Origin of the sequence: Micromonospora sp. NPDC049645, from assembly GCF_040675155.1 — a bacterium.
In the GTDB taxonomy this organism is placed as follows: domain Bacteria; phylum Actinomycetota; class Actinomycetes; order Mycobacteriales; family Micromonosporaceae; genus Micromonospora.
On the sequence record NZ_JBFAOI010000006.1, the window covers coordinates 291,083 to 346,885 of the forward strand.

55 protein-coding genes are annotated in these 55,803 nt (G+C 72.2%); 26 read left to right on the forward strand and 29 right to left on the reverse strand.

Going from position 1 to position 55,803, the window contains the following annotated elements; genetic code table 11:
* Positions 1–522: 522 nt before the first annotated feature.
* Positions 523–2,280, reverse strand: a complete 1,758-nt coding sequence (ctaD, locus tag AB0J33_RS16855; RefSeq protein ID WP_363614408.1) for a cytochrome c oxidase subunit I — start codon at positions 2,278–2,280, stop codon at positions 523–525.
* 130 nt (positions 2,281–2,410) lie between these two features.
* The gene (locus AB0J33_RS16860) at positions 2,411–3,517 is read right to left on the reverse strand and encodes an FAD-dependent monooxygenase (protein WP_363614410.1); all 1,107 of its coding nucleotides are present in this window, start codon (positions 3,515–3,517) and stop codon (positions 2,411–2,413) included.
* A 300-nt stretch (positions 3,518–3,817) separates the two neighbouring features.
* Here AB0J33_RS16860 and AB0J33_RS16865 point away from each other — a divergent pair, with 300 nt between their 5' ends.
* Positions 3,818–4,942 carry a cellulose binding domain-containing protein gene (locus tag AB0J33_RS16865; protein WP_363614412.1) on the forward strand — a complete coding sequence of 375 codons (1,125 nt, stop codon included), beginning with the start codon at positions 3,818–3,820 and terminating at the stop codon, positions 4,940–4,942.
* 175 nt (positions 4,943–5,117) lie between these two features.
* Complete coding sequence (locus AB0J33_RS16870) at positions 5,118–6,659, forward strand: SulP family inorganic anion transporter (protein WP_363614414.1); 1,542 nt, start codon at positions 5,118–5,120, stop codon at positions 6,657–6,659.
* A gap of 96 nt (positions 6,660–6,755) precedes the next feature.
* Here the strand turns inward: AB0J33_RS16870 and AB0J33_RS16875 are convergent, their stop codons facing one another.
* The 3 genes from AB0J33_RS16875 to AB0J33_RS16885 form a co-directional block, all read right to left on the reverse strand.
* On the reverse strand, positions 6,756–7,721 hold the full coding sequence (locus AB0J33_RS16875) for an N-acetylmuramoyl-L-alanine amidase (RefSeq protein ID WP_363614416.1): 966 nt from the start codon (positions 7,719–7,721) through the stop codon (positions 6,756–6,758).
* A complete protein-coding gene (locus AB0J33_RS16880) occupies positions 7,721–7,873 on the reverse strand; it encodes a hypothetical protein (RefSeq protein WP_363614418.1) in 153 nt (50 codons plus the stop codon). Before AB0J33_RS16880 ends, AB0J33_RS16875 begins: the two co-directional genes overlap by 1 nt.
* 126 nt (positions 7,874–7,999) lie before the next feature.
* Positions 8,000–8,788, reverse strand: a complete 789-nt coding sequence (locus AB0J33_RS16885; protein ID WP_363614420.1) for an aldo/keto reductase — start codon at positions 8,786–8,788, stop codon at positions 8,000–8,002.
* 94 nt (positions 8,789–8,882) lie between these two features.
* Here AB0J33_RS16885 and AB0J33_RS16890 point away from each other — a divergent pair, with 94 nt between their 5' ends.
* Positions 8,883–9,932 carry a DNA polymerase ligase N-terminal domain-containing protein gene (locus AB0J33_RS16890; RefSeq protein ID WP_363614422.1) on the forward strand — a complete coding sequence of 350 codons (1,050 nt, stop codon included), beginning with the start codon at positions 8,883–8,885 and terminating at the stop codon, positions 9,930–9,932.
* Positions 9,933–9,946: 14 nt separating this feature from the next.
* Complete coding sequence (locus tag AB0J33_RS16895; RefSeq protein WP_363614424.1) at positions 9,947–11,137, forward strand: threonine synthase; 1,191 nt, start codon at positions 9,947–9,949, stop codon at positions 11,135–11,137.
* A gap of 51 nt (positions 11,138–11,188) precedes the next feature.
* Here the strand turns inward: AB0J33_RS16895 and AB0J33_RS16900 are convergent, their stop codons facing one another.
* The 4 genes from AB0J33_RS16900 to AB0J33_RS16915 form a co-directional block, all read right to left on the reverse strand.
* Complete coding sequence (locus AB0J33_RS16900) at positions 11,189–12,541, reverse strand: pectate lyase (protein ID WP_363614426.1); 1,353 nt, start codon at positions 12,539–12,541, stop codon at positions 11,189–11,191.
* A 260-nt stretch (positions 12,542–12,801) separates the two neighbouring features.
* Positions 12,802–14,601, reverse strand: a complete 1,800-nt coding sequence (locus tag AB0J33_RS16905; protein WP_363614428.1) for a glycoside hydrolase family 15 protein — start codon at positions 14,599–14,601, stop codon at positions 12,802–12,804.
* Between the two features lie 45 nt (positions 14,602–14,646).
* Positions 14,647–15,039, reverse strand: a complete 393-nt coding sequence (locus AB0J33_RS16910) for a cupin domain-containing protein (protein WP_363614430.1) — start codon at positions 15,037–15,039, stop codon at positions 14,647–14,649.
* Between the two features lie 325 nt (positions 15,040–15,364).
* Positions 15,365–16,237 (reverse strand): sulfotransferase domain-containing protein, encoded by an 873-nt coding sequence (locus AB0J33_RS16915; RefSeq protein WP_363614633.1) that lies wholly within the window; start codon positions 16,235–16,237, stop codon positions 15,365–15,367.
* Between the two features lie 97 nt (positions 16,238–16,334).
* Between AB0J33_RS16915 and AB0J33_RS16920 the strand changes: the two genes are divergently transcribed.
* Positions 16,335–17,399 (forward strand): hypothetical protein, encoded by a 1,065-nt coding sequence (locus tag AB0J33_RS16920; RefSeq protein ID WP_363614432.1) that lies wholly within the window; start codon positions 16,335–16,337, stop codon positions 17,397–17,399.
* Between the two features lie 4 nt (positions 17,400–17,403).
* On the opposite strand, the gene AB0J33_RS16925 is transcribed toward AB0J33_RS16920, so the two are convergent.
* A complete protein-coding gene (locus AB0J33_RS16925) occupies positions 17,404–17,685 on the reverse strand; it encodes an adhesin (protein ID WP_091393621.1) in 282 nt (93 codons plus the stop codon).
* A gap of 192 nt (positions 17,686–17,877) precedes the next feature.
* A complete protein-coding gene (locus tag AB0J33_RS16930; protein WP_363614434.1) occupies positions 17,878–19,011 on the reverse strand; it encodes an NAD(P)-binding domain-containing protein in 1,134 nt (377 codons plus the stop codon).
* Positions 19,012–19,060: 49 nt separating this feature from the next.
* Here AB0J33_RS16930 and AB0J33_RS16935 point away from each other — a divergent pair, with 49 nt between their 5' ends.
* Together AB0J33_RS16935 and dacB are read left to right on the forward strand one after the other, a co-directional pair.
* The gene (locus AB0J33_RS16935) at positions 19,061–19,777 is read left to right on the forward strand and encodes an aquaporin (protein ID WP_363614436.1); all 717 of its coding nucleotides are present in this window, start codon (positions 19,061–19,063) and stop codon (positions 19,775–19,777) included.
* A gap of 66 nt (positions 19,778–19,843) precedes the next feature.
* Positions 19,844–21,427 (forward strand): D-alanyl-D-alanine carboxypeptidase/D-alanyl-D-alanine-endopeptidase, encoded by a 1,584-nt coding sequence (gene dacB, locus AB0J33_RS16940; protein ID WP_363614438.1) that lies wholly within the window; start codon positions 19,844–19,846, stop codon positions 21,425–21,427.
* A 45-nt stretch (positions 21,428–21,472) separates the two neighbouring features.
* On the opposite strand, the gene AB0J33_RS16945 is transcribed toward dacB, so the two are convergent.
* The 3 genes from AB0J33_RS16945 to AB0J33_RS16955 form a co-directional block, all read right to left on the reverse strand.
* Positions 21,473–21,799, reverse strand: a complete 327-nt coding sequence (locus tag AB0J33_RS16945; RefSeq protein WP_363614440.1) for a hypothetical protein — start codon at positions 21,797–21,799, stop codon at positions 21,473–21,475.
* Between the two features lie 117 nt (positions 21,800–21,916).
* Positions 21,917–22,771, reverse strand: a complete 855-nt coding sequence (locus AB0J33_RS16950; RefSeq protein WP_363614442.1) for a hypothetical protein — start codon at positions 22,769–22,771, stop codon at positions 21,917–21,919.
* A gap of 305 nt (positions 22,772–23,076) precedes the next feature.
* Complete coding sequence (locus AB0J33_RS16955) at positions 23,077–23,670, reverse strand: pentapeptide repeat-containing protein (RefSeq protein WP_363614444.1); 594 nt, start codon at positions 23,668–23,670, stop codon at positions 23,077–23,079.
* 98 nt (positions 23,671–23,768) lie between these two features.
* Here AB0J33_RS16955 and AB0J33_RS16960 point away from each other — a divergent pair, with 98 nt between their 5' ends.
* Entirely contained in the window at positions 23,769–25,001 is a 1,233-nt protein-coding gene (locus AB0J33_RS16960; RefSeq protein ID WP_363614446.1) for a serine hydrolase domain-containing protein, read from the forward strand.
* A 25-nt stretch (positions 25,002–25,026) separates the two neighbouring features.
* Here the strand turns inward: AB0J33_RS16960 and AB0J33_RS16965 are convergent, their stop codons facing one another.
* On the reverse strand, positions 25,027–25,491 hold the full coding sequence (locus AB0J33_RS16965; RefSeq protein ID WP_363614448.1) for a PPOX class F420-dependent oxidoreductase: 465 nt from the start codon (positions 25,489–25,491) through the stop codon (positions 25,027–25,029).
* A 42-nt stretch (positions 25,492–25,533) separates the two neighbouring features.
* Complete coding sequence (locus tag AB0J33_RS16970; RefSeq protein WP_363614450.1) at positions 25,534–26,172, reverse strand: hypothetical protein; 639 nt, start codon at positions 26,170–26,172, stop codon at positions 25,534–25,536.
* Positions 26,173–26,476: 304 nt separating this feature from the next.
* Between AB0J33_RS16970 and AB0J33_RS16975 the strand changes: the two genes are divergently transcribed.
* Entirely contained in the window at positions 26,477–27,265 is a 789-nt protein-coding gene (locus tag AB0J33_RS16975; protein WP_363614452.1) for a M15 family metallopeptidase, read from the forward strand.
* Positions 27,266–27,366: 101 nt separating this feature from the next.
* On the opposite strand, the gene AB0J33_RS16980 is transcribed toward AB0J33_RS16975, so the two are convergent.
* The 3 genes from AB0J33_RS16980 to AB0J33_RS16990 form a co-directional block, all read right to left on the reverse strand.
* Entirely contained in the window at positions 27,367–27,777 is a 411-nt protein-coding gene (locus tag AB0J33_RS16980; protein ID WP_363614454.1) for a hypothetical protein, read from the reverse strand.
* Positions 27,778–27,910: 133 nt separating this feature from the next.
* Positions 27,911–28,651 carry a response regulator transcription factor gene (locus AB0J33_RS16985; protein WP_363614635.1) on the reverse strand — a complete coding sequence of 247 codons (741 nt, stop codon included), beginning with the start codon at positions 28,649–28,651 and terminating at the stop codon, positions 27,911–27,913.
* Positions 28,630–29,883, reverse strand: coding sequence for a histidine kinase (locus tag AB0J33_RS16990; RefSeq protein ID WP_363614456.1), 1,254 nt, complete (start codon positions 29,881–29,883; stop codon positions 28,630–28,632). The genes AB0J33_RS16985 and AB0J33_RS16990 overlap by 22 nt, the downstream gene beginning before the upstream one ends.
* Positions 29,884–30,015: 132 nt before the next feature.
* Here AB0J33_RS16990 and AB0J33_RS16995 point away from each other — a divergent pair, with 132 nt between their 5' ends.
* From AB0J33_RS16995 to AB0J33_RS17010, 4 genes are read left to right on the forward strand one after another with little or no spacing between them, the layout of a single operon-like run.
* Complete coding sequence (locus tag AB0J33_RS16995; RefSeq protein WP_363614458.1) at positions 30,016–30,912, forward strand: ATP-binding cassette domain-containing protein; 897 nt, start codon at positions 30,016–30,018, stop codon at positions 30,910–30,912.
* A complete protein-coding gene (locus AB0J33_RS17000) occupies positions 30,909–31,706 on the forward strand; it encodes an ABC transporter permease (protein ID WP_363614460.1) in 798 nt (265 codons plus the stop codon). Before AB0J33_RS16995 ends, AB0J33_RS17000 begins: the two co-directional genes overlap by 4 nt.
* Positions 31,707–31,708: 2 nt before the next feature.
* Positions 31,709–32,458, forward strand: a complete 750-nt coding sequence (locus tag AB0J33_RS17005) for a hypothetical protein (RefSeq protein WP_363614462.1) — start codon at positions 31,709–31,711, stop codon at positions 32,456–32,458.
* A 32-nt stretch (positions 32,459–32,490) separates the two neighbouring features.
* Positions 32,491–33,054 (forward strand): heme-binding protein, encoded by a 564-nt coding sequence (locus AB0J33_RS17010; RefSeq protein ID WP_363614465.1) that lies wholly within the window; start codon positions 32,491–32,493, stop codon positions 33,052–33,054.
* 1 nt (position 33,055) lies between these two features.
* Here the strand turns inward: AB0J33_RS17010 and AB0J33_RS17015 are convergent, their stop codons facing one another.
* From AB0J33_RS17015 to AB0J33_RS17025, 3 genes are read right to left on the reverse strand one after another with little or no spacing between them, the layout of a single operon-like run.
* Positions 33,056–34,066 (reverse strand): hypothetical protein, encoded by a 1,011-nt coding sequence (locus AB0J33_RS17015; protein WP_363614467.1) that lies wholly within the window; start codon positions 34,064–34,066, stop codon positions 33,056–33,058.
* Positions 34,067–34,107: 41 nt separating this feature from the next.
* The gene (locus tag AB0J33_RS17020; RefSeq protein WP_363614469.1) at positions 34,108–36,537 is read right to left on the reverse strand and encodes an FtsX-like permease family protein; all 2,430 of its coding nucleotides are present in this window, start codon (positions 36,535–36,537) and stop codon (positions 34,108–34,110) included.
* A complete protein-coding gene (locus tag AB0J33_RS17025) occupies positions 36,531–37,295 on the reverse strand; it encodes an ABC transporter ATP-binding protein (protein WP_363614471.1) in 765 nt (254 codons plus the stop codon). Before AB0J33_RS17025 ends, AB0J33_RS17020 begins: the two co-directional genes overlap by 7 nt.
* Before the next feature lie 168 nt (positions 37,296–37,463).
* On the opposite strand from AB0J33_RS17025, the gene AB0J33_RS17030 reads away from it, so the two are divergent.
* Genes AB0J33_RS17030 through AB0J33_RS17040 form a run of 3 tightly spaced genes read left to right on the forward strand, consistent with a single transcriptional unit; the run spans position 37,464 to position 39,856 of the window.
* Positions 37,464–38,621: a sensor histidine kinase gene (locus AB0J33_RS17030; protein WP_363614474.1), complete on the forward strand. Its 1,158-nt coding sequence runs from the start codon at positions 37,464–37,466 to the stop codon at positions 38,619–38,621.
* Positions 38,618–39,286 carry a response regulator transcription factor gene (locus AB0J33_RS17035; protein WP_363614476.1) on the forward strand — a complete coding sequence of 223 codons (669 nt, stop codon included), beginning with the start codon at positions 38,618–38,620 and terminating at the stop codon, positions 39,284–39,286. Before AB0J33_RS17030 ends, AB0J33_RS17035 begins: the two co-directional genes overlap by 4 nt.
* Positions 39,287–39,316: 30 nt before the next feature.
* Entirely contained in the window at positions 39,317–39,856 is a 540-nt protein-coding gene (locus AB0J33_RS17040) for a DUF1697 domain-containing protein (protein ID WP_363614479.1), read from the forward strand.
* 43 nt (positions 39,857–39,899) lie between these two features.
* Here AB0J33_RS17040 and AB0J33_RS17045 read toward each other — a convergent pair whose 3' ends face one another.
* Together AB0J33_RS17045 and AB0J33_RS17050 are read right to left on the reverse strand one after the other, a co-directional pair.
* Positions 39,900–40,877, reverse strand: a complete 978-nt coding sequence (locus AB0J33_RS17045; RefSeq protein WP_363614481.1) for an MBL fold metallo-hydrolase — start codon at positions 40,875–40,877, stop codon at positions 39,900–39,902.
* A gap of 153 nt (positions 40,878–41,030) precedes the next feature.
* Positions 41,031–41,939, reverse strand: coding sequence for a serine hydrolase (locus tag AB0J33_RS17050; protein WP_363614483.1), 909 nt, complete (start codon positions 41,937–41,939; stop codon positions 41,031–41,033).
* A gap of 52 nt (positions 41,940–41,991) precedes the next feature.
* On the opposite strand from AB0J33_RS17050, the gene AB0J33_RS17055 reads away from it, so the two are divergent.
* Positions 41,992–42,957, forward strand: coding sequence for a LysR family transcriptional regulator (locus AB0J33_RS17055; RefSeq protein ID WP_363614485.1), 966 nt, complete (start codon positions 41,992–41,994; stop codon positions 42,955–42,957).
* A 100-nt stretch (positions 42,958–43,057) separates the two neighbouring features.
* Positions 43,058–43,909, forward strand: a complete 852-nt coding sequence (locus AB0J33_RS17060; protein WP_363614487.1) for an aldo/keto reductase — start codon at positions 43,058–43,060, stop codon at positions 43,907–43,909.
* 95 nt (positions 43,910–44,004) lie between these two features.
* Here AB0J33_RS17060 and AB0J33_RS17065 read toward each other — a convergent pair whose 3' ends face one another.
* The gene (locus tag AB0J33_RS17065) at positions 44,005–44,847 is read right to left on the reverse strand and encodes a helix-turn-helix transcriptional regulator (protein WP_363614489.1); all 843 of its coding nucleotides are present in this window, start codon (positions 44,845–44,847) and stop codon (positions 44,005–44,007) included.
* Positions 44,848–44,949: 102 nt separating this feature from the next.
* Here AB0J33_RS17065 and AB0J33_RS17070 point away from each other — a divergent pair, with 102 nt between their 5' ends.
* A complete protein-coding gene (locus tag AB0J33_RS17070) occupies positions 44,950–45,702 on the forward strand; it encodes an SDR family oxidoreductase (protein WP_363614491.1) in 753 nt (250 codons plus the stop codon).
* Positions 45,703–45,771: 69 nt separating this feature from the next.
* Here the strand turns inward: AB0J33_RS17070 and AB0J33_RS17075 are convergent, their stop codons facing one another.
* Entirely contained in the window at positions 45,772–46,287 is a 516-nt protein-coding gene (locus tag AB0J33_RS17075) for a GNAT family N-acetyltransferase (RefSeq protein ID WP_363614493.1), read from the reverse strand.
* A gap of 134 nt (positions 46,288–46,421) precedes the next feature.
* Here AB0J33_RS17075 and AB0J33_RS17080 point away from each other — a divergent pair, with 134 nt between their 5' ends.
* From AB0J33_RS17080 to AB0J33_RS17090, 3 genes are read left to right on the forward strand one after another with little or no spacing between them, the layout of a single operon-like run.
* On the forward strand, positions 46,422–46,976 hold the full coding sequence (locus AB0J33_RS17080; protein WP_363614495.1) for an NAD(P)H-dependent oxidoreductase: 555 nt from the start codon (positions 46,422–46,424) through the stop codon (positions 46,974–46,976).
* Positions 46,977–47,022: 46 nt separating this feature from the next.
* Positions 47,023–48,036: an ATP-binding cassette domain-containing protein gene (locus tag AB0J33_RS17085; RefSeq protein WP_363614497.1), complete on the forward strand. Its 1,014-nt coding sequence runs from the start codon at positions 47,023–47,025 to the stop codon at positions 48,034–48,036.
* Entirely contained in the window at positions 48,033–48,887 is an 855-nt protein-coding gene (locus AB0J33_RS17090; RefSeq protein ID WP_363614499.1) for an ABC transporter permease, read from the forward strand. Before AB0J33_RS17085 ends, AB0J33_RS17090 begins: the two co-directional genes overlap by 4 nt.
* A 130-nt stretch (positions 48,888–49,017) precedes the next feature.
* Here AB0J33_RS17090 and AB0J33_RS17095 read toward each other — a convergent pair whose 3' ends face one another.
* Positions 49,018–52,365, reverse strand: coding sequence for an AAA family ATPase (locus AB0J33_RS17095; protein WP_363614501.1), 3,348 nt, complete (start codon positions 52,363–52,365; stop codon positions 49,018–49,020).
* Positions 52,366–52,520: 155 nt separating this feature from the next.
* Between AB0J33_RS17095 and AB0J33_RS17100 the strand changes: the two genes are divergently transcribed.
* Both AB0J33_RS17100 and AB0J33_RS17105 read left to right on the forward strand, forming a co-directional pair.
* The gene (locus AB0J33_RS17100; RefSeq protein WP_363614503.1) at positions 52,521–52,973 is read left to right on the forward strand and encodes a helix-turn-helix domain-containing protein; all 453 of its coding nucleotides are present in this window, start codon (positions 52,521–52,523) and stop codon (positions 52,971–52,973) included.
* On the forward strand, positions 52,966–53,334 hold the full coding sequence (locus AB0J33_RS17105) for a DUF4180 domain-containing protein (protein WP_363614505.1): 369 nt from the start codon (positions 52,966–52,968) through the stop codon (positions 53,332–53,334). The genes AB0J33_RS17100 and AB0J33_RS17105 overlap by 8 nt, the downstream gene beginning before the upstream one ends.
* Here AB0J33_RS17105 and AB0J33_RS17110 read toward each other — a convergent pair.
* Entirely contained in the window at positions 53,331–53,975 is a 645-nt protein-coding gene (locus AB0J33_RS17110) for a hypothetical protein (RefSeq protein WP_363614507.1), read from the reverse strand. The two genes, AB0J33_RS17105 and AB0J33_RS17110, sit on opposite strands and share 4 nt — an antisense overlap.
* A 222-nt stretch (positions 53,976–54,197) precedes the next feature.
* Between AB0J33_RS17110 and AB0J33_RS17115 the strand changes: the two genes are divergently transcribed.
* Positions 54,198–54,719 (forward strand): hypothetical protein, encoded by a 522-nt coding sequence (locus AB0J33_RS17115; RefSeq protein ID WP_363614509.1) that lies wholly within the window; start codon positions 54,198–54,200, stop codon positions 54,717–54,719.
* Positions 54,703–54,846 (forward strand): hypothetical protein, encoded by a 144-nt coding sequence (locus tag AB0J33_RS17120; RefSeq protein WP_363614511.1) that lies wholly within the window; start codon positions 54,703–54,705, stop codon positions 54,844–54,846. Before AB0J33_RS17115 ends, AB0J33_RS17120 begins: the two co-directional genes overlap by 17 nt.
* Here the strand turns inward: AB0J33_RS17120 and AB0J33_RS17125 are convergent.
* Positions 54,834–55,757, reverse strand: a complete 924-nt coding sequence (locus tag AB0J33_RS17125) for an S-4TM family putative pore-forming effector (protein ID WP_363614513.1) — start codon at positions 55,755–55,757, stop codon at positions 54,834–54,836. The two genes, AB0J33_RS17120 and AB0J33_RS17125, sit on opposite strands and share 13 nt — an antisense overlap.
* Between the last annotated feature and the right edge of the window lie 46 nt (positions 55,758–55,803).

Genomic DNA, 55,803 nt, shown 5'->3' on the forward strand with positions numbered 1-55,803 from the left:
CGGGCAGGCATCTGCTCGGTTATCCCCGAGGGCACCGCCCAGAGCCGTCGGCACACATGCTCACAGCGGTTATACCTGTGAGGCATATTTATGACCCACAGGTATAACGCTCTTCAGAGTGCCAGTCTCCCGGAAATCCCCTCACGCCGCCCAGGCGGGCCAAGCGAGCCGGCCCGGCCGGCCCGGCGGGCAGGCGGCCGGGCAGACAAACGGGCCGGGCAGACGGGCCGGGCAGCCGAGCCGGGCAGGCGGGCAGCCGGGCCGGGCAGGCGGGCAGCCGGGCCGGGCAGGCGGGCAGCCGGGCAGCCGGGCCAGGCAGGCAGGCAGCCGGGCAGGCGGGCAGGCGGCCGGGCAGGCGGGCCGGGCGAGGCAGACCTGGCGGGGCCGGATGCGGGGCGAGGCAGACCCGGGGCTGGGCAAGACTAGCCAAGGCAGCTGGACATGGCGACGGGCGCCGCTCCCGGTGGTACCGGGGGGCGGCGCCCGTCGTACTGCTGAGCTTTCGTCAGTGCCGAGCTTGCGTCAGTGCCGGTCGACGTCGCTGGCGGTGTCCTCGCGGTAGCTGGCACCGCCGTCCGACTCGCTGGTGAGCGGCTTGGCGCCACCCTCTGGCGGGCCGGCCACGCTCTGGCCTGCGGCCAGCTCGGGGAACTTCGCGTCGAACGCCGGCCGCTCCGAGCGGATCCGGGGCATCTTGTCGAAGTTGCGCAGCGGGGGCGGGCTGCTGGTCGCCCACTCCAGCGAGTTGCCGTGACCCCAGGGGTCGTTAACCTCGACCACCGGGCCGGTCTTGTACGACTTCCAGCAGTTGTAGATGAACGGCAGCGTCGAGATACCGGTGATGAACGCGCCGATCGTGGAGATCGTGTTCAGCGTGGTGAAGCCGTCGCTGGGCAGGTAGTCGGCGTAGCGACGGGGCATGCCCTCGTTGCCGAGCCAGTGCTGCACCAGGAACGTGGTGTGGAAGCCGATCATGGTGAGCCAGAAGTGCACCTTGCCGAGGCGCTCGTCGAGCATCCGGCCGAACATCTTCGGGAACCAGAAGTAGATGCCCGCGAACACCGCGAACACGATGGTGCCGAAGAGCACGTAGTGGAAGTGGGCCACCACGAAGTACGAGTCCGACACGTGGAAGTCGATCGGCGGGCTGGCCAGCAGCACACCGGTGAGACCACCGAAGAGGAAGGTGACCAGGAAGCCGACCGCCCAGAGCATCGGCGTCTCGAAGCTGATCTGGCCCCGCCACATGGTGCCGATCCAGTTGAAGAACTTCATACCGGTCGGCACGGCGATCAGGTAGCTCAGGAAGCTGAAGAACGGCAGCAGCACCTGGCCGGTGGCGAACATGTGGTGCGCCCAGACGCTCATGGAGAGCGCGGCGATCGCGACGGTCGCGGCGACCAGACCCTTGTAGCCGAAAATCGGCTTGCGGGAGAAGACCGGGATGACCTCGCTGATGATGCCGAAGAACGGCAACGCCACGATGTAGACCTCGGGGTGCCCGAAGAACCAGAACAGATGCTGCCAGAGCATCGGCCCACCGGTTGCCGGGTCGTACACGTGCGCGCCGAGGATGCGGTCCGCGGCGAGCGCGAACAGCGCGGCGGCCAGCAGCGGGAAGACCAGGATCACCAGGAGGCTGGTGACCAGGATGTTCCACGTGAAGATCGGCATCCGGAACATGGTCATGCCGGGCGCACGCAGGGTCAGCACGGTGGTGATCATGTTCACCGCACCGAGGATGGTGCCCAGACCGGAGATGGCCAGACCCATGATCCACATGTTGGCGCCGACGCCGGGCGAGTGCTCGACGCTGCTCAGCGGCGCGTACGCGAACCAGCCGAAGTCGGCGGCGCCGCCCGGGGTGATGAACCCGGCGGTCGCCATCGTCCCGCCGAACAGGTACAGCCAGTAGGCGAAGCTGTTCAGCCGGGGGAAGGAGACGTCGGGCGCGCCGATCTGGATCGGCACGATGTAGTTCGCGAAGGCGAAGACGATCGGCGTCGCGAAGAACAGCAACATGATCGTGCCGTGCATCGTGAAGAGCTGGTTGTACTGCTCCGGCGACAGGAACTGCAGCCCGGGTCGGGCCAGCTCAGCCCGCATGACCAGGGCCATCAGGCCACCGATCATGAAGAACACGAACGCGGTGATCATGTACATGATCCCGATCTGCTTCGCGTCCGTGGTTCGCAGCAGCCGCGCGATGGCCGACCCCTTGACCGGCTCCCGGACCGGCCAGGGCCGGGTCACGACCGGCTTGGGTGCGACGGTGGTCACGAGTGGCCTCCGGTTCTCGGTTGTCCCGCTCGGCACACGCTGGTTATCGGCGGGCCGTCATCCGCAAGGAGGATAGTCCCCGGCAGGTCGCAGCGCCGCGTGGGGTGGCGTGACACGATCTACAACGGGGCTACAGCGGGCCGAGCAGGAGCCGGTAGTGCTCCCCGAAGATCCGGTCGCCGCGTCCGCGCAGCAGCGGGTCGCGCAGCGCCGGCGGGACGTCCCTGGTCCGGTTGCGGTCCCGGGTCCGGTCCCGCACCCATCGGGTACGCGGACGGCGACGACTCTCGTACGCCACGAGCGCCGCCTCCACGCTGTTCGCGGCGCGCAGCGACTCGGCCAGCACCACGGCGTCCTCCAGTGCCATGGCCGCGCCCTGGGACAGCGTCGGCGCGGTGGCGTGCGCGGCGTCGCCGACCAGCAGGACACGTCCCCGGTACCAGCGGCCCAACTCCACCTCGTCGGTGATCCCGACGTGCACCTCGTCGAGGGCCGCCAACACCTCGGGCACCGGGCCTCGGTAGTCGGCGAAGAGCTCCCGCAGCCGGGCCAGCGGATCGGCGGGTTCCTCGGTGCCGGCCTCGTCGGCGTAGAGATGCAGCCGCCCGGCACCGATCGGCACCATCAGGAAGCCGGAGCGCTGGCCGAGCAGGGCGGTCCACTCGGTGACCGGCGGACCGTCGCGCAGGACGGCCCGGTAGACCACCTGCCCGACCGGGCGCGGCGGCCCACCGAGCGCGGCCAGCGCACGGACCGAGGAGCGTGGCCCGTCGGCGCCGATGACCAGGTCGTACTCGGTGGTGGTGCCGTCGGTGAAGGTGACGCCGACCGCGCCCGGGAGCAGGTCGAGGGTGCGGACCTCGGCGCCGTGCCGGACGGCACCGCCTGCGCCGCTGAGCAGCACCCGGTGCAGGTCGGCCCGGGGCAGCGCCCGGCACTCGCCGACGCCGGCCCAGAGGGCGTCCAGGTCGACCTCGCAGAGTTGCGCGCCCGCGGCGTCGAAGAACCGCTGCCGGTGGATGACCTGCCCGGTCGGCCGGACCGGGTCGTGCAGGTCGAGCCGGTGGAGTGCGCGGGCGGCATTGCCGGGCAGGTAGAGGCCGGTCTCGGTGGACTCCCCCGGTGGCAACTTGTCGGTGACGTCGGGCCGGAAGCCCGCCAGGCGCAGCGCCCGGGCCACGGCCAGGCCGGCGATGCCCGCGCCGACGACGAGGATGCGCAGGGGGGAGCCACCCATGGTGGTGTACGCCTCCGGAGGGGGAGCGGCACGCGTTGGAGGCAACACGCTACTCGGAGCGATCGGCGCACACCAGGCCCAATCGGTCTGCCCACCACCGCTCGTCGGCGTGGCGCGCCGCTCAGCTGGCCGTCCGACGCCAGCCGTCCGTCGGGGGCATGGCAATCCTCACAATTCACCAGTTTGACGCGTACGGTTGCGCAGCAATTACATACATGTAAATGTGTCGTTGAGCGTGGGAGCGCTCCCGCACCACCCCACCACATCCGGCGCCCGGCACGCGCCGAGTCAAGGAGCGTCATGAAACGTCAACTTCGGGCCCTGGCCGCCGCCGGGCTGCTGGTCGCCAGCTCACTGGTGGCCGTGGCCCTCGGCGGCAACGCCTCCGCCGACACCCTGATCTGCGAACAGTACGGCTCGACCACCATCCAGGGCCGGTACGTGGTGCAGAACAACCGCTGGGGCACCACCGCCCAGCAGTGCATCAACGTCACCAGCAGTGGCTTCGAGATCACCACCCTGAATGGCAGCAGCCCCACCAACGGCGCGCCCACCGCGTACCCCTCGGTGTTCTTCGGTTGTCACTACACCAACTGCTCCCCCGGCACGAACCTGCCGATCCAGGTGAGCCAGATCAGCAGCGCCACCAGCAGCATCTCCTACCGTTACGTCAGCGGCGCCACCTACAACGCGTCGTACGACATCTGGCTGGACCCGTCGCCGAAGAAGGACGGGGTGAACCAGATGGAAATCATGATCTGGCTCAACCGGCAGGGCCCGATCCAGCCCATCGGCTCGGTCGTCGGCACGACGAACCTGGCCGGCCGCACCTGGGAGGTCTGGCGGGGCAGCAACGGCTCCAACAACGTCATCTCCTACGTCGCGCCGTCGGCGATCTCCAGCCTGAACTTCAGCGTGCTGGACTTCATCAACGACACCCGCAACCGGGGCGCGATCACCAACTCCTGGTACCTGACCAGCATCCAGGCCGGTTTCGAGCCCTGGCAGGGCGGCGTCGGCCTCGCGGTGACGTCGTTCTCGGCGAACGTCAACGGCGGTGGCAACCCCACCACCCCGCCGCCGACCACCCCGCCGCCGAGCGGTGGCGCCAGTTGCGCGGTGAAGTACACGGCGAACTCGTGGAACAACGGTTTCACCGCCGACGTGCAGATCACCAACACCGGGTCCAGCGCGATCAACGGCTGGACGCTCAACTACAGCCTGCCCAGCGGGCAGACGGTCACCAACGCGTGGAACGCCACGGTGAGCCAGAGCGGGTCTACGGTGACCGCCCGCAACACCGGCCACAACGGATCCCTCGCGCCCGGCGGTACGGCGAGCTTCGGCTACCAGGGCACCCTGAGCGGGTCGTACTCGTCCCCGACCAGCTTCTCGCTCAACGGGGCGACCTGCTCCCGTAACTGATCCGACACCACGAACGTGCGGGGGCGTGACCTGGACGGTCACGCCCCCGCACGTCGCTGGTCGCGGGCTGGCCCAGACCGTCGGCGTGACATTTCATGCGGCCACGACGGCGATATCGAGGGTGAAAGAATCACGCTTAACTATGCATTAATATTATGTAAGTACCTTCCGGGGCATGTCGGCTTTTGCGTCTTTTCGGCACGATGTCCCCTCGTCGATCGTTGTCTTCCTGATCGCCATCCCGTTGTCCCTGGGCATCGCCGCCGCCTCCGGAGCACCCCTGCTGGCCGGGCTGGTCGCCGCCGTCGTGGGCGGGATCGTCGCCGGCGCCCTCAGCGGGGCACCGCTCCAGGTCAGCGGACCAGCAGCTGGCCTCACCGTGATCGTCGCGGGCACCATCGCCGAGTTCGGCTTCGCCGGCACCGCCGCGATCGTGACCGTCGCCGGGCTGCTGCAGATCCTGCTGGGCGTCACCCGCCTCGGGCGGGCCGCGCTCGCTCTGTCGCCAACGGTCGTACACGGGATGCTGGCCGGCATCGGCCTGGTCATCGCGCTGAGCCAGGTCCACGTCGCGCTCGGCGGTGCGCCCCAGAGCTCCGCGTGGGCGAATCTCCGTGACCTACCCGGCCAGGTCGCCGACTACCACAGCGTGTCCGTGCTGCTCGGCGCGCTGACCATGACGCTGCTGCTGGTCTGGTCACGGCTGGTCAAGACCACCATGCTGCCGGCGACCCTGGTGGCGGTGGTGGTCGCCACCGTGGTCGCGGCGGCCGTCGGCGCCGACGTGGAGCGGGTGGATCTGCCCGCCAACCCCCTGGACGCGCTCACCTTCGCCCGCTGGCCCGACTCGCCGCTGTGGGAGGTCATCCCGGCAGTCCTCACCATCGCCCTGGTAGCGAGCGTGGAATCTCTTCTCTCCGCGGTGGCCGTCGACCGGATGCACCACGGCGCACGGGCGAACCTCGATCGTGAACTCATCGCTCAGGGCGCCGCGAACGCCGTGTCCGGAACGCTCGGCGGTCTCCCGGTCACCGGCGTCATCGTGCGCAGCTCGGCCAACGTGGCGGCCGCGGCACGAACCCGCGCGTCGACCATCCTGCACGGGGTCTGGATCGCCGGGTTCGTGATGGCCGGCGCCGTACTGCTGGAAATGATCCCGATGGCGGCGCTCGCCGCCGTCCTCGTGGTGGTCGGCCTGCGGCTGGTGAGCCTCGCCCAGATCCGCACGTACGCCCGGCACCGGGAGCTGCCCATCTATGTGGTCACCGCGGTCGGCGTGGCAGCGACGGATCTGCTCATCGGGGTCGGACTGGGCATGGCGACGGCAGCGCTCTTCATGTTGTGGCGGTTGGCCCGCTGCGAGATCCACGTCACCGAGCCGAACTCCGGCGCCTGGCTCGTGTCGATCACCGGAACCCTCGCCTTCGTCGCCTCCGGACGACTCACCCGCCGACTCGCCGCCCTGCCCCCGGGGCAGCACGTCGAACTCGAACTACACCTGGACTATCTCGACCACGGCGCCTACGAGACCATCCGCGACTGGCAGGCGTCCTACACGCGCTCCGGTGGCGACGTCCACGTGAGTGAGGTGCACGGTTCGTGGCTTCATCGTGCGGGCACCGACGGGCTCGGCACCGGCAAACGGCCCGTCCAGTGCCCGCGCCAGGGGTCGGTCCGTTACGAGTTGCCGCCGCCACGATCCAAGCCGATCTCGTGAAGTCGGGGCATCCTCGCGCCTGGGACACCCCGACTTCCCGGAAGCCGAGTGGATCAGCACGGCCGGCACCCGCCGCCCGTACCGAAGTGGGGATCGTCAGACCCGGGTGAGGCGTACGGCGTCGGCGATGACCAGGCCGGTGGTGTTGCTCCACCGGCTCACCGCTACCCGGTTGGCGTCGCCCGCGGGCAGGGCGAACGTGCCGAGGATCCGCCACTGCCCGCCGGTCACCCGCTGGTCCACGTACACCGTCCGGTTACCGCTGCTGGTCGCGATGATGTACGGGGTGGCGCTGTTGTAGCCGCTGTTCGTCGGCCACCAGGCCTCGACCCGGTAGTTGCCGGCCGCCGGGACGTTGAAGCGGTACCAGGCGGGGTCGCTGGCGGCGACCGGGTCCGCGTACCGGTAGTCGGCGCCGTAGCGCTGGCTGGAGAACGATGACACCCCCCAGTTGGCGCTGGCGGTGAACCGGCCGCTGGTCGTGTTGTCCACGGTGGACGACCAGGCCGTGCCACCGCCGGCCATTCTCGCCGCCACGTCGGCCCGCATCACGTTCAGGTCGATGAAGGACGGGTCGATCTTCCCGGTGGTGCTGGTTTCCCGGTGGCCCCGGGCGTAGCTGCTGTCCCGGCCGAGGCGGGTGAGCACGGCGGCGGTGGCGGCCAGCGACGCGTCGTACTGCGCGGCGGTCATCTCCTGGTTGACGCCGTTGTAGTCGATCTCCCACCCGATCATGAGGGTGTTGCCGTCACCGGCCGGGATGGGCCCGCTGCCGCCGCTGACCCCCGCGTGGTTGCACCGGCCGGCGGAGATGACGTGGAAGACGCCGTGGTAGTCGACGAGCGCCTGACACAGCGGCCCCGGCAGGTCGGACCGGCCGTTGATGCAGATGCCGAGCGCCGGGTGCGGGTTGCTGGCGCTGGACGTCGAGGCGGTGTGGTGCCAGAGCACCCCGATCGGGTCGAAGGAGCCGGGTCGCATCCGGTTGAGCCAGTCCCCCTCGACCACGACCTGGACCCCGGCACCCCGCAGCACGTCCACCAGCCAGGGGATCGTCGCCATCAGGCGTCCTGGATCAGGTCGGCGAGGCACTCGGCCTTCGGAGCGGCGCCGGCCGGGGTGGGGCGGGCGACGACGGTCAGCGCGGCTGCCACCAGGGCGGGGATGCCGAGCACGCCGCGGCGGCGCAGACGGATGGATGGTGATCGGGTCATGGCGATCCTCCAGCGACGGCGGGCACGAACGGATCGACGAACGTGATGACGGGCACGCTATACCGTCACGTACGTCGATGTCGATACCCTTCAATGGCGTGTGTCGCGCTGAAGGAAATCGCCGGTTCAGACCTCGCCGAGCGCGTCGATGTCGCGCATCTCCTCCGCCGTCAGCGAGAAGTGGAAGACGTCGAAGTTGGCGGTGATCCGCTCCGGCGTCACCGACTTCGGAATCGCCACGATCTCGTGGTCGATGTGCCAGCGCAGCACCACCTGCGCCGGGGAGACGCCGTGCGCGGCGGCGATCCTGACCAGCACCGGGTCACTGAGGTCGCTGGTCTTGAACGGGCTGTACCCCTCCAGCACCACCCCCCGGTCCCGGTGCTCGGCGTGCCGCTGCCGGTCGTACAGCGCCGGGCTCCACTCGATCTGGTTGACCGCCGGGTTCTCCTCGGTGGACTGGATCAGCTCGTCGATCTGTGCGGTGCTGTAGTTGCTGACACCGATCGCCCGGGTGAGGTTCTCGTCCCGGGCGGCGATCAACTCCCGCCAGAGCGGGATGCTGTCCGCCGGCGACCTCGGCGGCCAGTGGATCAGCCAGAGGTCCAGGTGGTCGACGCCGAGCGCCTCCAGGCTGGCCTCCAGCGTCTGCCGCTCCCGGCCCACCTGGCTGGGCGGCAGCTTGGTGGTGATGAAGACGTCCTCCCGGCGTAGCCCGCTCTCCCGCACCGCCCGACCGACCTCCCGCTCGTTGCCGTACATGGTCGCGGTGTCGAGGTGCCGGTACCCGGTGTCGAGCGCGGCCAGCACGGCGTCGTAGCCGGCCTGGCCGGTGGCCTGCCAGGTGCCGAAGCCGAGCAGAGGCATCCGCACGTCACCGGGGAGCAGGGCGGTGGGCTGGTCGGTGAGGTCCATGAGGTCCGTTCTACCCCGCCGCACCCCCGGCCGCCGAGCGAACCGGACACTCCGGCGTCCAGCGCACCGGTCCGGTTTGCCGGAGAATGCGGGTGTGACCGACCGGCTGGAGGAGTACCGGCGACGGCGGGACGCGGCCCGGACACCGGAGCCCGTGCCGCCGGGGAGCCCTTCGCCGGCCGGTCCGGGCGCCGACGCCGCGCGTTTCGTCATCCAGCAGCACCACGCCCGCAGCCTGCACTGGGATCTCCGCCTTGAGCACGAGGGGGTGCTCGCCTCCTGGGCGGTGCCGCGCGGGCTGCCCCGCGATCCGGGTCGCAAGCACCTCGCCGTGCACACCGAGGACCACCCGATGGAATACCTCGACTTCGCCGGCGAGATCCCCGCCGGCGAGTACGGCGGCGGCCGGATGCTGATCCACGACCGGGGCACCTACGAGTGTGAGAAGTGGCGCGACGACGAGGTGATCGTGACGCTCTACGGTGAGCGCACCGCCGGCCGCTACGTCCTGTTCTCCACCGGCGGGCGGGACTGGATGGTCCGGCGGACCGACCCCGCGCCGCCGGGCTGGACGCCGATGCCCGACCTGGTCCGACCGATGCACGCCACGCCCGCCGCCGGGCTCCCCCGCGACCGCGCGGCCTGGGGGTACGAGCTGCGCTGGGACGGGGTCAGGGCGATGGCGTACGTCTCCGGTGGGCGGCTGCGGCTGCTCTCCGAGACCGACGAGGAGATCACCGGCGGGTACCCGTGGCTGCGCGCGATGGCCGAGGCGCTCGCGCCCACCGAGGCGGTGCTCGACGGCGTGCTGGTCCGCATCGACGCCGCCGGGCGGGTCCGCCCGGTCCGGCCGACCAGCGGCAGCCGGGTTCCCGCGGGTGCCCAGTACCTGGTCGTCGACCTGCTCTGGCTGGAGGGCGTGAGCAGCGTCGACGTGCCGTACGCGCAACGCCGGGAGCTGCTGGATGGGCTGGCCTTGGCCGGTGGGCACTGGCAGACTCCGCCGTGGTTCCCGGGCGCGGGCGACGAGGCCCTGCGCGCCGGTCGGGAACAGGGCCTGCCGGGCGTGGTCGCCAAGCGACTGGACTCGGCCTACGAGTCGGGGCGGCGCAGCCGGCACTGGCTGAGCATCGACGCGGTCTGACGGCGAGGAGTGACGTGTACCTGACCCATCTGGACTGCCCACGCTGCGGCAAGGAGTACGCCGCCGACCGGGTACAGAACCTCTGCGAGTGCGGGTCACCGCTGCTGGCCCGCTACGACCTGCCGGCCGTGGCGAAGGCGGTCACCCCGGAACGCTTCCCGCTGCGCCCGGCGGACCTGTGGCGCTACCGGGAACTGCTGCCGGTGGCGGATCCTCGGCACGTCACCACGCTGGGCGAGGGCTGGACGCCGCTGTTGCGCGCACCTGCGTACGGCGCCGAGATCGGCGTCGCGGACCTGATGGTCAAGGACGAGGGGCTGATCCCGACCGGTTCGTTCAAGGCCCGGGGCGCGGCGGTCGGTGTGAGCCGGGCCCGTGAGCTGGGCGTCGAGCGGATCGCGATGCCCACCAACGGCAACGCGGGGTCGGCCTGGGCCACCTACGCCGCGCGGGCCGGGATGGGCGCCACCATTGTCATGCCGCTGGAGGCGCCGAGCATCTGCCGGCGCGAGTGCGTCGCCGCGGGGGCCGACCTGCGCCTGATCGACGGACTGATCGGCGACGCCGGGCGGCGGGTCGCCGAGCTGATCGCGGAGTCGAACGGGGCGATCTTCGACGCCGGCACGCTGCGCGAGCCCTACCGGCTGGAGGGCAAGAAGACGATGGGGTACGAGATCGTCGAGCAGCTCGGCTGGCAGGCGCCCGACGTGATCATCTACCCGACCGGCGGCGGTGTCGGCCTGATCGGCATCCACAAGGCGCTGCACGAGCTGCGTGAGCTGGGCTGGATCGGCGACAAGCTGCCCCGGCTGGTGGCGGTGCAGTCCACCGGCTGCGCGCCGATCGTGCGGGCGTTCGCCGCCGGTGAGGACCGGGCGCAGCCGTGGGCGGACGCGCACACGGTGGCGTTCGGCATCACCGTGCCGGCGCCGTTGGGCGACGAGCTGATCCTGGCGGCACTGCGGGAGTCCTCCGGCACGGCCGTCGCCGTCGACGACGCGGACATCCTGGCCGACCTGCGGGACTTCGCCGCCCGCGAGGGGCTGCTGCTCTGCCCGGAGGGGGCGGCCTGCCTCACGGCGGCGCGGCAACTGCGCGCCGGCGGCTGGATCCGGGCCGGTGAGCGGGTGGTGGTGCTCAACACCGGCGCCGGGCTGAAGTATCCGGACACCGTCGACGTGTCCGGCGTACCCCTGATGGAGTGACCTGGCGGCACCCCGCGGACCGGGCGGTGCGCGGGGTGCCTTCGTGCCGGTCTACTGGTAGGTGATGTCCGAGGGTGAGTAGAGGCAGTTGACGCCGTCGGCGCCCTCGCCGATCTCGGTCGGCTCGCTGCCCTTCGGTACGCCCTTGTACTTCACGCAGATCGAGGTCTCCCGGTCCGGGTCGCCGACGATGGTGATCCGGCTGAAGCGGGCGGTGTCGCCCCAGTTGGTGTTGATGCCGGCGATCGCGTCGGTGTTCCGGACGGTCACGTTGTCGATCACCACGTGCCGCTGGTACGACGTGGAGCAGTTGCCGCAGGCCCGGTAGAGCTTCCCGGCGTTCTCCACCCGGAAGTTCTTGATGTAGACGGTGCCCGAGCCGTTGTGCTGGAAGACCTTGTCGCTGGCGGAGCGGGCGCCGCCCCCGTCGACGGTGTACGTGCTGCCGCCCCGGAAGGTGGCCGCGTCCTCGCCGACGTCCTCCCACCAGACGTTGATCAGGGTGCAGTTGCCCTCGCAGTGCACGCCGTCACCGGCCGGGGCGCCGATGATCACGTTGCGCAGGGTGGCGCCGGCGGCCAGTTCGAACATCGGATCCTGGCTCTCGCTCTGCCCGCCGTCACCGATGCCGTAGTAACGCTTGAGCCCGCCGTCGAACGTCCCGGAGACCGGGATCGTCGCGTCGACCTTCTGGCTGCTGCTGGGCGTCGGCCAGCCGGCCGGCGGAGGCGTGCTGGTCGGCGGCGGAGTGGTGGTCGGCGGCGGCGGGGTCGGGGTGCCGCCACCGGACGAGTCGACCAGCACGTCGTCGAAGCTTGCGCTGGCGTACGCGGTGACCAGGCCGATCCGGCCGGCGCCGGCCAGGCTGTTGCTGCCGGACGCGATCTGGGTGCCGTTGACGAAGCCGCGGATGGTGCTGCCGCTGGTCTCGATCCGCAGGGTGTACCAGGTGCCGGTGCCGACACCCAGTGCGGCCGAGCCGATCGCGGTGACGGAGCTGCCGTTGACCGCCTGGAGTTCGGCCCGGCCGGAGCCCAGCAGAGCCAACCGGTACATCTTGGTGCTGCTGGTGGAGCGGGCCGCGAGCCCGACCAGGGCGCTGGACGAGCCGAAGTTCGTCGGCCGGACCCGGGCCTGCACCGTGTAGTTGGTCCAGCTGGTCTGGCCGGCGAACTGCCGGGCCAGCTCACTGCCGGCGTTGGACTGGCTGAGCACTCCCGAACCGTCGACGGCCCAGGTGCCGCCGGACTTGGACCAGCCGGAGGTGTCGCCGTCGGTGAAGTCGTCGCTGAAGACGGTGGCCGCGAGGGCCGAGGTCATGCCGGCGGCGAGGGCCGCCACGGTCACCCCGGCACCCACCGCCAGTAGGAGTGGTCGGCGGCCGGGAAGTCGTGTTTTTTGCACAGGTGTCCTCCTTGACGCATGTGGTGGCGATCCCTCGGCCGCCGCGCCGAGACGTGGGGGGACGGCGTGCCGCGTGCTGAGCGGGATCGGTGTGCGCCCCGCCGGACGCCCGGATCCGAAGCGGGGTGAAGCGGGATCAAAACCCTGGGGAAAGGGCTTTCCCGCTCTTTCGAGGCTAGGACTGCCCAAGCATCAGCGTCAATGCCTGGCGCTTGCAGGTCTGTTGCAGGATTTCCGGGGGGGGAAGGCCGGCCGAGCGATCAGTAACTGTCCGGCCGGGTGATCCGCCAGGCCGCGTTGATCAGCCCGATGTGCGAGAGGGCCTGCGGCATGTTGCCCAGCTGCATCCCGGTGGCGAGGTCGATCTGCTCGCTGAACAAGCCCACGTCGTTGGCGTGCCCGACCACCCGCTCGAAGAGCGCCTCGGCCCGCCGCTGCTCACCCGTCATCACCAGGCACTCCACCAGCCAGAACGAGCACAGCAGGAAGCCGGCCGGATCGGTCGTCCAACGCCGCAGCAGGCCGTCCTCGGTGCCCAGCTCGCGCTCGACCATCGCGATTGTCGAACGCATCCGCGGGTCGGTGGCCGGCAGGAAGTGTGTGACCGGCAGGGCGAGCACCGAGGCGTCCAACTCCGCCGACCCGAACGCGCCGGTGAACGCTCCGATCCGGTCGTTCCACCCCTCGCGCAGCACGGCGTCGCGGATCTCGTCGCGGATCTTGGCCCAGCGACGTGGGTCGGCCCGATCCCCGAGCCGGTCCGCGAGCCCGACCGCCCGGTCCATGGCGAGCCAGCACGCCACCTTGGACGAGACGTAGTGGCGCTCCTCGTCCCGGGTCTCCCAGATCCCGCGGTCCGGCAGGTGCCACGTCGCGGCCACCTGCTCGGTCAGCCCGAGCACCATCTCCCGCAACTCGTCCTCGAACGTCGCGCCGAGGTAGTCGCGCAGCCGCCACACCGCGGACATCACCTCACCCGGCACGTCGAGCTGCCGCTGCCGCCAGGCGTCGTTGCCGACCCGCACGGGCCTGCTGTCACGGTATCCGCGCAGGTGGGGACAGTGGTGCTCGGAAATGTCGCGCTCGCCCTCAAGCCCGAAGAGCACCGGGACGGGTTCGTCGCCGAATCGGCCGATCGAGCGGGTCGCCCAGGCGAACAGCCGGGACGTCTCGTCCGGGCAGGCCGCCACCCAGAGCGCCCGCATCGTCAACGAGAAGTCGCGCAGCCACGAGTAGCGGTAGTCGTAGTTCCGATCACCGCCGATCTGCTCCGGCAGCGAGGAGGTCAGCGCGGCGGCGACCGCGCCACTGCGGGCGTACGTGAGGCCGGTCAGGACCGTCGAGCTGTGGGTGACGAGCTCCGGGTAGCGGCCGGAATACGTGTGCGTCTCCCGGAACGCCCGCCACGCCTCGGTCGTCTCGGCGAGGGTGGTCAGCGGGTCCATCCGGGCCGGAGGGTCGCCGTACGCCGCGCCGAAGGCCAGGTCCATCCCGATCACCTGACCGGCGGAGACCTCGAACTCGTGGGTCACCCGGTCGGTGCCCGTCCGCAGGTGCAGACCCCCGGCGCGCAACATCAGCACCATGGGCCCGGCGCCGGCCAGCACCCCACCGTCCGGTTGCTCGTGCAGGTACGGCGTGAGCAGGCCGTACTCCGGGCGGGGCGCGAAGTCCAGCGCCATCCGCACCCGTCCGGACAGCCCCTCGACCACCCGGATCAGCACGGCGGGTGAGTTCTTGCCCAGTTCGTGGGCACGCGCGCCGACCTCGGCGGCCAGGGCGTCGACGACAGCCACGCTGCCGTGCGGAGTGTGGTGCACCGTCCGTAGTACCAACGTGTCCGGCAGGTACGCACGCTCCACCCGGTGTCCCGGGCCGCCGACCCCGACCGGCGCCAGCCGGAAGTGACCAGCCCTCGGGTCGAGCAGCCGCGCGAACGCCGACGACCCGTCGAACCGGTGCGGGCACCACCAGTCGACCGAGCCGTCCTTGCCGACCAACGCCCCCGAACGGGAGTCCGAGAGGAACCCGTAGTCGGAGATCGGCGGCTGTTGCTCCACCCGCCGGGGGTACCCGCATCGGCCCGGAACAGGCCACCGGGCGGATCACTCGGTCGGTGGCTCGTCCTCGCCCGCGGCCTCGGCCGCGTCGGCTTCCTCCTTGGTCCGGTGCACGGCCTGGTCGGCGTGCTCCGGGGGGCCGTAGACGGTGTACAGCACAAGCGGATTGGGGCCGGTGTTCACGAAGTTGTGCTTGGTGCCGGAGGGCACCACCACCAGGTCACCCGCGACGACCTTTCTCGTGTTGCCGCCGACCCGGGCCTCGCCGACGCCGCTGACGAAGGTCAGGATCTGGTCGATGCCCTCGTGCACCTCCTCGCCGATCTCACCGTCGGCGGGGATGGTCATGATGACCAACTGGGTGTGCTCGCCGGTCCACAGCACCCGCCGGAAATCCGGGCTCTTCTCGGCGACGGTCGCGATAGTGAAATGCTCCATGCCCACGCTCATACCCCGTACGGCAGCACGCCACGCCGGGACTCGCGGATGGTGGAATTCCCCACGGTCAGAGGGTTTGGATCCACCCCGGCCGGGGATCGAGGATGCGGACCGGCACGAAACGCCGGTCGAGCCAGGTCCCCGCCGGCGTACCGCCGAACGGCTGCGATGGTGGGAGACGGCCAGAGCGCGGCGACGTTCCGACCACGGTCGAAACGGCGCCGCGCGCTCGTGTGCACCCGCCGGCGGAGCGCCAGCTCACCCGGTTTCGCCGATCATGGCGTGGTGTGGCGTGACGCGGCGCTTTTGTGCGACGGCTTGGGAGCTAACGGTGCAGCCAGGTGAGCAGATCCGGCGGCGCCAGGGCTGCCGCCCTCGCCCGGTAGCGGGCGAGCCCGGCCTCGTCCAGCAGGTCACGGCCCTGCCCGGAGCCGCCCCGGCGGAAGAACGCCTGCCGGTCACGCAGCACCCCGAGCGTGTCCGGGGCGAGCCGGTCGGCGCGCTCCCGCATCCGACCGAAGGTGGCCGCGTCGACCAACTCCGGCCCGGGACGCGGAAGACTCCATCGGTCGGCGAGGCGACGCATCTGCCCAGCCAGATCGGTCAGCAGGTCGTCGTAGTGCACCAGCTCGACGTTCGGCTCGTGCCGGCGGGCCCAGGCGTCACTCAGGTGCAGCATCACCCCGGGCAACGAATCCAACTCGGCGCGCGGGTCCACCTCCTGGTCGACCCAGCTCGACAGCCACCGCTCGACCGGCGGACGCGCGCGGGGCGGCCCGGACGGGGCGGGTTGGCCGGTCAGCTCGGCGAGGCGCGCCCGGTCCAGGTTGCCGGCCTGGTGGTAGAGGGAGACCGCCAGGTCCAGCGGATGCCGGGCCACCACCACGTAGTGCACCCTGGGGTCGAGCGGCACCCCGTCCAACGGGGTGTGCGTCTTGATGAACCGCCGGTGTGACTGTGCGGCCAACCGACCGAACACCACGTCCCGCGGCTCGACCGACCAGTCCAGCCACGGTGACAGCGCGGTCAGCGGCGCCGGCAGGTCCGGGGTCCCCAACACCAGCAGCGCGCAGATCATCTGCATCCAGGTGGTGCCGCTCTTGGACCGGGTGCTGATCACGATGTCGCCGTCCCGGAACGGGAAGCCGGCCCACCTGGCGCTGTCCTCGTCTTCGGATCGGTAGCGGTGAACTGGCATGAGCACCGGAGGATGGTAGTCGCCGAGCCGACAGTCGAGCAGCCTAATTCCGGCTCACATCCCTGTGAGACATGCGCATGCCTGGCTAGATTGAAGTATGGTGCCCGCCCACGGGGGCCGGGCGGGACCGGTCTACCGCCCCATCCTCGCCAGCCGACGAGGCGAGCTGGAGGCCCTGAGCCACCTCGACCCCGCGCACGCCGCACTGGTCGCCCCGGTGCTGGAGATCAAGGCAATCGACCGGTCCACACTGGACGCCGTTCGCCGTCTGCCATCCGGGATGCTCCCCGCCGTCGACGTCAGCGCGCTGCCCGACACCCCCGAGGCGGAGCTGACCCGCTGGGGCGTACCGGTGGTGCCGGTGATCGGGCTCGCGGAGAGCGACCATCGGCTGATCGTGCACGGCGCGGCGGCGCGGGCGTACGGCCGGCGGGCGCTCATCCGGCTGCGGGCCGGCCTGGACCGGGCCGGCCCGGACGCGAGCACCACCGCCGTGGAACGGATCTGGCGGTTCACCGACCTGGCCCCCGAGGAGTGCGACCTGCTGGTCGACGCGGGGGACGTGTGCTGCCCGGCGGACGTGCGGGCCGCCGAGCCCCGGGTACGTCACCTGCTGGACTGGGCCCGCCGGCACGCCTGGCGTTCGGTGACGGTGGCGGCGGGCGGGATGCCGCCCACGCTGTCCCGGCTGCCCACCGACGAGCCCATCCAGCTGGACCGGTGGGACTGGCAGCTGTGGCGACGACTGGCCGACGCCGGCGTCGACTTCGGCGACTACGGCGTCCACCCGGCCGTGCCCGGCACGGGTGAGCCCGGCGACCGGTTGCCGACCGTGCGGTACACCGACGACGGGAGCTGGTGGGTCTACCGGTGGGCGCGACGAGGTGGGCGCGGCGACGACCGGTTCGCCGACCTGTGTCGCACGCTGGTGTCGGCGCCGCACTGGCCGAGCGCCGGGGCGGCTTTCTCCTGGGGCGACCACGAGCTGCTGCGCCGGGCCCGTCGGGGCGCCGGCGCCGGCTCGGCCGCCAACTGGGCGGCGTGGAGCACCTCGCACCACCTGGCGTACGTGCTCGCCACGCTGTTGCACCCGGCCGGCGGCGGCACGCCGAGATGGCACCCCGGGCAGGGTCCGCCGCAGCGGGGGCGTTCGCTGCGCTGAGGCCCTACTGCTTCTCGGTGAAGCCGAACTGGATGATGCCCTCGTCGTCGACGGTGGCATCCACCGACGCGTCGCCGAGCAACTCGGCCGCGTCCTCGTCCAGGAAGATCCGGGCGCCCTGGTTGTCGACCACCCGGTCGCCCTGCACCGGCTCGGGCACCAACTCGACGGTGAGCGAGCCGGCCTCGGTGTCGGCGGCGATACGCACCCCGCCGTCCTGGGCGACGTCCTGCTGGTTGGCGAGGTCACGGATGACGAGCACGGCGTTGTCGGTCATGGTGAGCATGGATGGAACTCCTCGTGGATTCTCGGCTCGCGGTCGGATACCGCACGGACCGGACAGTCGGCCCGCGTACGAGCACACGTGGGAGGCGACAAAGGGGCGAACGGTCGTCGCCGTCGCATCGAATCGGGGCAGCTGACGGCCCCGTCACCTCCACCGTGCCCGCTGGCGGACCATCCGTCAAATAGAGCCAGGTCAGTGGAGAGCGGCGGCCGGGGCCAGCCAGGCGCGGATCTCGTTGACCGCCGCGCGGCCGGCCCGGTTGGCGCCGATGGTGCTGGCCGAGGGGCCGTACCCGACCAGGTGAACCCGCTCGTCGGCCACCACGCGGGTGCCGTCCATCGTGATACCGCCGCCCGGCGTGCGCAGGCCCAACGGGGCGAGGTGGTCGATGGCCGCCCGGAAGCCGGTGCACCAGAGGATCACGTCCGCGGGCACGAACCGCCCGTCCGCCCACGCCACCCCGTCGGGTGTGATCCGGTCGAACATGGGTAGCCGGTCCAGGACACCGCGCTCGCGCAGTCGGCGTACCTCCGGGGTGACCGGCAGGCCGGTGACGCCCACCACGCTGCCCGGTGGGCGGCCGGCCCGGACCGCCTCGTCCACCCGGGCCACCGCGGCGCGGCCCAGTTCCGAGCCGAACTCCACGTCGTTGAACGTCGGCGGCCGGCGGGTCACCCAGGTGGTGGCCGCGGCGACGGTGGAGACCTCGCCGAGCAGTTGCACGGCCGAGGTGCCGCCACCGACGACCACCACGCGGAGACCGGCGAACTCGGCGGGCCCCCGGTAGTCGGCGGTGTGCAGCTGCCGTCCCCGGAACGTCGACCGGCCCGGGTAGTGCGGCCAGAACGGTCGGGTCCAGGTGCCGGTGGCGTTGATCAGCGCACGGGCCGCCCAGGTGCCCTGCTCGGTGCGCACCTCGAGCCGCCCGTCGGGGCGGGAGCGCACCGCCCGGACCCGCACCGGTCGCCGCACGGGCAGGTCGAAGGTCTTCTCGTACGCGGCGAAGTAGGCGCTGACCTGCTCGGCGGCCGGGCGTTTCGGGTCGGCGGGCGGGAGTGGCAGACCGGGCAGGTCGTGGAAGCCGTGCACCCGGTCGAAGACCAACGTCGGCCAACGGTGCTGCCAGGCGCCGCCAGGCCCGTCATCGGCGTCGAGGATGACGAAGCCGCTGCCGGGCAGGAAGCCGGTGCGGCGCAGGTGATAGCCGGCGCTCAGTCCGGCCTGCCCCGCGCCGATCACCACGACGTCCGCGGAGTGGGTGTCCACGTGGGGTGCAACACCGCGGATGTCACCGGTGTGCCCGGCCTGCACGGTCGTGTCGATCACAGAAGGCCATTCCGCCAACGGCCACCTGAGCTGCGCTTACGCTGAGTCGATGAGCGACTTTCGCCGGTACGCGGCCGAACTTCTCGGCACCCTGCTGCTGGTGTTCTTCGGAGTGGGCAGCGCCGTCGCCGCGCGGGTCCAGGGCGGCGTGGTGGTGGTCGCGCTGGCCTTCGGATTCGTGATGGTGGCCCTCGTCTACGCGATCGGGCCCCTCTCCGGCAGCCACGTGAATCCGGCGGTGACGCTCGGTGTGCTGCTCTCCGGAAAGATCTCGGTGCTCGGGGCGGTGGCGTACTGGATAGCGCAGTTCGTCGGCGCGACGTTGGCGGCCTTCGTGCTCTGGGCGCTGACCCGCTGGGGCGACGTCGCGGACCAGACCGGGGCGCTGGGCACGAACGGCTACGGCGCGCACATCAACCGGGGCGGCGCCGCCGTGCTGGAGATCGTGCTGACCTTCCTCTTCGTGCTGGTCGTCCTGGTGGTGACCAGTCGGAGCGAGAATCCGGGGACCGCCGGGTTGGCCATCGGCCTGGCGCTGGCCGTGACCCAACTGGTCGGCGTGACGCTCACCGGCGCCGCGGTCAACCCGGCCCGCGCGTTCGGCCCGGCGGTCTTCGAGGGTGGCGTGGCCCTGCGGCAGCTCTGGGTGTTCATCGTCTTTCCACTGCTCGGCGGGGCGCTCGCCGCGCTGGTCGCACCGATGGTCATGGGGGCGCAGCGGCACTACTGGGGTGGTCACGAGAAAACCGTCGGCCGATCGGGCTAGCCGGGACGGCAATATCTTTCTTCCGGGGACCTTCTCTGGCGAATATCTCCGTGGCAGCATCAGCGCATGCATCGCCGTCACTTCCCCCGGGCCCTCGCGCTGCTCGCACTGGTCGCCACCGCGGCCACCGCCGGCGCGCCCGGCGCCACGGCCGAGTCGCCCACCCCCGCGACCACCCAGCTGCACGCCACCATCGACACCATCCTCGCCGACACCCGGCTGGCCGGCGCGCAGGCGTCGGTGGTCGTGGTGGACACCAGCACGGGACAGACGCTCTACGACCGCAACGGTGACCGCCGCCTGGTCCCGGCCTCCAACACCAAGCTGCTGACCTCGACGGCGGCCCTCGAACTGCTCGGCCCGGGGCACCGCTTCACCACCGACGTACGCGCCAGCGGCAAACGCCGTGCCGGGCTGCTCTCCGGCAACCTCTACCTGCACGGCGGGGGTGACCCGACCATGCTCGCGGCCGACTACGACGCGCTCGCCGCGCAGGTCGCCGCCGACGGCGTACGGGTGGTCAACGGCAACCTGATCGCCGACGACACCCGCTACGACCGCACCCGTCTCGGCCCCGACTGGACCTGGGACGACGAGCCCTACTACTACGCCGCCCAGGTCTCCGCGCTGACCGTTGCCCCGGACACCGACTACGACGCGGGCACCGTGATCGTGCACGCCGCCCCGGCCGATCGGGCCGGCGCCCCGCCGGTGGTCAGCACGACCCCGCCCACCGGGTACGTCCGCGTCGACAACCGTGCACAGACCGTCAGCGAGGGCGAGACCTCGATCTCGATCGAACGCGAACACGGCAACAACACCGTCGTGGTGACCGGTCAAATCGCCATCGGCGACGAGCCCGCTAGCGACTGGGTGACCGTCTGGGAACCCACCGGTTACGCGGCCGAGGTGTTCCGGGCGGCGCTGCACCGACACGGCGTCCGGGTGCTCGGCCGGACCGTGCTCGGCCAGCCCACCCCGGAGACGGCCGAACCGGTGGCGCGACACGACTCGATGAGCCTGGCTGAGCTGATGACGCCATTCCTCAAGCTCTCCAACAACGGGCACGCCGAGGTGTTGACCAAGGAGATCGGCCGGGTGCTCTCCGGCTCGGGCACCTGGACGGCCGGGCTCACCGCGATCAGCGAGTACGTCGCCGACACCGGAATGGACACCGGCAGGCTGCGCCAGCGGGACGGCTCGGGGCTGTCCCGACGCAACCTGGTGCCGGCGGCGGAGTTCGTCGACCTGCTGAGCGCCGTCCGCGCCGAACCGTGGTTCGCCACCTGGTACGCGGCGCTGCCGATCGCCGGGCAGCCCGAGCGGTTCGTCGGCGGGACCCTGCGCAGCCGGATGGCCGGCACACCGGCGGCGGGCAACGTGCACGCCAAGACCGGCAGCCTGACCGGTGTCTCCGGCCTCTCCGGTTATGTCACCAGCGCCGATGGTCGACTGCTGGCCTTCTCCATCCTGCTGAACAACTACCTGACGGCGTCGGTCAAGTCGCTGGAGGACCAGATCGCCGTGGCGTTGGCGGGATACCGGGAGGGCGGCGTGTCGACGGCGCGGGTGGCGCCGCCGGCCGTACCGGAGACGCCACGCACCCCGGAGGGCGTCGAATGCTCCTGGGTCAAACCGATCACCTGCTGAACGGAGGCCGGGAGGCGCGCGGGCGCCTCCCGGCCCGGCGGGCGTCTAGGCCGGACGGTCCGGTGGGGGGACCACCGCCGTCGGGTCACCTCGCTCGATGAGCGCGGCGATCTCAGCGGCCCGCAGCCCGCGCAGCGCCAGCACCCGGGTGCCCCAGCGGTGCAGGCGGCACGGGTGCGGGCTGGCATCGTTGCGGCACACCACTCCCCCGGACCACCGCCGGGGGGCGTGCACCACCACCGCCCGTACGGCGAACTGGGTGTCCTCGCCCGTCACGTACGGCGGCAGCGGGATGTCGCGAAGACCCTCCCCGGACGCTTCACCGACGCCGGACGGAACGGCACGACGGACGCGGTGGACGGTGCTACTCATCTCCGCTGCCTCCACACTGGATGGTCGGATGGGGACAGCAGAAAGTTACGACGTCTTCGACCGTACGCGACGGACAAACTGTCCCGCCGTGCGCAGGCGCAGCGATCCGCCGGTCAGTCAGCGCACCGTCACGGCCTGGAGGCCGACGTTTCCGCAGTGCGACGTGAAGGCCTTCTCGACGGTCCAGCTCACCAGTAGCCGGGCACCCTTCGGCAGGGTGAAACGGATGGTGAACTGGGCACTCTGACTGGTGTAGGGGTCTTCCAGCCGAGCGGTGCTGACCGGCCCACCGGTGGACGACCGCACCTCCAGGCGCCCCCGGGCCATCCAGATGCCGGCGTAGAGATGGACCGTACGCGGCTCGCCGCTTCCGGCGATGGCGAGGCTGAACCCGTTCCCGGCACCGCAGGTGTAGACGCCGTCGGAGCTGCCGTTCGTCGACCGCTCCGGTGCGCCGTCGGACCAGCGGACGTACTCCTGGTTGCCGTCCCAGCCGACCCGCTTGCCGGCGCCACCGCCGTCGATGATCTCACCGGAGCCGGCCCGCTTGCGGATCGTCGATCCGCCGCCCCGCGCCCCCCAGTGCACCCAGTCCCGGGTGCCCACGGCGGTGAGGTCGACGGCGGCGGGCATCTCCCCCCGGGTCACCGACAGCGCCGGCGAACCGGGCTTGACCGGCGGCGGCGCGGGCGCGCTGGTCGACGGCGTGGGGTCCGGCGAGGGCGGGCGCTGGCGCGGACGCAGGCCGGGCGTCGCCGGCCCCGCCTCGCCGGTGCGCCCGTCCGCGACCGGAGGAGCGGGGTTACGGGCGGCCCCGGCGGCAACACCGCCCGGACCCGCCTGGTCGCCACCGGGCTCGGGCCCGGACCGGGTGCTGAGGTACGAGATCAGCACCACCAGGCAGGCGACCAGGGCGACGCCCTCCACCACCCAGCGTCGCCGCTGTCGGAAACGGGCGACGCGGCGCAGCACGCTGCGGGTCCCCCCGGCGGTGCTGGCACGCGGACGGTGCCTCGGCTGCGCATCGCCAGCCCGCGCGCGGTCTTCGTCCGCCACCGACCCCTCCAACTCAACCGCCCGGTCGTCATGGACCGACGCGGACCGCAACGTCCACTGTGGTCCGATTCACGTTCGCACGGGCTGGACGACACGCTAGATCCGGACTGCCGGACGTGTCCAGCCCGCAACCGGACGGTCACGGACATCCTGGCCCACCCGGCCCGACGCTCCGCAGACCACGAGGACCCTTCGCGTCAACCGATCCGGCGTTCCTCGCCTCAGCCGATCCGAAAACCGAGCAACTGCGCGATGACCACGGCCTGCTCGACGTCGACGATGGCACCGGCCCGTTCGACGACCGTCGGGTCGAGCGCGGTGAGATCGCTGCCCCGCAGGTCGGCGCCGCCGAGCCGGACACTGGTCAGCTGCGCGCCGGAAAGATCGACACCGGTGACGGTAGCACCGGTCAGATTGGCCCGGGTCAGGTCCACCTCGCGCATGCGCACCCCGGTCAGCCGAACGCCGCGCAGGTCGGCACCGGGCAGCGCGGCGAAGGACCAGTCGCCGCCGTCCACCGTCAGCGGACGCAGATCACACTCGCTGAAGGTGCTGCCGACCAGCTTGCAGCCGGTGAACTCGGCCTCGAAGAAGTTGCACCGCCGAAAGACGCAACGGGTGAAGGCGGAGTCGACGTGCCGGGACGCGTTGAACGCCACGTTGCCAAACGTGCACCCGGTGAAGACCGCCCCTCTGCTCACCGCCTCGGTCAGGTCCATCCCGAAGAACTCGCAACCCACGAAGTGCCGGTCGGTCAACTCCTCGCCGTACCAGTCTTCGTCGCGGAAGGTCACATCCTCGGTCAGCTCCGGCATCCGGCCAGGCTAGTGGGCGCGACCGACACCCGGCGGTCGGCGGGGCCGGTGTCCAGCCCTCTTCCGGTGGCCCGGTACCGACGAGTAGGTTCGGCGACGTGAGTGTGGCTCGGAGCAAGGACCCGGATCAGATCGGTTTCGACCCGGCGCGGCTGGCGCGGATCGACGAGCACTTCGGCCGGTACGTCGACGACGGCCGCCTGGCCGGTTGGCAGGTGGTGGTCACCCGCCGCGGCGAGGTGGCGCACTCCTCGACGTACGGGCTGCGGGACCGGGAGTCGGGCGCACCGGTCGAGACCGACACGCTCTGGCGGATCTACTCGATGACCAAGCCGGTCACCTCGGTCGCGGCGATGATGCTGTGGGAGGAGGGCCGGTTCGAGCTGACCGACGAGATCAGCCGCTGGTTGCCGGAGTTCGCCGACCTGCGGGTCTACTCCAAGGGGTCCACGCTCAAGCCGTACACGGTGCCGGCGATCGAGCCGATCCGGGTCTGGCACCTGCTCACCCACACGGCCGGCCTGACGTACGGGTTCATGCAGACCTCGGTGGTCGACGGGCTGTACCGGGCCGCCGGCTACGACATTCACCCGCCGGCGGACGTCGATTTGGCCGGCGCCTGCGCCGCCTTCGGCGAGTTGCCGCTGCTGTTCCAGCCCGGCTCGGCGTGGGGCTACTCCGTCGCCACCGACGTGCTCGGCCGGCTCGTCGAGGTGATCTCCGGGCAGAGCCTCGACGCGTTCTTCGCCGACCGGATCTTCGACCCGCTGGGCATGACCGACACCCGCTGGTGGGTGGAGGGCGACGAGGCCGACCGGCTGGCCGCGCTCTACGTGCCGGAGCCGCGCAGCGGGCGGGCCGTCCGCTACGACAGCCTCGGGGCGCTGGCGTTCAGCAAGCCCGCGTTGCTCTCCGGCGGCGGTGGTCTGATCTCCAGCGCCGCCGACTACCACCGCTTCACGCAGCTGCTGCTGCGCGGCGGCGAGGTGAACGGCGTCCGGCTGCTCGGCCCGCGCACGGTGCGGTTCATGACCCGTAACCACCTGCCCGGCGGTCAGGACCTGGGCACCCTGTCCACCGGCGGGTTCGCCGAGACCACCCTGGACGGGATCGGCTTCGGCCTCGGCTTCGCGGTGGTCGACGACCCGGTGCCGAGCCGGGTGCCGAGCAGCGTCGGCGAGTACTACTGGGGCGGGATGGCCAGCACCGCGTTCTGGGTGGACCCGGCCGAGGAGATCACCGCGCTGCTGTTCACCCAGCTGATGCCGTCCAGCACATACCCGCTCCGCTCCCAGCTGCGCCAACTGGTCTACGCCGCGCTGACCGACTGACCGTCCGCAGCAAGCGCACGAGCGGTCAGTCGGCGAGGCGGGCCGGGAAGCCACCGGTGGCGATCGGACCCCAGTCGTCGATGGTGACCCGGATCAGCGACTTGCCCTGGCGCACCATCGCCGCCCGGTAGTCGTCCCAGTCCGGGTGCTCGCCGGAGATGCTGCGGAAGTAGTCGACCAGCGGCTCCAGCGCCTCGGGCAGGTCCAGCACCTCGGCGGTGCCGTCGATCTGCACCCAGGGGCCGTTCCAGTCGTCGCTGAGCACGCAGGCCGAGACCCGGGGGTCGCGGCGGATGTTGGTCACCTTCGCCCGCTCGGGGTAGGTGGAGACGACCAGCCGCCCCTGCCCGTCGACCCCCGCCGAGACCGGTGAGGACTGCGGGCGCCCGTCGGCCCGGGTGGTCATCAGCACGACCCGGTGTCGCGGCCGGAGGAAGTCGAGCAGGCCGTCCCGGTCGACCCGGGTGTTCCTTGCGATGCTGGGTGCCATTCCCCGTTCCTACCAGGGTGCGGGAGCAGCGGCGGCGGCGGGTCAGCGGGGCCGGGCCGCGGCGCCGTGCACCGCCTGGGTGGGCACCCGGGGACGGCCGGACGGACGCCAGGCCCGACCGTTGGCGTAGATCACCCGAAAGCCGAGGTACGACGCGAGCGGCGCCCAGTGCGCGGAGCCCATCCGCAACTCGGCGGCATTGTGCCGCTGCCCGTTGGCGAGCACGTCGAGCAGAACGGTTTCGAAGGCCGCCGACTCCACCCAGTCGACTTCTCTGGTGAAACCGCAGATCAGAGCGGCCCCGGTGACCTCCAGGAACTCGCGCAGCACCGCGTCCGAGGCGCGCAGCACCGAGCAGCTGCCGAAATAGAGTCGCCGCCCCTCGGCCCGGCCGGCCATCAGCTCGGCCACCTCGTTCAACTCCACCGACTGCCAGTCGGTGAGGCAGAGCCGGCTCGGCTCGCCGTGCATGGCGAAAAAGCCGACCCGGTGGTCGGCGTACTGCTTGAGCAGCCAGCGGTCCAGGAAGTAGAACAGCTCGTCGCGGGTGGCCGCGTCCTTGTGGATGAAGCGGATCTTGCCCAGCCGCTCCAGCAGCTCCAGCGTGGGCAGCACCGAGCCCCGCTCGTTGAGGTCACGGTGCCACTGACCCTCGACGCAGAAGACGCCACCCCGTGCCACGCGCACCTCCGCCAGTCCGCCGCCCGGAGCTGACGTTACCGGCCGCCGTCGCCCCGGGAACATCACCCTCGGTGTGGCAGATTGCGACGTTCGGTGTGCTTGACCGCAACCGGGTCGATCGGTGGGAAATGGCTGTTTCACAAATCAGTCGAATTCCCAGTCAATACCCAGGGACCACGGTTTATGAGGACGATTCTCGTTAATCACCTCCAACCGCACGGATCAGTGTCAGGGTGGAAATCGCGGGACGTCTCGGTCGATGTCCCGGAGCCACCCCATTCGCTCTCCTATCGGGAGGACTTCTGTGCGCGTAAACACCTTGAAGCGGGTCGCCGTCGCATTCGCCCTGGCACTGCCCGGGGCGGCAATCGCCACGGTGGTCGCCGCACCGGCGGCGCACGCGGACGGCTGTTACACCTGGAACCGCACCCTGTCCCAGGGGCGCTCCGGCGACGACGTCCGCCAGTTGCAGATCCGGGTCGCCGGATGGGCCGGCTATCGGGACATCGTGGAGAACGACGGGCGATACGGGCCGAAGACCGCCGCCGCGGTCAAGCGGTTCCAGCAGGCGTACGGGCTGCGTGCCGACGGCATCGCCGGCCCGCAGACCTTCGCCAAGCTGTACCAACTCCAGGACAACGACTGCACGCCCGCGCACTTCAGCTACACCGAGCTGGACAACGGGTGCGGTGGAAGCGGGTGGAGCGGCGGCCCGCTGTCGGCGAACCAGACCAAGCAGAACGCGCTGCGCACCATGTGGAAGCTGGAGGCGCTGCGGAGGAGCCTCGGCGACAAGCCGCTCAACGTGTCCAGCGGTTTCCGTAGTCGCGCCTGCAACAACCAGGTCGGCGGCGCGTCCGACAGCCAACACCTCTACGGCAACGCGGCCGACGTGACCTCACGGACGTCCTCGCTGTGCCAGGTCGCCCGCGGTGCCCGCAACAACGGCTTCAGCGGGATCTACGGGCCGGGCTACCCCGACCACGACGACCACGTGCACGTCGACTCGCGGCGGGAGAACAACAGCGACAGCAGCTCGAACACGACGAGCTGGTCCGCCCCGGACTGCGGGGTCGGGGCCGGCAACGACTGAGCCTGCCGGCCAGAGCGACGTCGGCCCGACGCGGAGGGGGAATCTTCGCGCCGGGCCGACGTCGTGTCGCCCCGGGTCAGGTGGGCGGAGGGGTTGCGCGCTCAGCTCGCCCGGGGCCAGCGCGGCGCGGTGACGGGGGGAGTCACCGGCCGGCCAGCAGCGGTGGGCCGGATGCCCTGGGGGACGACCCGCGCGGCCTGCTGCCGCGACGGCCCGGTCGCCGTGAACGGGAACGGTACGTGCACGAACGGATTGCCGTGCCGGATCAACGCCTCGATCTGCCGCTCGTTGAGCCCGTGTGTCTCCAACACCCGTCGCCCCCAGCGGTGCAGGCGGCACGGGTAGGAGGCGCCGTCGTTGCGGCACAGCGGCCCGGTGGGCCACTCCTCGGCGGTGTGCACGACCACCGCCCGGACCGCGAGCCGGACATCCTCCGGGGTCAGCGGTGCCGGCATTGGCACCTCACCCAGTACCAGGTCGATGGGATCCGTCGACTGCTCACCAACTCGCACGGCAGGCCTCCCGCAGTTCGGCAGCGGTACGGCGGACCCACCGCACCGACATCCTCGGCCATGGGTACGGCGGACACCGGACGAAAGTTCAATTCCGGTACCCGGTAAGCAGATCCTTCCGACCGGAGGGACGTCAGACGAGGCCGGCGTCGTGCACGAGCAGCGCCACCTGGACCCGGTTGTTCAGCTCCAGTCGGGTCAGCAGCCGGGAGACGTACGCCTTCACCGTCGCCACGCTCATGAACAACTCCCCCGCGATCTCCGCGTTGGTGTGGCCGCGCCCCAACGCGACCGCCACCTGCCGCTCCCGCTCGCTAAGCCCGGTGAGTAGCCGCAGCGCCCGTTCCCGGCGCGGGTCCGGGCCGACCGGGCCGGGGGCGGCGGCGGTCACGTGGGCGATCAACGTGCGGGTCACCGTCGGGGAGAGCGTCGCCTCACCCGCCGCGACCCGGCGTACGGCGCGCACGATCTCCGCCGGTGGGGTGTCCTTGAGCAGGAAACCGGCCGCCCCGGCGCGAAGCGCCCGCAACACCTGCTCGTCGGCGTCGAAGGTGGTCAACACCAGCACCTCCGGCGGGTGCGGCTGGGCCCGCAGCGCCTCGGTGGCGGTCAGCCCGTCGACCCGGGGCATCCGGATGTCCATCAGCACCACGTCCGGGGCGTACGCCGCGACGGCCGCCGGCACCTCGCCACCGTCGGCCGCCTCGCCGACCACGGTCAGGTCCGGCAGGCCACCGAGGATCATCGAGAGCCCGGCCCGCACCAGCGCGTCGTCGTCCACGATCAGCACGCGCACCGGCGGCCCGGCAGCACCGGCCGGGTCGGTCGCGTCCGGCGGCCCGGTCGGGTCGGTCACGCCGGCCACGGCAGCCAGGCGGCCAGCCGGAAGTCACCGGTGTCGTCCCGACCGTAGGCGAGCCGCCCGCCGGCGAGGGTGACCCGTTCGCTGATGCCGACCAGGCCCGTGCCGGCACCCGGCAGCGTGCCGCCGGTCGGTGCGCCGACCGGCCAACGGTTGCCGATCGCCACGGTCAGCCCGGCGCCCGGCCCGCCGGCCACGTCCACGGTGACCGCAGCGCCGGCCGCGTGCTTGCGGGCGTTCGTCAGCCCCTCCTGCACGATCCGGTACGCAGCCCGGCCCAGCGCCGCCGGCACCTGCTCGGGCGTGGCGACGCTGTCGCTGACGTTGACCCGTACCCCGGCCGACCGCGACTCGGCGATCAAGGTCGGCAGATCGGCGAGGGTGGGTTGCGGCGGCTCCGGGGCGTCTCCGTCGTCCTCGGCCCGAAGCACCCCGATCACCTCCCGCAGATCCTGAAGGGCGGCGTGCGCGCTGCCCCGGATCACCCCGGCGGCGCGGGCCACCTCGTCGGCCGGCGCGTCCGGGCGGAACTCCAACGCGCCCGCGTGCAGGCTGAGCAGCGAGATCCGGTGGGCCAGGACGTCGTGCATCTCCCGGGCGATCCGGGTGCGTTCGAGGTGGCGGGCCTGCGCGACCCGCAACTGCTGCTCCGCCTCGGCCCGCTCGGCCCGCTCCCGCAGCGACACGATCAACTGCCGCCGGGCCCGGACGAACATCCCCCAGGCCAGCACGCCGAAGCTGAGTAACACACCCCACAGCGCGGTGGCCCAGTACGGCATGCTCGGGTCCGGACGCAGCCAGCTGAAGACCATGTTGGTGACCAGACCGACACCCGTCACCGCCACCGCGACAGCCGTCCGCCGGTGCACCACCACCGTGAAATAGAAGATCAGCAGCGGGACGGCGGACGCCATCGAGAACAGCGTCAGCGGGAGGGTGGCCACCACCAGCCCGAGTGGCCACCGCCGACGCAACCAGAGCAGACCGCAGCAGACCAGCCCGAGCAGCGCGTCCACGACCGTCATCCAGACGTGCGGCAGGGGAACGGACATCGCCGGATCGGGCGACAGGGCGTCCGCGGTGACGAACAGCACCCAGACCAGGCCGAGCACGAAGGCCAGCGTGTCGACCGCCCAGTCCCGAGTGGTGCGGCGTGGTCGCCGGGTGGCCCGGTCAGGCTCGGCCGGCACCACCAGCTCCCCCGGCAGCAGCCAGGGGTGCTCCGGGACGGCGAGGCTGGTCACGACGCCATGCTAGGCAGCCGACGGGCGACACGACCAGCTACCAAAGTCGAGACCCGCCGGTCGACCAAGGTCGACACGGCAGCGACCGGTGGCCGCAGCGGATGGCCGGGCGGCGCGGGCAGGCTCGACGACATGATCACCGTGGAGAACCTCACCAAGCGGTACGGGCCACACCCGGCCGTGGACGACGTGTCATTCCAGTGCGAGCCGGGCACCGTCACCGGCTTCCTCGGCCCCAACGGCGCCGGCAAGTCGACGACCATGCGCATGATCTGCGGGCTCACCACGCCGACCGCCGGCCGCGCCACCGTCTCCGGACACCCGTACCGGAACCTGCCCAACCCGGGGCGGGAGGTCGGTGTGCTGCTGGACGCCTCCGCCCAGCACGCCGGGCGCACCGGCCGCGAGGCGTTGACGCTGTCCGCGTACACCATGGGTCTGGACCGGCGCGAGGTCGACGCGAAGCTCGACCTGGTCGGGTTGAACGCGGTGGCCGCGAAGCGTCGGGTCCGGGCGTACTCGTTGGGCATGCGCCAGCGGCTCGGGCTGGCGCACGCGCTGCTCGGCGACCCCCGGGTGCTGATCCTCGACGAGCCGGCCAACGGCCTGGACCCGGAGGGGATCTTCTGGATGCGCGGCCTGCTGCGCGACTTCGCCGACCGGGGCGGCACCGTGCTGCTCTCCTCCCACCTGCTGCGCGAGGTGGAGGCGGTCGCGGACCGGCTGGTGGTGATCGGGGGTGGCCGGATCGTGGCCCAGGGCGACAAGAACGACCTGCTGGCCGGCGGCGGGACGGTGGTCCGGGCCCGCGACGACGCCGGGCTGCGCCGGGCTCTGGACGCGGCCGACCTGACCGCCGCCGACAGCTCGGAGGGGTTGCTCGTGCAGGCCGACGCCGAGGCGGTCGGCCAGGCCGCCGCCGATGCCGGCGTCGCCCTCGCTGAGCTGCGTCCCGCCAGCGGCGGCGGCCTCGAACAGCTCTTCCTCACCCTGACCGCCGGCGAATCCACCAAGGAGGCCGTCCGATGACCACCACCACCGCGCCCACCGCCGGGCCCGTCGCGCCCCGGCACCACACTCCGGTACGCCGACCGTCGCTGCTCCGGCTCACCCTCGTGGAGCTGCGCAAGCTCGTCGACACCCGGGCCGGCCGCTGGCTGCTGATCACCATCGGCCTGATCACCGCCGTGATCGTCACCCTGCAACTGATCTACGCCGAGGACGCCGACCAGACCTTCCTCAACTTCTTCACGCCCTCGCTGCTGCCGATCGGAGTGCTGCTGCCGGTGCTCGGCATCCTCTCCATCACCAGCGAGTGGTCGCAACGCACCGCCCTCACCACGTACGCGCTGGTGCCCCGCCGGGAGCGGGTGGTGGCCGCGAAGCTGATCGCCGTGTCGCTGACCGCGCTCGCCTCGGTGCTGGCCAGCCTCGCCGTCGCCGCCGTCGGGACGCTGCTGGCGTCCGCCCTCGGCGGCGCGGGCACCTGGCAGTTCGACGGGTCACTGATCCTGAACGCGGTGATCTTCCAGGTCACCGGCGTGCTGATGGGCGCCGCCTTCGGTCTGCTGCTGCTCAACCCGCCCCTGGCGATCGTCGGTTACCTGCTGCTGCCCACCCTCTGGGGTGTGCTCGGCGAGATGGTCCGGCCCCTGCGCGGCCCGTCCGGTTGGCTGGACACCAGCAAGACCATGGAACCGTTGTTCAGCAGCGACGCGCTCACCGGTGAGCAGTGGGGGCGGATAGCGGTGTCACTGCTCGTTTGGATGGTCCTGCCGCTGGCCGCCGGGCTGTTCCGGACCCTGCGCCGCGAGGTGTCCTGACCATGGACGCCGCCGGCTACCGTCCCCGCACCGTGGTCAGCGGCGGCCCGCTGGAGCTGGCGGTCATGTGGGGTGGCTTCCCACTGCTCGGCGCGGGCGCCGGGTGGCTCCTCGCGGCGACGACGGGCTGGCTGGCCCGGCTGCCCTGGGTGCCGTTCGGCGACCTGGTCGAGTGGCTGGACCGGCTGCCCGAACCGCAGGCCACCGCCGGCACCATCGCGGTGGGCGTGCTGGCCGGCCTGGTCGTCGCCGGGATCGGCACCGCCGAACGACTCATCGTCACCGTGGACGCGGCGCAGGTCCGGCTGCGCCGCTCCGACCAGGACCGGACGGTCGCACGGGTCGACGCCCGGGTGGCCTTCCTCGCCGACAAGCACCTGGTGCTGCTCGACGCCGACGGCGCGGAACTGGTCCGGGAGCCGACCGACCTGTCGGCCGCCGAACTGGCGTCGGCGTTCCGGACGCACGGCTGGGGCTGGGCGGACGACGACCCGCACCGGTCCACGTACCGCCTGTGGGTGCCCGACCTGCCCGGACTGCCGGCCGGCGCGGACGCCCTGCTGCGCGCCCGGGAACGGGCGATCCAGCGCGACCGCCGCGACGACGCCCGAGAGTTGCGCCGGGAGCTGGGCCTGATCGGGGTAGTGCTGCGCGACGAGGGGAAACGACAGTACTGGCGGTCGACCACCCGGGCTCTCGCCGCCGGGCCCGAGCAGCCGACTTCGGCCGAGCGGGAGCCGGACGGGCGGTAGCGTCTGTCCCAGCAGACCCTGGGAGCCGCGCGATGACCGAACAGCAGCCGTACCGGGTGGTGTCCCGACACCCCGGCTTCGAGCTGCGTCGGTACCCCGCCCACCTGGTCGCCGAGATGCAGATCCAGGCGTCGTTCACCCGGGCGCCGATCGAGGCGTTCCGGCCGCTGGCCGCGTACCTCGGCGGCGCCAATCGGGCCCGGCACCCGATCGGCTCTGCCGCGCCGGCGACGGCGGCGGCCGGCGGCTCGGCGAAGATCGCCATGACCGTGCCGGTGGTGCAGATCGAGGGCGAGTGGCCGGGCGCGTACCTGATCCAGTTCGTCATGCCGGCCACCTTCACCACCGCCACCCTGCCCGAGCCGGTGGACACCCGGGTGCGGATCCGTGCGGTTCCGGCGCGGCTGGCGGCGGCGATGCGGTTCTCCGGGCGGTGGACGGAGCAGGCGTTCAGCCAACGAGCCACCATGCTCGGCCGCGCGGTGACGGCGGCCGGGCTGCAACCGACCGGCGCGATCCGGTACGCGCGCTTCGACCCACCGTGGAAGCCGTGGTTCCTGCGCCGCAACGAGGTCGTGCTGCCGGTCGTCGAGTGAGCTATCTGAGCCGCCGACGGTCCTCGACGCTGGGCCGCGCCAACAGCAGGGCCACTCCCAGCCCGGCGATCAGCCCGGCCAGGGAGACCAGCAGATCGGAGTCGGCGGCGTGGATCGGACTGTTGCCGGCCAGCGCGGTGAACGCCGGGCCGATCGGCAGCGTGAAAATCATGGTGATGCCGATGGCCACCAGGAACAGCAGCGGGCCCACCAACGCGATGAGCGCGGCGAGGGCGTGGTGCCGCCAGATCGGCCGGCCGCCCGGCCAGTCCCACGCCAGCAGGGTGACCCCGGTGAGCAGCACCGCCCCGAGAGCGGCCTCCGGCAGGAGCCGTTCGCTGGGCGCGACGGCACGGACCAGCCCGACGCCGAGCAGGGCGGCCACGATGAGACCGGCCGCCAGGCCGACCCGAGCCCGGGTCCGCGCCGGAGCCGCCGCCAACGCCGCGCCGACGGCCAGTGCCACCAGCAGCGCCCCGGTCGTCAGCGCGCCCTGGTTCAGCTCCGGCTCCCGGTCGGTCGGTGACTCCATACCGGCCGCCACCAGTGTCAGCACCCCGGCCACGCAGGCCGCGCCGGTCAGCACCCGCCGGTCGCCGGCCGGCGGCGTGCCGGGCTCCCACGCCGGCGGCGTGCGGCGCTCCCACCAGAGCAGGATCGCCGCGACCACGCCGAGCACGGCGCAGCCGGCGACGGCGAGCAGCACCGTCGCGTCGACGCCGATCGGGTCGGCCCGGTCGATCGCCACGTCGGCGGCGACCCAGCAGCCGCCCAGCACCACCGCCGGGCCGCTCCACCGCGCCCGCCCCCGCCCGGCCAACACCAACCCGAGCGGCACCGCCATGATCGCCATGAACCGCAGGTCACGCGCCCAGTAGGCGTTGTTGCCCGGCAGATGCTCCGACCACGGGCCGAGCGGTTCGGTCAGCGGTTGCCACCTGGTCAGGCCGTACGCCCACAGCAGGACGGCGATGGCGGAGAGGAACAGCCCGACCGGGCGCGCGGATCGCATTCGTGGACGGTAGCGGTCCCACCGCCCGGGCGGGGGCACGGTCATCCGACGAGGCCGACGGGTGTCCGGGCCGGACGGTGCCGCAGCGACCGCCACGTCGGCAGCACACTGGACAGCACCGCGAGCAGCAGGCACAGCCCCACGACCCCGGCGACCACCGGCCACGGCACCACCAGGTCGACGGGTGCGCCGACCTGCTCGGCGAGGCCGGCGCGGATGCTGAGCAGGCCGACGAACGCGACAACGCCGCCCAGCAACGCGCCGATCAGGACCACCAGAGCGGACTCGGCCGTGACCAACCAGATGACCTGCCGTCGGGTCGCCCCGGCCAGCCGGATCAGCCGCAGGTCCGCCGCGCGGCCGGCGGCGGCCAGCAGCAGCGTGTTGGCCACCGCGATGGCCCCGTAGCCGGCGGACACCCCGATCAGCAACACCGTGAAGAGCCAGACGAGGCGGTCCTCGGCGGCGTCCGCCTCGGCCGCCCACGCCGCGACGTCGAGGATCCGCGCGCCGACGGGAGGGTCGATCCGGTCCCGGACGTACACGGTGGACGTCAGCGCCGACGGGTCGTGGGCTCGTACCACGGCCCGGGGCAGCAGCAGGTCGCCGGGGATCGAGGTGTCGGTGACCACGGCGACGACGCGCAACGACACCACCGTGCCGTCCGCGAAGACCACCGGGTACGGCTCGGACGGCAGCCGGTTCGCCGAGACGGTGACCACCACCGTGTCGGCACCCGTCAGGTCGCCGAGTGAGCCGGAGACGACGCTGAGCGCCCGGTTCGCGGCGGCGAAGCCCTCCGGCTCCACGCCGAGCGCCGTCATCGGCCGGTCCGCCGGCGACGTGCCCGGGTTGGTGCGGTAGACGGTGGTCGGCAGGAGGGCGGTGCCACCGGTCGCCGCGACGGCGCGGTCGGACAGGCCGGGCGCCCGGTCGGGCACGACGATCCAGCCGGCGTTCACGTTGTCGGCCCGACCCGCCGCGTACGCGGCGCTGGTGGTGCGCACCATTCCGGACACCAGGACCGCGAACGCGACCGTGAGCAGCACCGGCGCGGCGATGGCGGCGGTCCGTCGGGTGGCGGTCAACGCCGCGCCCCGCACCAGCATGCCGATCGCGCCACCGGGCCGACGCACCGGCGAGCGCAGCAGCCGCACCAGCGGGCCGACCACCGCCGGGGCGAGCACGGTGGCACCGGCCACCAGCGCCATCACCGCGTAGAGGGCGTACTGCGCGGCCACCCGGGCCTCGTCGGCGGTCGCCGTGCCGACGCTGAGAGCGGCACCGGCCGCGACGAGCGCCGCCCCCGTGCCGCCCCGCAGCCACCCGATCGGCCGCTGCTCCACCGCCGCCTCGCGCAGCGCCTCCAACGGGCTGACCCGGGCCGCTCGGCGCGACGCCGACCAGACCGCCAGCAGCGCGATCACCGGCCCGGCGGCGAGCGACACCGCCACCGGCCAGAGTTCGTAGCGGACCCGGAAGGTCGACGGTTCGTAGCCGAAGTCGACGAGCAGCCGACCGAGCAGCGGCGCGAGCGCCGCGCCCACCAGCAGGCCGACGAGACCCCCCGAGACGCCGACGGCGAGGGCCTCCGCGTGGACCATGCGGCGGACCTGGCGACCGGTGGCGCCGACGGCGCGCAGCAGGCCCAGCTCACGGCGGCGCTGCGCGACGGTGAACGCGAAGGTGGAGGCGACCACGAACACCGTGACGAAGCCGGCGAGGGCCGCCGTGGCGGTGAGCACCTGCATGCCGATCCACCGGGTGCGGGCGTCGCCGCGCGGCTCCAGCGCACCACGCTCGTCGCCGGTGAGCACCCGCCCGTCGCCGCCGACGACTCCGCGAGCCGCCGTGGCGACCCGCTCGGGGTCGGCCCCCGGCGCGAGCACCAGGCCGATGGCCCGGACGCCGGGGGCAAGCGCGGCGGCGACGTCGTCCGCGACATGGACGCCGGGCCCGCCGACGAGACCGGTGACGGTGTACGGCTCCGGGCCCGCCGCGGTGAGCAGGGTGACCGGCGCGCCAGTCCGCAGCCCGACCGCGCGGTCGACCACCACCTCACCCGGTCCGCGCGGCGGTTCGCCGGCCGTGAGGCGCACCCCACCCAGTTGGGCGCTGGACCAGCCGTGCCCCTGGTAGGCGTCCTCCCGCCGGGTGTCGGCGGCCGAGGGCCGGCCATCGACGAGCGGCTGGGCGTAGAACGTCCGGTCCGGCACCGCCGCCACGACGCCCGGTAGACCGGCCAGCCTGCCGACCAGGTCCGCCGCCGTACCGGCCGACCAGGGCCGGGTCGGCACGAACTGGTCAGCCGACGCGCCCGCCTCGGGGCTCTGCACCACGACCGCCGCCCGCGCCAGCCGGTCCGGCACCTGCGGACGCCCGGAAGCGAGCAGCAGGGTGGCCGCCGCGACCAGCGTGACCCCGATGGCGACGGCCACGAACGCGCTCGCCGACCGCCGGACGCTCACCACGACCGCTCCACAGTCGTCTCGACCAGCTCGGTCTCCCGCTCGGCGATCCGCGCGGCGACGGCAGCGGCGGTGATCCCGCCGGTCAGCTCGTCGACGACGCGGCCGTCGGCGAGCAGGAGGACCCGGTCGGCGTACGCGGCGGCGGCCGGATCGTGGGTCACCATCACGACGGTCTGCCCGTGGTAGTCGACGAGCGCACGCAACAGCCGAAGCACCTGCCGCGAGGACACGCTGTCCAGTGCCCCGGTCGGCTCGTCGGCGAAGACCACCGCCGGTCGGGTGATCAGCGCTCGGGCCACCGCGACGCGCTGCTGCTCACCACCGGACAGCTCGCTCGGCCGGTGTCCGGCCCGGTCAACCAGGCCGACGGCGGCCAGCGCGGCGGCGACGTCCCGGGCCGGCGGTCGGCGGCCGGCCAGGCGTGACGGCAACTCGACGTTCTGCGCGGCGGTCAGCGTGGACACCAGGTTGAACGCCTGGAACACGAAGCCGATCCGGTCCCGCCGCAACCGGGTCAACGCGTCCTCGCCGAGGTCGTTGAGGCGTACGCCGTCGATCGTGACGATCCCCTCGGTCGGGCGGTCCAACCCCGCCGCGCAGTGCAGCAGGGTGGACTTTCCCGAGCCCGACGGGCCCATCACCGCCGTGAACGTGCCGCTCGCGAAGCTGGTGGTCACGCCGTCGAGCGCGGTCACCCGCCGAGTCGCGGTGCCGTACACCGCGCGTAACCCCGTCAGGGTCACCGTCTGTGTGCTCATGGCCGTTACGGTCTCGAATGCGGCGCGCCGGCGCGTCGGGCCGCAGCCGGCACTTTCCGACCCTCCCCGGGGTGGAGCCGAAGGCCCGCGGGCGTCGGCACGTCATCCTCCGGGATGACCACCAGCAGGCGGACGCGGTCGGCCCCACCCGCCGATACCGTTCGACGGGTGACCGCTCTCCTGCTGACCCGACGGATGCGGCCGGTGGACCTGTACACCGTGGACGCTCTGCTGGCGGTGGCCGTCGGCGGGCTGCTCTGCCCGTACGCGGCGCTGGCGTCACCGCTGCACGGTGGCGTACGCGAGCCGCTCTGGGTGTCGGTGCTTGTCGGAATGGCGCTGGGGCTGCCGCTGGCCGTGCGGCGGCGGTGGCCGATGACGGTGGCCGTCGTGATCAGCTCCGTCGCCACCGTCGCCCTGATCACCGGGGTGATACCCAACTTCGCCGCCGCCGCGCCGGCGTTCGCCATCGGCCTGTCCTTCTACACGGTGGCCGTGTCGACGCCCACCCGCCGGTCGATGCTCTGCGCCGCCGGTTGTCTCGCCCTGGTGGGCGTCGCCCTGGTGCTGACAGCGGGTGACCTCTGGTCACGCACCGGCGCGGTGGTCTACGCCACCGTCATCGTCGCGCCCGCCTGGGTGATCGGCTGGCTGATCCGGGAACGACGCGCCCTCGCCGTCCGCCAGAGTGACCAGCTGGTCCGGCAGGCCGCCACGGAGGAGCGGTTACGGGTGGCGCGTGAGCTGCACGACGTGGTCGCGCACACGTTGAGCCTCATCGTGGTGAAGGCGGCCGTGGCCAACCACGTCGCCGAGGCCGACCCCCGCGAGGCGGGCGCCGCCCTCCGGGTCATCGAGGAGACCGGGCGCACCGCGCTGACCGACGTGCGTCGGGTGCTGGGCGTCCTGCGCGAGGACACCCCGTACGCGCCGACGCCCGGGCTGGACGAGCTGCCGGCCCTCGCCCGGCAGGCGGCGATCGGCGGTGTCGACGTCCGGCTCGACGTCCGGCGGGAGGAACCGGCCGGCGCGGTGCCGGAGTCGGTGGGCCTCGCGGTGTACCGCATCGTGCAGGAGGCGGTGACCAACGTGGTGAAGCACGCTGCGCCGGCCGCCTGCCGGGCCACGGTGACCGTCCTGCCCGACGAGGTGCGGGTTGAGGTGACCGACGACGGCCAACGTCCGGCTCTGATCGGCGGGGAGGGGCACGGGTTGATCGGTATGCGGGAACGGGTGGCGCTGCACGGCGGAACGTTGCGCGCCGGCCCACGCTCCGACGGTGGCTTCGCGGTGACGGCCAGCCTCCCCTACCGGGTGGCCGCATGATCCGCGTGCTGATCGCCGACGACCAGGCGCTGCTGCGCGGCAGCTTCCGGCTGCTGGTCGACCTCAGCCCGGACTGCACCACCGTCGGTGAGGCGGGCACCGGGGTACAGGCCGTCGCGCTGACCGGGCAGCACCGGCCGGACGTGGTGCTGATGGACGTCCGGATGCCGGAGATGGACGGCATCGAGGCGACCCGGCGGATCTGCGCCGACCCGGCGACGGCCGGCACCCGGGTCATCATCCTGACCACGTTCGACCTCGACGAGTACGTCTACGGGGCGCTGCGCGCCGGGGCCAGCGGATTCTTGCTCAAGGACACCCCGCCGGCGGACCTGCTGACCGGTATCCGGGTGGTCGCCGCCGGGGAGGGGCTGCTCGCGCCGACGGTAACCCGTCGGTTGATCGACGAGTTCGCCCGTCAGCCCGAGCCGACCCGACCGTTGCCCCGACAGCTCGACGGGGTGACCGATCGGGAACGGGAGGTGCTCGCGTTGATCGCCCGGGGCCTGTCCAACGCGGAGCTGGCCGCGCACCTCAACCTCAGCCAGGCCACGGTCAAGACGCACGTCGGGCGGCTGCTGACCAAGCTGGCGGTTCGCGACCGGGCGCAACTGGTCATCGTGGCGTACGAGACGGGCCTGGTCGGGCCGGGCGGCCTACGCTGAGCCGGTTCGGTCCGCACCCGAGGAGGAGTCATGACCCGGTACGTCGCTCTGCTGCGCGGGGTCAACGTCGGCACCACCCGATTGGCGATGGCGGACCTGCGCCGAATCGTCACCGACCTCGGCCACGAGGACGTCAAGACGTACCTGCAGAGTGGCAACGTCGCCTTCGGCAGCACGGTGCGCGACGCGGAGAAGCTGGCCGCCGGGATCGAGCGGGCGCTCACCGACGAGCTGGCGTTGACCGTGCCGGTGTTGGTGCGCAGCGGCCGGGAGTTGGCGGCGGTGGCCGGCGGCAATCCGTACGCCGACCGGGAGGACGACCCGACGAGACTGCTGGTGGCGTTCCTCGCGACCGCACCCGGGAAGTCCACGGTGGACGCGCTGACCGTGCCCGGTGGTGAGAACGTGTCGTTCACGGTGACCGGCCGGGAGGTGTTCCTGCACTTCGTCGACGGCGGTTACGGTCGGTCGAAGTTCACCAACGCGTACCTGGAGAAGAAGCTCGGCGTGGTGGCCACGACCCGCAACTGGAAGTCGGTGCGCGCCCTGGCCGAGCTGACCGCCGGCTGACCCGGTGCGGGGTCGCGGCCCCGCGGCCCCGCACCGGTGCCGCTCAGAAGTGGTACGCGGTCTCGTACTCGGGCACGAGGACCCGGCTGCGCGGCGAGATCCGGCGAATCGCCGCGATCATCTCGTTCAGCCGGGTGCGGTCGGTCGGCGCGACGACCGGCGGGTTCTGCAACGGGGTCTCGAAGTTGTCGTAGTGCACCGGCACCACGACCTTCGGGTACTCCAGGGCGGCCAGCAGTCGGGGCAGGTAGTCGCCGGTGGTGGTGGCGCTCTGCATGGCCACCATGGCCACGTCCGGTGCCAGGCCGGTCAGGTTCCGCTCGGCGACGTCGCTGGCCCCGGTGAAGTACACCGACGGGCCGTCGTCGACGCGCAGCAGGTAGCCCAGCGTGTCACCCTCCGGCAGGTCGCCGATGGTCGCCGGCAGCGCCGGCTGGCTCACCCGCACCCCGGGGAAGGCCACCGAGTACGCCGCGTTGCGGCTGTGCAACGAGCTGACCACCTCGATGCGGTGGTCGCCGAAGTCGAGCACCTCGCCACCCTTGACCGCGCTGAGCTGGGCCGCCGGCACTCCGTAGGCCAATCCGAGGTGGTACGCGGTGAGCGTGCCGAACACCCGCGCTCCGGTGCGCTCGGCGATGTACGGCACGTCCATGAAGTGGTCCCAGTGGGTGTGCGTGACCAGCACCGTCGTGGCCCGGTCGACGCGCGGGTCGATCACGTCGGTGCGCACGGTCAACGGGGTGGCGGTGTCGAAGGCCCCGGCGAACAGGCCGGTGTCGATCCGGCTGAGGAAGGGGTCGACCAGCACCGTCCGGTCCCCGATGTCGATGCGCCAGCCGGCCGTACCCCACCAGCGGAAACTCACCGCGCCCGTGCGGCGAGCGGTCGGCGTGGGCGCGGCGGCCGTCGGTGCGGCCTGGGCCGGGGCGGTGCCGCCGACGGCGAGGCCGCCGGCGGAGACCAGGGCGGTGGTGGCGGCGGCGTCGCGCAGGAAGCGGCGGCGGTCGAGGTTGGGCATGTGGATCTACTCCCCGTGGTCGGGTGATCGGTCGACACGACCCAACCAGCGCCACCCGACCCCGGTCCAAGATCAGAGGCCGTCGGCCCCGATACGCCGCCGCATATCGGACCTGTTCAGCGGCGGTGCGCCGACCCTCGGACGGGTGTGAAATCAATTGCCACGCAGCGCCTCGACGGCCGTCCGGGCGGCCTCCCCCATCGCCAGGTCCACGTCGATACGGCGCGGGGTCAACTGCTCGGCACGGGCGAAGACGGCGATCGCGTAACGGCCGCCGTCGGGATATTCGGCGACCCCGGCCTCCAGGTGCAGCCCGGGCAGGGTGCCGGTCTTCCCGGACACCCGGACGCCGGGCGGAAAGCCGGCGGCCAGCCGGGTCCAGAAGAGCTGACGGGCCATCCAGGCGCGGACCATCGCGCAGGCTGCGGGCGGTCCGGCCTCGTCCCGCCAGATCAGCGTGAGCAACCGGGTGATCTCCCGGGCCGTGCTGGAGGTGGTGCGCGACGGATCGACGACCCGCATGGCCCAGACCCGCTCCGCCGGAAGAGTGGGGAAGATCCTGGCGAACTCCGCCTCGGTGCGCGCACCCACGTCGGCGAGCATCACCTCGACGAGGTCCCGGGGGCCGCCGAGGACGCGGGTGCGGGTCAGCCCCAGCTCGGTGGCGAGCATCGGCAGCAGGTCCGGGCCGACCCGGCGCAGCAGCAGGTCGGCGGCGGTGTTGTCGCTGACCGACATGGCGAAGTAGGCGAGGTCGCGCAGGGACACCTCGGCGTCGTCGGAGCAACCGGCCAAACCCCACCCGCCGAGCCGGTCGGCGGCGGTGACCAGAACCCGCTCGGTCGGATCCAGCTGGCCGGCCTCGACCTGACGGGCGAACTCCAGCACCAGCAGGACCTTGAAGATCGAGGCGATCACCACCTGCTCGTCGGCCCGCACCCCTACCTCCCGGGTCCCGCGAGCCGGGCCGTCGAGGTCGACGGCGTCCAGGTCGACGACGTGCAGGCTGGCCGTCACACCAGCGGCGGCGAAGATGGCCTCGACACGTTCCTCCACGTCCACGCCAGCACGGTATCCACCGGCGTCCTGCTCACGCTGGCGTAGGGTCCCGGCCGTGGATCTGCTCCGGCACCTGCGGCACTTCGTGGTGGTCGCGCACGAGCTGCACTTCGGGCGGGCCGCGGAGCTGCTCGGCATGGCCCAACCGCCGCTGAGCCAGTCGATCCAACGGCTGGAGCGGGAGCTGACGGTCGAGCTGTTCGACAGGTCCCGCCGCCAGGTGCGCCTCACCACCGCCGGTGAGCTGCTGCTCGGCGAGGCGGAGGAACTGCTCGCCGGCGAGGGCCGGCTGCGCAGCCTGATGGGCCAGATCCGCGCTGGCGAGTTGGGCGTACTCCGGGCCGGGGTGCCACCGGAGACACCCGCCGTGACGCTGCGCTCGCTGCTGGACGGGCTCACCACCCGGGCCCCCGGCCTGGACGTGGAGTTGCACGAGCTGACCACCGCCGAGCAGGTGCGGATGCTCACCGAGCGGACCCTGGACGTGGGGCTCGTGCACCACCCGGTGACGGCGGACGGGCTGCGTTTCGGCGCCCCGGTCGACGTACCCCTGGGGGTGCTCCTGCCGCGTACCTCGCCGCTGGCCCGCGGCCGTGCGGTGACACTCGCGTCGCTGGCCGGTCAGGATCTGGTGGCCGCGCCCCGCGCCACCGCTCCCGGCTGGCACGACCACCTGCTGGCGGTGTGCCGACAGCATGGTTGGCAACCGGCGCGGGTGCGCCCCGCCCGCAACCCGGAGTTCCTCTTCGGGCTGGTGCTGGCCGGCGGCGGGGTGGCCGTGGAACCGGCGGCGGTGGCCCGCCGGGAACCGCGGATCGCCTGGCGGCCGATCACCGACGCGCCGCTGGCCAAGCGCACCTCGGCGGCCTGGCCGGACCGGTCGGCGCACCCGGCGGCGGCGATGTTCGGTCAACTCGCCGCGGAGGTGCTGGCCGACGCCCAGCCCGCCGCGCCCGCGCCGGCCGCGGCGTCCGCGCCGGCGGCACGACCCTGGCCGGTGCTGTTCGACACGACCGGGTGAACCGCTTCCGCGTTGCGCTCGTCACCCCAGGTTGTGCGGTGATTCGACCTGCCGTCCGGGTATGGATGACAGGCAACGACGATGACGCGAAGGAGCCGCAATGGCGAACGCCATTCCCGACATCAGCTTGAACGACGGCACCACCATTCCGCAGCTCGGCTTCGGGGTGTTCCAGATCGAGCCGAAGGACACCGTCGCGGCGGTGACCACCGCGCTCGAGGCGGGCTACCGGCACATCGACACCGCCGAGATGTACGGCAACGAGGCCGAGGTCGGCGAGGCGGTGCGCGTCTCCGGTCTCGACCGCAGCGCGGTCTACGTGACCAGCAAGCTGAGCAACGCCTTCCACCGCCCCGACGACGCCCGCAAGGCGTTCGAATCGACCCTCTCGGCGCTGAAGATGGACTACATCGACCTGTTCCTGATCCATTGGCCACTGCCGACCCTGTACGACGGTGACTTCGTCTCGACCTGGAAGGTGCTGGAGGAGTTCCAGCGCGACGGTCGGGCCCGCTCGGTCGGCGTGTCGAACTTCCAGGTGTCGCACCTGCAACGGCTGGCCGACGAGGCGAGCGTCGTGCCGGCGGTCAACCAGATCGAGGCGCACCCGTACTTCGGCAACGACGAGGTCCGCGCCTACGGTCGCGAGCACAACATCCTCACCGAGGCGTGGTCGCCCATCGCGCAGGGCAAGGTGCTCGACGACCCGACGGTGGTCGACATCGCCGAGGAACTCGGCCGGACCCCGGCGCAGGTGGTGCTCCGCTGGCATGTGCAGCGCGGCGACATCATCTTCCCGAAGTCGACCACCCCCAAGCGGATCGAGGAGAACATCCGGATCTTCGACTTCGAGCTGGACGACGCGGCGATGGAGCGGATCACCGCGCTGGACAAGGGTGCGGCCGGCCGGCAGGGCGCACACCCGGACACCTTCGCCTACCTGCCCAACTGAACGCAGCCGCCGGCCTTCCGGCGGCTGATGTCCCGGTGAGCGCTATACCTCACAGTCATAACTATGACTGTGAGGTATAGCGCTCCTCGGCGAGGTCAGGAGTTGACGCGCTCGGCGACCCGGCGGAACGCCGCCTGGGTCGGCGAGCCGGGCTCGGGGACGTAGACGATCATCCGCTGGTCGGTCTCCGGCACCAGCAGCACACGGCACTCGAACTCCAACGGCCCCAGGCCCGGGTGTGGCACGCGCTTCACTGTGGGGCGGCGTGCCTCGACTTCGTGCTCGGCCCAGAGCTGTGCGAACCGGGGCGAGGTGCCGAGCAGCTCGGTCACCAGCTCACGGATCGTCGGGTCGGCCGGGTAACGGCCGTAGGCGGCACGCAGGTCCGCCACGGTGCTGCGGACGAACCGGAGTGTTTCGGCGTCGGTCCAGTGACTGCTGGTCGCCGGCTGCCGGAAGGTCCAGCGAATCATGTTGCGGTTCGCGTCCGGCACGGCCGCGAGATCCCCCACGAAGTACGTGGCCAGGCGGTTCCAGGCCAGTACCTGGTACGCGGCGTCGACGAGGTACGCCGGGGTCTCGGTCATCGCGTCGATCAGGTGCCGCAGCCCGGATGGCACCACCCGGCTCGGCCCGCCGGCCGGCGGTGCGGTCTCGCCGGCGACCCGGAACAGGTACTCCCGCTCGTCCCGGCTGAGCAGCAGCGCCCGGGCCATCGACGCGAGCACCTGTCGGGACGGGTGCGGCCCACGGCCCTGCTCCAACCGGATGTAGTAGTCGATCGACATGCCGGCGAGCTGGGCGACCTCCTGCCGGCGCAGTCCGGGGGTACGCCGGCGTTCGCCCTCGGGGAGCCCGACCTCGGCCGGGCGCAGCCGGGCGCGGCGGGTACGCAGGAACGCCGCCAGTTCGTCACGCCGCAGGCCGCTGCTCGTCATGTCCCCAGCATGCCCCGGGCCGGGCCGCCCAGGGTGGTACCACCGGTCCCAGCCTCGCCCCGTCTCTCCCCGGACGCCGCCAGCGCAGAGACGCTCGACGGCATGACGAACATGATCGCCCTGATCACCGGGGCCAACAAGGGAATCGGCTTCGCCACCGCCCGGCAGCTCGGCGCCCTCGGATTGACAGTGCTTGTGGGCGCGCGGGACGCCGAGCGGGGTCGGGCAGCCGAACGGGAGCTGCGCGACGGTGGCGCGGACGCGGTGTTCGTGCCGCTCGACGTCACCGACGCCGAATCGGTGACGGCCGCCGTGAAGTGGGTGGACGCGGAGTACGGCCGGCTGGACGTGCTTGTCAACAACGCCGGCATCGTCCTCGCCGACGGCGCGCGAGGGCTGCCCAGTGAGACGACTGTGGCGACGATGCGCCGGCTCTACGAGACGAACGTCTTCGGGGTGGTGACGGTGACCAACGCGCTGCTGCCGCTGCTGCGCCGGGCACCGGCGGCCCGAATCGTGAACGTGTCGAGCGAGGTCGGCTCGATCGCGGTGATGACCGACCCGAACGGCGCGCTGTTCGAGTTGATCTCCGTGCCGTACCCGTCGTCGAAGGCGGCGCTGAACATGCTCACCGCGATGTACGCCAAGGAGCTGCGGGATACCCCGATCAAGGTGAACGCGGCGAATCCGGGCTACTGCGCCACGGACCTGAACGGCAACAGCGGCTTCCGCACGGCGGAGCAGGGTGCCGAGGTGAGCGTGCACCTGGCGACGCTGCCGGCCGACGGGCCAAACGGGCTGCTCTGGGGCTTCCAGATGGACGCCGGCGGCGGGTACGGCGTTCTGCCCTGGTGACGATCGCTTGACCTGGAGTGCGCTCCAACCGGCCGCCGCGTACGACCTGCCGAGCGCGCCCCGCCGACCTCAGCTCCCGGTCGGCGGGGCGGTCAGGTCGAGCTGCCAGTCGTTGACGCGCATCATCCGTCCCGGCGGGTACTCGAAACCGGTCTCGCCGAGCAGCGTGAAACCGGCCTTGCGGCACACCGCGTTCGAGGCGGGATTATCGACCGACGGATAGGCGTGGGCGTGGCGCCGGTCCCGTCGGGCGCGGGCGACGTCGACGACCGCGCGCACCGCCGCAGTGGCCAGGCCCTGCCCCCGGTACGCGGGCAGCACCGCCCAGCCCAGCTCGTACACCGGTTGTTCGTGCCACTCGCGGGCCCAGTAGCCGACGCTGCCCGCCCGCGCCCCGTCCGCCAGCACCAGCGTGAACATGCAGCCCTGCTCGGTGTCGGCGAAGCGCACGTACCGTTCGTGCCGGGCGAGCACCTGCTCGTCGGTCTCCGGGCCGCCGGTGTGCTTGCGGGTGTCCGGTGAGTTGAGCTGCCGCAGCAGGTCGAGGTCACCCTCGTGCCACGGCTCGATGCGTACCTGTGCCATTCCGCTCCCCTGTTCGTCGACCCCAGTCAAGCCGATCCCACCGACATTCCGCCCCGAAACCGCGCCCGCTAGATCGGATCTAGCGGACGCCTGCCGGCACCTCGCGCCTCCAGGATGGAAGGGGGGGTGGGCCCATGACGCCGTTGCGAATCGCCGTGATCGTCGGCAGCACCCGGGAGGGACGGGCCGGCGACCGGCTCGCGCGCTGGTTCGCCGAGCAGGCGGCGCGGCACGACGACCTGGCGGTGACGGTCGTTGACCTGACCGAGTACGACTTCCCGGCCACCTACCCCGCCGAGCCGACCGCGTCCATCCGGGCGTTCGTCCGGGAGGTGGGCCGAGCGGAGGCGTTCGTCGTGGTCACCCCCGAGTACAACCACAGCTTCCCGGCGCCCTTGAAACAAGCCATCGACTACGCGTACGACGAGTGGCAGGCCAAACCGGTCGGCTTCGTGTCGTACGGCTGCCGGTCCACCGGTCTGCACGCGGTCGACCAGCTGCGCACCGTCTTCACCGCGCTGCACACGATGACGGTGCGCGACGTCGTCGGGATCGACCTGCTCGCCGGCGAGCCGACCGCTCAGTGCACCGACCAGCTGACCCGCGACGTCGGCGTCCTGCTCGACCAGCTCCGCTGGTGGGGTCTGGCCCTGCGCGACGGCCGCGCGGCCCGACCGTACGCCTCCTGAACACGCCATCTCCGCAGAACACGTTTACCGACGAGAGGTAAGGATCATGAGTAGACGCACCACCGGCCTGGCCATCGAGGCCCAGGGGCTCACCCGCTCCTTCGGGGACACCCGGGCGCTGGCCGGCATCGACCTCCAGGTGCCCGCCGGCACCGTCTACGGCCTGCTCGGCCCGAACGGCGCAGGCAAGACCACCGCGGTCCGGGTGCTCGCCACGTTGCTGCGACCCGACGGCGGCTCGGCCCGGGTCTTCGGCCACGACGTGGTCACCGAGGCCGACAAGGTCCGGTCCCGGGTCAGCCTCACCGGCCAGTACGCCTCGGTCGACGAGGACCTGACCGGCACGGAGAACCTGGTGCTCCTGGCCCGCCTGCTCGGCCTGCGCAAGCCGGCCGCTCGGGACCGCGCGGCGGCCCTGCTCGCCGCGTTCGGCCTGACCGAGGCGAGCGACCGCCAGGTGAAGAAGTACTCCGGCGGGATGCGGCGGCGCATCGACATCGCCGCCAGCATCCTCAACACCCCGGATCTACTCTTCCTCGACGAGCCGACGACCGGCCTCGACCCGCGCAGCCGCAACCAGGTGTGGGAGATCGTCCGGGCGGTGGTGTCACACGGCACCACGGTCCTGCTGACCACCCAGTATCTCGACGAGGCCGACCAGCTCGCCGGGCGGATCGCGGTGGTCGACCACGGCCGGGTGATCGCGGAGGGCACCCCGGGTGAGTTGAAGTCGTCGGTCGGCTCCGGCACCGTCCACCTGCGACTACGCGACCCGGGGCAGCGTCCCGAGGCGGAGCGGGTGCTCCGCGAGGCACTCGGCGTGCCGGTGCAGCTCGCCGCCGACCCGGTGGCGTTGACCGCCCGCGTCGGTGAGGCCGGTACCGACCTCGATGCCAGCTCGCAGGCCGCTCGCGCGCTCGACGACCTGGCCCGCGCCGGCATCGTGGTCGACAACTTCTCCCTCGGCCAGCCGAGCCTGGACGAGGTCTTCCTGGCCCTGACCGATCACCCCGCCGTGCCGGCCGACGAGCGCGACGACGAGCTGGAGGCAGCCCGATGAGCGACACCACCACCACGACCGAACGGGCGCCGTCCGTCTACGTCCCGTCCGCCGAGGCGCTGGCGACCGTGCTCGCGCCCGGTGCCCGACCGCCCCGGCCCAGCGCGCTGGGCGCGTCGCTCACCTTCGGCTGGCGGGCCATGCTGAAGATCAAGCACGTGCCGGAGCAGCTCTTCGACGTGACCGCGTTCCCGATCATCATGGTGCTGATGTTCACGTACCTGTTCGGTGGCGCCCTCGCCGGAAGCCCGCGTGAATACCTGCAGTTCTTCCTGCCCGGCATCATGGTGACCAGCGTCGTCATGATCACCATGTACACGGGCATCGGCCTCAACACCGACATCGAGAAGGGCATCTTCGACCGGTTCCGTACGCTGCCCGTCTGGCGCCCGGCCGCCCTGGTCGGCATGATCTTCGGCGACGTGCTGCGCTACATCCTCGCCGCCCTGGTGATCCTGGGCCTGGGGCTGGCGCTCGGCTTCCGGCCCGCCGGCGGGGTGGTCGGCGCCGCCAGCGGGATCGGGCTGCTGGTGGTCTTCTCGTTCGCGTTCTCCTGGGTGTGGACGTTCTTCGGGCTGATCCTGCGCAGCGAGAAGTCGGTGATGGGCGTCAGCATGATGGTGCTGTTCCCGCTGACGTTCCTGAGCAACGTCTTCGTCGAGCCCAGCACCATGCCCGGCTGGCTCCAGGCGTTCGTGAAGGTCAACCCGGTGACGCAGCTGGTCGCCGCCATCCGCGGAGCGATGAGCGGCGAGTCGGACCCGTCGGCCACGATGTGGCTGCTGCTCTGGAGCGCCGGCTTCGTACTCGTCTTCGGCACCCTGACGATGTACAGGTACAACCGCCGCTAATCCCACCCCACCCCACCCCACCCAACCCACGCGATCTTGCACTTTCTGTCCCGACAAAGGTGGCAGATCCGCCTGAAACCACAATCGAAAGTGCAAGATCGCGCAGGGCTGGGGTGGGGCTGGGGTGGGGCTAGAGGCGCCAGGGCAGCGGGGCCGGGGGTAGGTAGCGGCAGGTGGTGCCGGTGGCGACGGAGTCACGCAGATGACTGGCCAGCGCGGGGTGTCGGTCGTCGAGCTTGCGCAGCGTGTCGCGGATCCGCGCGGTCACCGTCTTGCGGGCCCGCTCGGTCTCGTCGCCCAGTCGACGGCTCCGGCCGGCCAGCCCCGCGGCGGTACGGAGCTCGTCGAGCAACGCTTCCCGCTCGGCGTCCAGCGTGGTCACCTTCCGGTCGTCGTCGCGGGCGGCGGCCCGGTCGATCTCCTCGTCGAGGCGGGCCAGGTGCCGTCGGTAGCGGGCCTTCGCCTCGTCGTCGAGGATCGGGTCGGCCCCCATCCGGCGGGCGGCGACCAACTCCGGCCCGGCGGCCGGGTCGAGCAACTCGACCGCCGACACGTCGCTGCCCGGCCGGCTGAGCAGCAGGTGCAGATCGTGCAGCCCCTTGGCGTCGGGCAGGTGCACCACCACACCGGCGTACCCGAGTTGCCACACCGGCCCGTCGCGCCGAAACTCGTACCCCTCGGTGGCGGGCACGACCGGCGCGGCCTGGCCGGGCCCGCCAACCTGGGCCGAAGCCGCGACCTGGGCCGGTGCCGCGACCTGGGCCGAAGCCGCGACCTGGGCCGGTGCCGCGACCTGGGCTGGCGAAGCGCCCTGGGCCGGCGCGGCGATCTGGGCCGGCGGGCCGGCGTCGGTGGCGGTCGGAGCGCCGAGCCGGTGCAGCACCTGGGTCATGCCGAGAGCGGTCGCCTCCTGGACGGTGGCGGCGCGCAGCGCGGTCAGCGTCGCGGCGTCGCCCGGGTGCCCTCGGCGGGCGAGGGCGTTCACGAGGCCGGCGCGGGCGAGCAGTGACCACGGTCGGGAGCCCAACCGGTCGGCGGAGTCACGGGCGGCGGTGAAGCCCGCGATCGCGTCGTCCCAGCGCTCCTCGGCGGCGTCGACCAGCGCCAGCCAGTGGTCGACGGGGCCGCTGATGTCGCAACCGAAGAGCCCCACCGTCCACTCTCCACGGTGCGGGATGAGCGCCGCCCGCGCGGCCTCGCGGCGCTGTGGGTCGTCGGACGCGGCGGCGGCCTGCGCACCGAGCCGAAGCCAGAGCGGCGACACCGGGCGCGGGTATCGGATGGCGGCGGCCTCGATGCCGGTGGTCAGCCGGACCGCGGTCTCGCCGTCGCCCCGCTCGGCCGCGGTGATCGCCCGCAGCAGCTCCCGGTAGGGGTAGTCGACCGGGGCCAGCCCGTCCAGCAGCGTGTCGGCCTCGGCGAACCGGCCCTGGAGCAGCAGCCGGGACCACTGCAGGTGGTGGCTCATGAACCCGAACTCGGCGTGGCTCGGATCGGTGTGATCGGTGAGGACGGCGAACCGCTCGTCGGCGGTGGCGAAGTCGCCCCGGAACGCCGCGATGATCCCGCTGTCGATGGCCGCGGCCATCCGGTGCCGGGCGAAGACGCCCTGCCGGTCGGCGGTGACGAAGGTGGTGAACTCCTCGGCGAAGCGGGGGTCGCCCAACTCCAGCAGCGCCACCCAGCGCAGCGAGGTGGCCCACAACTCGGTCTCCCGGTCGCCGGTCCGGCGGGCCACGTCCCGGATCTCGGCCGTGAGTTGGGCGCGGGTCGCGGCGGTGCCCAGCCCCCAGGTGGTGTCGTGGCGGGCCCAGAGGCTGAACGTGAGCGCCTCGTCGTCCTTTCCTCGACGGGCGATCGTCTCGGTGGCGGTGATCAGGTCAGCCACCAGGGCGCCGACCGTCGCGGTGGCGTCCGGTTCGCCGATCAGCCGCCGGTACGCCTCGCGGACCAGGTCAGCCGCCTCGATCGAGTGGGCGGTGTCCACCTGGCGGGTGCCGTTCACGGAGAGCGCGACCCGGGCCAGCAGCACCGGGTCGTCGAGGGAACGGGCCAGCCTGGCCGCCTCGGCCAGCAGTCGGGCGGCCTCTTCCCGGCCGGCGTGGTGGTACTGCGCCCCGGCGAACTCGACGAGGATGCGTACCCGTTGCGCCTGGTCCTCGACGACCTCCAGGGCTCGACGGAAGTGCACCGCCGCCTCGTCACCGGCCAGCCGGGCGGACGCGTCCCGCCCGGCGGCGAGCAGCAGCGTGACCACCCGGGCCCGGTCGAGCGCGGGGCCGGCGAGGTACGCGTGGCGGGCCAGGTCGGCCGGGATCAGTCGGTCGGTGAGCTCCCGCAGGTCGTCGACCGCCCGGACGACCCCGGCGTGCCGGGCCCGCCGCTCGTCGTCGTTCAGCCCGTCGTAGAGCGTCTCCCGGACCAGATCGTGAGCGAAGGCGAACCGGCCCCCGCCCCGGGCGATCACCAGCCGGGCGGTCACCGCCCGGTCGAGTAACCGGTCGACCTGCGCCACCGGGGCGGCCACGCAGGCCGCCAGGACCTGGCGGTGGAACTCGCGACCCAGCACGGCGGCGACGGTGAGCGCCTCGGCCACGGCGGCAGGCAGTTGGGCGAGCCGGCGGCGCACCGCCTCCCGTACGCCGGGTGCGATCGCGCCGACCGCGTCGTCGGCGTGCCACAGCCGCGCCGTCTGCTCGACGAAGAACGGGTTGCCGCCGGTGCGCCGGTGCACCTCGTCGACGAGGCCGGCGTCGGGCTCCCGCCCGGCCGTCCGGGCCATCAGCGCGGCTACCTCGTCGCGGGAGAGGCCGGTGAGGGTGATCGTGGTGGCCTTCGCGACCAGCGGCATCAGCAGTGGACGCAGCGGGTGCTCCCCCGACTCGACCTCGGCGTCGCGGTACGTGCCGATCAGCAGAAGCCGCTCGAACCAGGTGTGCTGGGCGGCGAAGCTCAACAGCCGCAGCGAGGCCGGGTCGGCCCAGTGCAGGTCGTCGAGGACGACCACTACCGGCCGGTGCTGGGAGACGGCGACCAGCGCGGCGGTCACCGCGTCGTAGAGCGCGAACGCCTCCTGGTCGGCGGCGTCCGGGCCAGGGTCGACACCGACCCAACTGGCGAGCCGACCGGCCTGCTCGCTGCTGGTGCCGGACTGGCCGAGCAGGGCGGTGAGGGCTGGCTCCGCGGATTGCCGCGCCACTGCCCAGTCGTCGGCGGAGCGTCGCAGCCCGCGCAGCACCTGCAACCACGGCCAGTAGCCCGGGGCGCTGTCGGAATCCCAGCAGGCGGCACCGAGGACCAACGCGCCTCGCCGCCGCGCCTCCCGGGCCGCCGAGGTGACGAGGGTGGTCTTGCCGATGCCCGGCTCCCCGGTGACCAGCACCAGACCGCCGTGGCTGGTGGTGGCGCGGTCCAACTCGGCGCGCAGCAGGCTCGCGGGGTGATCCCGCCCGATGATGGCGTCGCCGAGCGCGTCCATGGTCCCCAGACGGTACTGGAACCGTCCGACAGCACGGGGGGATTAACCGGTCGCACGCCTCGCGGGCCTTGTTTCCAGGTGGGTGCCGGGGACCTATCGGCAACGGTGCACCCCATCACTCCCTAAACTTCGCTGACGAGTTACGATAGGGAGCGATGACGGAAGAAATGTACTCGGTTGAGCAGGTGGCTGACCGACTCAATCTGCATGTGCGCACCGTGCGCGGCTACATCCGCTCGGGGCGGCTGCGGGCGGTGCGGATCGGCAAGCAGTACCGGATCGCCGCCAGGGACCTCGACGCACTCACCGGACAGGCCCCGACCGCGCCCAGCGTCACCAGGCAGGCGGAGGTGTCGAGCATCGTGCAGATCGACGGCGTGGACCGGGCCGCCGCCGACCGGCTCGGCACGCTCGTGCTCACCAGCGCCAACACCGCGCACGACCAGGCCCATCCCCTGCGGGTGCAGACGGTGCACGACGAGGAACGCCACCGCATGAAGATCATCATCTTGGGCGACCCCGCCGCCACCGCCGAGTTGCTGCACCTGCTCGACGCCGTTCTCAACGCCGACAACGACCTGCTCGACCGGGAGGTTCGCCATGTCTGACGAGATCCAGGAACGCGCCGGGGTGCCGGTGCTGGTCTGCGACCCGGCGGGCCCGCCGGTGGCCACCGAGCAGGACGCGCTGGACCTGATCGGCGCGGCGTTCCTCGGCGCCCAGGTGGTGGCCGTGCCGGCCAACCGGCTCGACGAGCGCTTCTTCTCGCTGGGCACCCGCTTCGCCGGCGACGTGATGCAGAAGTTCGTCAACTACCGGGTGCGGTTGGCCGTCGTCGGCGACATCTCGGCGCAACTCGCGCAGAGTTCCGCGTTGCGCGCCCTGGTGCACGAGTCGAACCAGGGTGGGCAGATCTGGTTCGTTCCCGACCTGGATGCGCTCGACGCTCGCCTGCGCGGCGCTCACTAGCGAACCCACCGGTCGTGGACGACCGCCATCTCCACCGCGTCCGCCTCGATCCCCTTGGCCTGGGCCTGCTCTGCCGCCCACCGCAGGTAGGCCAGCCACTCCTCGGATGACCAGCCGTTCTGGCGGCGGACGCCGGCCTCGGCAGGGAGCCGGCCGGCCACCACCCGGTCGAGGTTGAGGGGCTGTATGCCCCCCGCCCCGCGCCGGTAGCCGACGAAGTAGAGGACCTTCGTGAACAGCCCTGGACCCAACCACGGCAGACGACAGTGGTCGGGGTCGCGGAACCGGCGGTACGCGCTACGCAACGTCTCCTCGTCTGGCGCGGGTGCGGACATCTCCTCAAGCGCGTACGCCAGGCGCTTGCCGTCCGGGTCGGCGTCAAGCGACCTGGCGGCGCGCCACGGGCCGTACCCGATTGGGCCGTAACCCCAGGCCAGCACGGCGGTCAGCAGTTGCCGTGGACTCGCCACGCCGGCCCGGTACGCCTCGGCCACCGCGAACACGTCACGTCGCCAGATCTCGCCACTCGCCGGAAGCGTGTCGGGCCACGCGCCCGGAGGCAGCCCCGTTCGCCAACGCTCCACCCGGACGCTGGCCGGGGCGGGCTCTCCCGGCAACACCACACCTTCGGCCATCTGCATTGGTAGCCTCCCACGGATCGAGCGCTCGGGGCCGTCGTCGGGGACGCTACGGTCGGGCACCTCCGCTCGCCGTCCGCCGACGCCATATCGCGGTATCGACCGCTGACCTGACGCAAGCGGAGTGGCCGCCCCGGGCGTTGATCAGCGAGCGAGACGCACCGCCCATTGCCCATGCTCGATAACCTGGGTCGGAATCGCGCGTGATCGGCTCGGGAGGCCGCGTTGACCATGGAATCCGTCGGTCCGTCCGCGACCGTCGACGCGTCGGAATTCGTGCTTCGCCTGGCCCGGCAGGTCAGCGGGCGGCTCGCCCCGGAGGAGTCGGAGGTCTTCGACGAGGTTGCCGTGATGTGGCGCGCCGGGGCGCCGCGAGGCCGTACGCCGGGCGGTGGGGTCGGCTTCGGCATCGAAGAGGCGCTGGTGAGCGCGATCGTGATCGAAGTGGTGGCCACGTCGGTCCGGGAGGTTCTGGGCCTCGGGGCCGGGGTCGCGAGGTCGCGGTGGCGGCGGTGGCGGGGCACCGACCGCCGTACCGCGTCCGGCCCGGAGCTGGCCGGCACGCCGCTGCCGGCGGTCGACGGCCGGATCGTCGTGACGGCGGCCCAGGTGGCCCGGCTGCGGGACGTGGCGCGGCGGCACGCGAGCACCCTCGGGCTCGACGAGAACGCCGCCGACCTGCTCGCCGACGCCCTCGTCGGCGCCGTCCACCTGCCGGAGACCTCGCCGCATGACGGCCTCTCCTGACGGTCGTCCGCAGCCGCCGCGGCGGCGGTACGGCCTGATCGCCGTCGCCCTGTTCGGCGTCCGGGTGGCGGCCGGCAACCTCGTCTTCGACATGCGCCCGCCGACCGGCCGCGGTCAGTCGCGGTGAGTGGCGGGCGTCCCGGTACGCAGCAGGTTCGTGAGGTCGACCATCGCGGCCTGGAAGTCGTGGCGGTCGGCGGCGTGGAACCGGCGGAAGAACCAGCCGGGGACACGGGCCTGCGCCTGCCTACTGTGGAAGATCAGGTCCTGGGTCTGCCGGGCCAGGGTGAGCAGCTCCGCCTCGGTCGCCGGGTCATCGCGCCCGGCCGCGGTGGCGATTCGCTGCTGTAGGAGCGCGAGGGCCCGGTCCCGCTCGGCGGCCACCCCGCGCTGGCCTCGGTAGATCTCCAGGCCGAGCAGCAGGACGCCGAGCGACGGCACGAACCACTGCGTCAGCAGGGCCGAGACGGTCAGGTCGGCGGTCACCGCGAAGACGACCCCCACCGTCGCCCAGATCGCCACCCCGGCGAGCACGGTGTACGCGTACCGTCGGCGCACCCGCGCGCCCCACCCGAGGTTCTGCTGCTGACAGGCGAGCACGTCGTACGGGCGGGGCAGATCCGGGACCTCGTAGTAGTCCCAGAGGTACTGCTCGTCGCCCCGGTAAGTGCGGTCGAGGCGGCTGACCTCCGGCGAGCCGACCGGTTCACCCGCCGCGACCGCGTTCCAGGGCAGCCGGAAGAGTCGGACGTCGAACATCTCCTGGAGGACGGCCGCCCGGCGGAGCTGCCCGGTCGACCAGGCGCCGAGCCCGATCGCGTTGACCACCGCCCAGAGGGCGCCCACGGCCGTGACGGCGGTGCCCGACACGCCGGTGAAGGCGATCACCGCCCCGGCGACGCCAATCGTGACGGAGAGCGCCATTCGGAGGTTGTCGAGTCGTTGCGCCCTGCCGTGGCAGACCGACATCGCGTGCAGCAACGCCATCATCTCGGGTCGGCGCTGCCGCTGGAGCAGGGATTCCGTGCGCTCTGTCACCTCAACCTCCCGTTCCGTGACGATCGTATATCCATTTATCTACATG

Bases quoted from the DNA above. Each gene is read 5' to 3' on its own strand.
- AB0J33_RS16860 (WP_363614410.1), bottom strand. From the start codon at position 3,517: ATGGGTGGCTCCCCCCTGCGCATCCTCGTCGTCGGCGCGGGCATCGCC.
- AB0J33_RS16865 (WP_363614412.1), top strand. From the start codon at position 3,818: ATGAAACGTCAACTTCGGGCCCTGGCCGCCGCCGGGCTGCTGGTCGCC.
- AB0J33_RS16870 (WP_363614414.1), top strand. From the start codon at position 5,118: ATGTCGGCTTTTGCGTCTTTTCGGCACGATGTCCCCTCGTCGATCGTT.
- AB0J33_RS16875 (WP_363614416.1), bottom strand. From the start codon at position 7,721: ATGGCGACGATCCCCTGGCTGGTGGACGTGCTGCGGGGTGCCGGGGTC.
- AB0J33_RS16880 (WP_363614418.1), bottom strand. From the start codon at position 7,873: ATGACCCGATCACCATCCATCCGTCTGCGCCGCCGCGGCGTGCTCGGC.
- AB0J33_RS16885 (WP_363614420.1), bottom strand. From the start codon at position 8,788: ATGGACCTCACCGACCAGCCCACCGCCCTGCTCCCCGGTGACGTGCGG.
- AB0J33_RS16910 (WP_363614430.1), bottom strand. From the start codon at position 15,039: ATGGAGCATTTCACTATCGCGACCGTCGCCGAGAAGAGCCCGGATTTC.
- AB0J33_RS16915 (WP_363614633.1), bottom strand. From the start codon at position 16,237: ATGCCAGTTCACCGCTACCGATCCGAAGACGAGGACAGCGCCAGGTGG.
- AB0J33_RS16920 (WP_363614432.1), top strand. From the start codon at position 16,335: ATGGTGCCCGCCCACGGGGGCCGGGCGGGACCGGTCTACCGCCCCATC.
- AB0J33_RS16925 (WP_091393621.1), bottom strand. From the start codon at position 17,685: ATGCTCACCATGACCGACAACGCCGTGCTCGTCATCCGTGACCTCGCC.
- AB0J33_RS16935 (WP_363614436.1), top strand. From the start codon at position 19,061: ATGAGCGACTTTCGCCGGTACGCGGCCGAACTTCTCGGCACCCTGCTG.
- dacB (WP_363614438.1), top strand. From the start codon at position 19,844: ATGCATCGCCGTCACTTCCCCCGGGCCCTCGCGCTGCTCGCACTGGTC.
- AB0J33_RS16945 (WP_363614440.1), bottom strand. From the start codon at position 21,799: ATGAGTAGCACCGTCCACCGCGTCCGTCGTGCCGTTCCGTCCGGCGTC.
- AB0J33_RS16955 (WP_363614444.1), bottom strand. From the start codon at position 23,670: ATGCCGGAGCTGACCGAGGATGTGACCTTCCGCGACGAAGACTGGTAC.
- AB0J33_RS16965 (WP_363614448.1), bottom strand. From the start codon at position 25,491: ATGGCACCCAGCATCGCAAGGAACACCCGGGTCGACCGGGACGGCCTG.
- AB0J33_RS16995 (WP_363614458.1), top strand. From the start codon at position 30,016: ATGATCACCGTGGAGAACCTCACCAAGCGGTACGGGCCACACCCGGCC.
- AB0J33_RS17000 (WP_363614460.1), top strand. From the start codon at position 30,909: ATGACCACCACCACCGCGCCCACCGCCGGGCCCGTCGCGCCCCGGCAC.
- AB0J33_RS17005 (WP_363614462.1), top strand. From the start codon at position 31,709: ATGGACGCCGCCGGCTACCGTCCCCGCACCGTGGTCAGCGGCGGCCCG.
- AB0J33_RS17010 (WP_363614465.1), top strand. From the start codon at position 32,491: ATGACCGAACAGCAGCCGTACCGGGTGGTGTCCCGACACCCCGGCTTC.
- AB0J33_RS17015 (WP_363614467.1), bottom strand. From the start codon at position 34,066: ATGCGATCCGCGCGCCCGGTCGGGCTGTTCCTCTCCGCCATCGCCGTC.
- AB0J33_RS17025 (WP_363614471.1), bottom strand. From the start codon at position 37,295: ATGAGCACACAGACGGTGACCCTGACGGGGTTACGCGCGGTGTACGGC.
- AB0J33_RS17035 (WP_363614476.1), top strand. From the start codon at position 38,618: ATGATCCGCGTGCTGATCGCCGACGACCAGGCGCTGCTGCGCGGCAGC.
- AB0J33_RS17040 (WP_363614479.1), top strand. From the start codon at position 39,317: ATGACCCGGTACGTCGCTCTGCTGCGCGGGGTCAACGTCGGCACCACC.
- AB0J33_RS17045 (WP_363614481.1), bottom strand. From the start codon at position 40,877: ATGCCCAACCTCGACCGCCGCCGCTTCCTGCGCGACGCCGCCGCCACC.
- AB0J33_RS17060 (WP_363614487.1), top strand. From the start codon at position 43,058: ATGGCGAACGCCATTCCCGACATCAGCTTGAACGACGGCACCACCATT.
- AB0J33_RS17065 (WP_363614489.1), bottom strand. From the start codon at position 44,847: ATGACGAGCAGCGGCCTGCGGCGTGACGAACTGGCGGCGTTCCTGCGT.
- AB0J33_RS17070 (WP_363614491.1), top strand. From the start codon at position 44,950: ATGACGAACATGATCGCCCTGATCACCGGGGCCAACAAGGGAATCGGC.
- AB0J33_RS17075 (WP_363614493.1), bottom strand. From the start codon at position 46,287: ATGGCACAGGTACGCATCGAGCCGTGGCACGAGGGTGACCTCGACCTG.
- AB0J33_RS17080 (WP_363614495.1), top strand. From the start codon at position 46,422: ATGACGCCGTTGCGAATCGCCGTGATCGTCGGCAGCACCCGGGAGGGA.
- AB0J33_RS17085 (WP_363614497.1), top strand. From the start codon at position 47,023: ATGAGTAGACGCACCACCGGCCTGGCCATCGAGGCCCAGGGGCTCACC.
- AB0J33_RS17090 (WP_363614499.1), top strand. From the start codon at position 48,033: ATGAGCGACACCACCACCACGACCGAACGGGCGCCGTCCGTCTACGTC.
- AB0J33_RS17095 (WP_363614501.1), bottom strand. From the start codon at position 52,365: ATGGACGCGCTCGGCGACGCCATCATCGGGCGGGATCACCCCGCGAGC.
- AB0J33_RS17100 (WP_363614503.1), top strand. From the start codon at position 52,521: ATGACGGAAGAAATGTACTCGGTTGAGCAGGTGGCTGACCGACTCAAT.
- AB0J33_RS17105 (WP_363614505.1), top strand. From the start codon at position 52,966: ATGTCTGACGAGATCCAGGAACGCGCCGGGGTGCCGGTGCTGGTCTGC.
- AB0J33_RS17110 (WP_363614507.1), bottom strand. From the start codon at position 53,975: ATGCAGATGGCCGAAGGTGTGGTGTTGCCGGGAGAGCCCGCCCCGGCC.
- AB0J33_RS17120 (WP_363614511.1), top strand. From the start codon at position 54,703: ATGACGGCCTCTCCTGACGGTCGTCCGCAGCCGCCGCGGCGGCGGTAC.